Source organism: Micromonospora sp. LOL_013 (assembly GCF_048060315.1).
Taxonomy (GTDB): Bacteria; Actinomycetota; Actinomycetes; order Mycobacteriales; family Micromonosporaceae; genus Micromonospora_E.
The window spans coordinates 1-57671 of the sequence record NZ_JBHMIQ010000041.1; the positions used below are offsets into that span (position 1 = coordinate 1).

The 57671-nt window shown below is 70.0% G+C and carries 46 protein-coding genes and 1 pseudogene (1 of these 47 running past the window's edge); 20 read left to right on the plus strand and 27 right to left on the minus strand.

The annotated features are described in order from the left end of the window. Positions 1–452: 452 nt before the first annotated feature. The 5 genes from fxlM (at position 453) to ACFHWS_RS23370 (ending at position 6609) form a co-directional block, all read left to right on the plus strand. Positions 453–1691 (plus strand): methyltransferase, FxLD system, encoded by a 1239-nt coding sequence (fxlM, locus tag ACFHWS_RS23350; protein WP_416569074.1) that lies wholly within the window; start codon positions 453–455, stop codon positions 1689–1691. A 14-nt stretch (positions 1692–1705) separates the two neighbouring features. Continuing rightward, positions 1706–1852, plus strand: coding sequence for an FxLD family lanthipeptide (locus tag ACFHWS_RS23355; RefSeq protein ID WP_278110917.1), 147 nt, complete (start codon positions 1706–1708; stop codon positions 1850–1852). A gap of 71 nt (positions 1853–1923) precedes the next feature. Then, positions 1924–4680, plus strand: a complete 2757-nt coding sequence (locus ACFHWS_RS23360) for a lantibiotic dehydratase (RefSeq protein ID WP_416569075.1) — start codon at positions 1924–1926, stop codon at positions 4678–4680. Continuing rightward, complete coding sequence (locus ACFHWS_RS23365; protein WP_416569076.1) at positions 4677–5759, plus strand: lanthionine synthetase C family protein; 1083 nt, start codon at positions 4677–4679, stop codon at positions 5757–5759. Before ACFHWS_RS23360 ends, ACFHWS_RS23365 begins: the two co-directional genes overlap by 4 nt. Positions 5760–5772: 13 nt before the next feature. After that, positions 5773–6609, plus strand: coding sequence for a thiopeptide-type bacteriocin biosynthesis protein (locus tag ACFHWS_RS23370; protein ID WP_416569077.1), 837 nt, complete (start codon positions 5773–5775; stop codon positions 6607–6609). A 72-nt stretch (positions 6610–6681) separates the two neighbouring features. Here the strand turns inward: ACFHWS_RS23370 and ACFHWS_RS23375 are convergent, their stop codons facing one another. Continuing rightward, positions 6682–7920: an LOG family protein gene (locus ACFHWS_RS23375; protein WP_416551039.1), complete on the minus strand. Its 1239-nt coding sequence runs from the start codon at positions 7918–7920 to the stop codon at positions 6682–6684. Between the two features lie 246 nt (positions 7921–8166). Between ACFHWS_RS23375 and ACFHWS_RS23380 the strand changes: the two genes are divergently transcribed. Continuing rightward, positions 8167–8595 carry a DUF3151 domain-containing protein gene (locus ACFHWS_RS23380; RefSeq protein WP_416551040.1) on the plus strand — a complete coding sequence of 143 codons (429 nt, stop codon included), beginning with the start codon at positions 8167–8169 and terminating at the stop codon, positions 8593–8595. A gap of 4 nt (positions 8596–8599) precedes the next feature. Here the strand turns inward: ACFHWS_RS23380 and ACFHWS_RS23385 are convergent, their stop codons facing one another. Continuing rightward, positions 8600–10303 (minus strand): MinD/ParA family ATP-binding protein, encoded by a 1704-nt coding sequence (locus ACFHWS_RS23385; RefSeq protein ID WP_416569092.1) that lies wholly within the window; start codon positions 10301–10303, stop codon positions 8600–8602. A 70-nt stretch (positions 10304–10373) separates the two neighbouring features. Between ACFHWS_RS23385 and ACFHWS_RS23390 the strand changes: the two genes are divergently transcribed. Continuing rightward, the gene (locus tag ACFHWS_RS23390) at positions 10374–10562 is read left to right on the plus strand and encodes a hypothetical protein (RefSeq protein ID WP_416551110.1); all 189 of its coding nucleotides are present in this window, start codon (positions 10374–10376) and stop codon (positions 10560–10562) included. Between the two features lie 180 nt (positions 10563–10742). Here the strand turns inward: ACFHWS_RS23390 and ACFHWS_RS23395 are convergent, their stop codons facing one another. Then, positions 10743–11771 (minus strand): hypothetical protein, encoded by a 1029-nt coding sequence (locus tag ACFHWS_RS23395; protein WP_416551041.1) that lies wholly within the window; start codon positions 11769–11771, stop codon positions 10743–10745. A gap of 128 nt (positions 11772–11899) precedes the next feature. On the opposite strand from ACFHWS_RS23395, the gene ACFHWS_RS23400 reads away from it, so the two are divergent. The 3 genes from ACFHWS_RS23400 to ACFHWS_RS23410 all read left to right on the plus strand — a co-directional run bounded on the left by ACFHWS_RS23400 (position 11900) and on the right by ACFHWS_RS23410 (position 16228). Next, a complete protein-coding gene (locus tag ACFHWS_RS23400) occupies positions 11900–13186 on the plus strand; it encodes an adenylosuccinate synthase (protein WP_281552466.1) in 1287 nt (428 codons plus the stop codon). Between the two features lie 232 nt (positions 13187–13418). After that, positions 13419–14771 (plus strand): ferric reductase-like transmembrane domain-containing protein, encoded by a 1353-nt coding sequence (locus ACFHWS_RS23405; RefSeq protein ID WP_416569078.1) that lies wholly within the window; start codon positions 13419–13421, stop codon positions 14769–14771. A 125-nt stretch (positions 14772–14896) separates the two neighbouring features. After that, positions 14897–16228 (plus strand): NAD(P)/FAD-dependent oxidoreductase, encoded by a 1332-nt coding sequence (locus ACFHWS_RS23410; protein WP_416569079.1) that lies wholly within the window; start codon positions 14897–14899, stop codon positions 16226–16228. Here ACFHWS_RS23410 and ACFHWS_RS23415 read toward each other — a convergent pair. Both ACFHWS_RS23415 and ACFHWS_RS23420 read right to left on the minus strand, forming a co-directional pair. Next, positions 16222–17088: a trypsin-like serine protease gene (locus ACFHWS_RS23415; RefSeq protein WP_416551044.1), complete on the minus strand. Its 867-nt coding sequence runs from the start codon at positions 17086–17088 to the stop codon at positions 16222–16224. The genes ACFHWS_RS23410 and ACFHWS_RS23415 overlap by 7 nt on opposite strands. Before the next feature lie 164 nt (positions 17089–17252). After that, on the minus strand, positions 17253–17798 hold the full coding sequence (locus ACFHWS_RS23420) for a DinB family protein (RefSeq protein ID WP_416551045.1): 546 nt from the start codon (positions 17796–17798) through the stop codon (positions 17253–17255). 181 nt (positions 17799–17979) lie between these two features. On the opposite strand from ACFHWS_RS23420, the gene ACFHWS_RS23425 reads away from it, so the two are divergent. Beyond that, a complete protein-coding gene (locus tag ACFHWS_RS23425) occupies positions 17980–19200 on the plus strand; it encodes a hypothetical protein (RefSeq protein ID WP_416569080.1) in 1221 nt (406 codons plus the stop codon). Positions 19201–19290: 90 nt separating this feature from the next. Here ACFHWS_RS23425 and ACFHWS_RS23430 read toward each other — a convergent pair whose 3' ends face one another. Beyond that, entirely contained in the window at positions 19291–20607 is a 1317-nt protein-coding gene (locus ACFHWS_RS23430) for an ABC transporter permease (protein ID WP_416569081.1), read from the minus strand. Continuing rightward, complete coding sequence (locus ACFHWS_RS23435; protein WP_416569082.1) at positions 20604–21302, minus strand: ABC transporter ATP-binding protein; 699 nt, start codon at positions 21300–21302, stop codon at positions 20604–20606. Before ACFHWS_RS23435 ends, ACFHWS_RS23430 begins: the two co-directional genes overlap by 4 nt. 173 nt (positions 21303–21475) lie before the next feature. Here ACFHWS_RS23435 and ACFHWS_RS23440 point away from each other — a divergent pair, with 173 nt between their 5' ends. From ACFHWS_RS23440 to ACFHWS_RS23455, 4 genes are all read left to right on the plus strand, one after another. After that, complete coding sequence (locus tag ACFHWS_RS23440; protein WP_416569083.1) at positions 21476–22675, plus strand: sensor histidine kinase; 1200 nt, start codon at positions 21476–21478, stop codon at positions 22673–22675. Further along, positions 22672–23355 (plus strand): response regulator, encoded by a 684-nt coding sequence (locus ACFHWS_RS23445; RefSeq protein WP_416569084.1) that lies wholly within the window; start codon positions 22672–22674, stop codon positions 23353–23355. Before ACFHWS_RS23440 ends, ACFHWS_RS23445 begins: the two co-directional genes overlap by 4 nt. Before the next feature lie 84 nt (positions 23356–23439). Beyond that, a complete protein-coding gene (locus tag ACFHWS_RS23450; protein WP_416569085.1) occupies positions 23440–24048 on the plus strand; it encodes a hypothetical protein in 609 nt (202 codons plus the stop codon). Positions 24049–24069: 21 nt separating this feature from the next. Next, positions 24070–24669, plus strand: coding sequence for a hypothetical protein (locus ACFHWS_RS23455; protein WP_416551052.1), 600 nt, complete (start codon positions 24070–24072; stop codon positions 24667–24669). Between the two features lie 73 nt (positions 24670–24742). Here ACFHWS_RS23455 and ACFHWS_RS23460 read toward each other — a convergent pair whose 3' ends face one another. Further along, the gene (locus ACFHWS_RS23460) at positions 24743–26863 is read right to left on the minus strand and encodes a UvrD-helicase domain-containing protein (protein WP_416551053.1); all 2121 of its coding nucleotides are present in this window, start codon (positions 26861–26863) and stop codon (positions 24743–24745) included. Positions 26864–26998: 135 nt separating this feature from the next. On the opposite strand from ACFHWS_RS23460, the gene drmD reads away from it, so the two are divergent. Continuing rightward, complete coding sequence (drmD, locus tag ACFHWS_RS23465; RefSeq protein ID WP_416569093.1) at positions 26999–30238, plus strand: DISARM system SNF2-like helicase DrmD; 3240 nt, start codon at positions 26999–27001, stop codon at positions 30236–30238. Further along, entirely contained in the window at positions 30238–34392 is a 4155-nt protein-coding gene (locus tag ACFHWS_RS23470) for an Eco57I restriction-modification methylase domain-containing protein (protein WP_416569086.1), read from the plus strand. Before drmD ends, ACFHWS_RS23470 begins: the two co-directional genes overlap by 1 nt. A gap of 17 nt (positions 34393–34409) precedes the next feature. Here the strand turns inward: ACFHWS_RS23470 and ACFHWS_RS23475 are convergent, their stop codons facing one another. Further along, entirely contained in the window at positions 34410–34838 is a 429-nt protein-coding gene (locus ACFHWS_RS23475) for an Imm1 family immunity protein (RefSeq protein WP_416551055.1), read from the minus strand. Further along, positions 34826–35581, minus strand: coding sequence for a DddA-like double-stranded DNA deaminase toxin (locus ACFHWS_RS23480; RefSeq protein WP_416551056.1), 756 nt, complete (start codon positions 35579–35581; stop codon positions 34826–34828). The genes ACFHWS_RS23475 and ACFHWS_RS23480 overlap by 13 nt, the downstream gene beginning before the upstream one ends. 184 nt (positions 35582–35765) lie before the next feature. On the opposite strand from ACFHWS_RS23480, the gene ACFHWS_RS23485 reads away from it, so the two are divergent. From ACFHWS_RS23485 to ACFHWS_RS23495, 3 genes are all read left to right on the plus strand, one after another. Further along, the gene (locus ACFHWS_RS23485; protein ID WP_416569087.1) at positions 35766–36113 is read left to right on the plus strand and encodes a hypothetical protein; all 348 of its coding nucleotides are present in this window, start codon (positions 35766–35768) and stop codon (positions 36111–36113) included. A gap of 102 nt (positions 36114–36215) precedes the next feature. After that, on the plus strand, positions 36216–36998 hold the full coding sequence (locus ACFHWS_RS23490; protein WP_416569088.1) for a helix-turn-helix domain-containing protein: 783 nt from the start codon (positions 36216–36218) through the stop codon (positions 36996–36998). Then, positions 36947–37471: an integrase core domain-containing protein gene (locus tag ACFHWS_RS23495; RefSeq protein WP_416551108.1), complete on the plus strand. Its 525-nt coding sequence runs from the start codon at positions 36947–36949 to the stop codon at positions 37469–37471. Before ACFHWS_RS23490 ends, ACFHWS_RS23495 begins: the two co-directional genes overlap by 52 nt. Here ACFHWS_RS23495 and ltrA read toward each other — a convergent pair. The 17 genes and pseudogenes from ltrA to ACFHWS_RS23580 form a co-directional block, all read right to left on the minus strand. Further along, positions 37371–38666 (minus strand): annotated as a pseudogene (gene ltrA / locus ACFHWS_RS23500) (group II intron reverse transcriptase/maturase); the annotation flags it as partial. The gene ACFHWS_RS23495 and the pseudogene ltrA overlap by 101 nt on opposite strands. Before the next feature lie 350 nt (positions 38667–39016). Next, positions 39017–39715 (minus strand): IS110 family transposase, encoded by a 699-nt coding sequence (locus tag ACFHWS_RS23505; RefSeq protein ID WP_416551058.1) that lies wholly within the window; start codon positions 39713–39715, stop codon positions 39017–39019. 383 nt (positions 39716–40098) lie between these two features. Further along, the gene (locus ACFHWS_RS23510) at positions 40099–40860 is read right to left on the minus strand and encodes a GntR family transcriptional regulator (RefSeq protein WP_416551059.1); all 762 of its coding nucleotides are present in this window, start codon (positions 40858–40860) and stop codon (positions 40099–40101) included. Positions 40861–40979: 119 nt separating this feature from the next. Then, on the minus strand, positions 40980–41993 hold the full coding sequence (locus ACFHWS_RS23515; RefSeq protein WP_416551060.1) for a hydroxyacid dehydrogenase: 1014 nt from the start codon (positions 41991–41993) through the stop codon (positions 40980–40982). After that, positions 41990–43030 (minus strand): Ldh family oxidoreductase, encoded by a 1041-nt coding sequence (locus tag ACFHWS_RS23520; RefSeq protein ID WP_416551061.1) that lies wholly within the window; start codon positions 43028–43030, stop codon positions 41990–41992. The genes ACFHWS_RS23515 and ACFHWS_RS23520 overlap by 4 nt, the downstream gene beginning before the upstream one ends. A gap of 63 nt (positions 43031–43093) precedes the next feature. After that, on the minus strand, positions 43094–43870 hold the full coding sequence (locus ACFHWS_RS23525; protein ID WP_416569089.1) for a fumarylacetoacetate hydrolase family protein: 777 nt from the start codon (positions 43868–43870) through the stop codon (positions 43094–43096). Further along, entirely contained in the window at positions 43867–45594 is a 1728-nt protein-coding gene (locus tag ACFHWS_RS23530; RefSeq protein ID WP_416569090.1) for a thiamine pyrophosphate-binding protein, read from the minus strand. Before ACFHWS_RS23530 ends, ACFHWS_RS23525 begins: the two co-directional genes overlap by 4 nt. Before the next feature lie 83 nt (positions 45595–45677). Further along, positions 45678–47201, minus strand: coding sequence for a tripartite tricarboxylate transporter permease (locus ACFHWS_RS23535; RefSeq protein WP_416551064.1), 1524 nt, complete (start codon positions 47199–47201; stop codon positions 45678–45680). Positions 47202–47203: 2 nt separating this feature from the next. Next, the gene (locus tag ACFHWS_RS23540) at positions 47204–47926 is read right to left on the minus strand and encodes a tripartite tricarboxylate transporter TctB family protein (protein WP_416551066.1); all 723 of its coding nucleotides are present in this window, start codon (positions 47924–47926) and stop codon (positions 47204–47206) included. Next, the gene (locus tag ACFHWS_RS23545) at positions 47926–49902 is read right to left on the minus strand and encodes an aconitate hydratase (protein WP_416551068.1); all 1977 of its coding nucleotides are present in this window, start codon (positions 49900–49902) and stop codon (positions 47926–47928) included. The genes ACFHWS_RS23540 and ACFHWS_RS23545 overlap by 1 nt, the downstream gene beginning before the upstream one ends. Before the next feature lie 4 nt (positions 49903–49906). Further along, complete coding sequence (gene tcuA, locus ACFHWS_RS23550) at positions 49907–51457, minus strand: FAD-dependent tricarballylate dehydrogenase TcuA (protein ID WP_416551069.1); 1551 nt, start codon at positions 51455–51457, stop codon at positions 49907–49909. Positions 51458–51570: 113 nt separating this feature from the next. Next, the gene (locus ACFHWS_RS23555; protein ID WP_416551071.1) at positions 51571–52569 is read right to left on the minus strand and encodes a Bug family tripartite tricarboxylate transporter substrate binding protein; all 999 of its coding nucleotides are present in this window, start codon (positions 52567–52569) and stop codon (positions 51571–51573) included. A gap of 121 nt (positions 52570–52690) precedes the next feature. After that, positions 52691–54220, minus strand: a complete 1530-nt coding sequence (gene tcuA, locus ACFHWS_RS23560) for an FAD-dependent tricarballylate dehydrogenase TcuA (RefSeq protein WP_416551072.1) — start codon at positions 54218–54220, stop codon at positions 52691–52693. A 37-nt stretch (positions 54221–54257) separates the two neighbouring features. After that, positions 54258–55172, minus strand: coding sequence for a 5-dehydro-4-deoxyglucarate dehydratase (locus ACFHWS_RS23565; RefSeq protein WP_416551109.1), 915 nt, complete (start codon positions 55170–55172; stop codon positions 54258–54260). Positions 55173–55417: 245 nt separating this feature from the next. Then, complete coding sequence (locus ACFHWS_RS23570) at positions 55418–56194, minus strand: IclR family transcriptional regulator (RefSeq protein ID WP_416551073.1); 777 nt, start codon at positions 56192–56194, stop codon at positions 55418–55420. Between the two features lie 72 nt (positions 56195–56266). Continuing rightward, entirely contained in the window at positions 56267–57484 is a 1218-nt protein-coding gene (locus tag ACFHWS_RS23575; RefSeq protein WP_416551074.1) for an MFS transporter, read from the minus strand. Then, positions 57481–57671, minus strand: the final stretch of a protein-coding gene (locus ACFHWS_RS23580) for an FAD-binding and (Fe-S)-binding domain-containing protein (RefSeq protein WP_416551076.1). 2788 nt of this gene lie beyond the right edge of the window; the window shows 191 of its 2979 coding nt (coding positions 2789–2979); the start codon falls outside the window, past its right edge; the stop codon is at positions 57481–57483. The genes ACFHWS_RS23575 and ACFHWS_RS23580 overlap by 4 nt, the downstream gene beginning before the upstream one ends.

Genomic DNA, 57671 nt, shown 5'->3' on the forward strand with positions numbered 1-57671 from the left:
CGGTCACCGCAACCCTGAAAACCAGCTAACCAACTCTCCATCAAACCCGGGGCTTGACACAACGTTGAAAGGGCACGATAACCGTTCAACGCAGAGCGAAGCCACCGTGACCGGCCGGTGAGTAGACGAGTGGATGGGCGCCGGGTAGACCGCACGGACTCGGGACTTGGGGGTATCGCATGCGTGGATTCCGGGAGGCCGCCGGCCGGAGGTTGTCGAGGATTCGTGTCGAGGGTGTTCGACATCGCCGTTCAGGCGTTGAGTGGATGCGACCAACCGTTGATCCAGCGCCTTGTCTGCGTCTGGGGATTGTGGCGCACGATCACCGCGACCTGCTGGGAACGGTGGGGCTTCAGATGGTGGTCGCGAAGATGTGTTCAGGACCGGGCAGCGATCCGACCGAGCGGGTCGTCCGGATGGGCGGCCGTGACAGGTGGGGAGTGGCGTAGCGGATGAGTGTCGACATGGTGACCAGCGATGGTCTGCGGGCGGCGATGGTGGATGGGTTGGTCGCTGATCATGTGGCGAAGGGTCTGACGATGCGGCCGGAGGTGGAGGCGGCGTTGCGGGCGGTGCCGCGTGAGTTGTACACGCCGGGTGTGCCGTTGGAGGAGGCGTATCGGGGTGACAACGCGGTCATCACGAAGCGGCGGGGTGCGGAGACCGTGAGTTCGGTGTCGGCGCCGTGGCTGATCGCGGAGATGCTGGGGCAGGCGGCTGACGCCTTCGACGGCGGCCTGCTCGGTCGGCATGTGTTGGAGGTCGGTTCGGGTGGCTACAACGCGTCGCTGCTGCGGGAGCTGGTGGGTCCGTCGGGTTCGGTGACGACTGTGGACATCGATCCGGATGTGACGGAGCGGGCGGTGGCCTGTTTGGCGGCGGCGGGCTACGGCGATGTGACGGTGGTGTGCGCCGACGCCGAGCAGCTGATTGAGCCGCGTCGCCGGTTCGACCTGATCATCGTGACGGCGGGGGCGTGGGATGTCCCGGAGTCGTGGATCGCGCAGCTCGCCGAGGACGGCGTGTTGGTGGTGCCGCTGCGGACGTTCGGGATGACCCGGTCGTGGGTGTTGCGTCGGGTCGGTGAGCGGCTGGTGAGCCACAGTCAGCGGCTGTGTGGGTTCGTGGCGATGCAGGGTGCCGGGGCGCACGAGATGCGCTACGTCGACATCGCCGACGGGGTACATCTGCGGTTGGATGAGGGCGAGCAGATCACGGTGGAGTCGGTCGCGGGGTTGTTGTCGCAGCCGCATGAGCAGGTGTGGGCCGGGATGAGTCTGCCGCCCCGTACCGTGCTGGCGGATCTGGATCTGTGGCTGGCGGTGCGTCTGTCCGCTGAGGTGGATCAGTTCGTGGTGCTGTCGGCGCAGCAGGAAGCGGTCGACGCGGGCGTGGTGGCGCCCGCGTGGCGGTTCGGCACGCCGGCCGCGCTGCACGAGGGCACCTTCTCCTACCGGTCGGCGCTCGCCTGGACCGGTGACCGGTTCGATGTGGGTGCGTGCGCGCACGGGTCGGACGCCGCCGCGGCGGCGGAGCGGATGGTGGCGCACATGCGCGACTGGGTGGACGGCGGCGAGCCGTCCCCGGCGTTGCAGGTGCTGCCCGCGGCTACTCCCGACGGTGACCTGCCGGCCGGGACGGTGCTGGACAAGCGGCACAGCCGTGTCGTCCTCACCTTCAACCCCGCATGAGAAGGGAAACGCGCATGGAGACCACGGAAATCGAGGAGTTCGACCTGGACATCACCCTGGTCGACGCCGGCCCCGCAGCGGGCGGGTACGCGACCAACACCGACGACAACTGCGGCTCGGGTAACACCGGGTCGAACGCCTGCTCCGGCGGCGGCAAGTAGTTCGGATTCGACGCCGTTCGGGCCCGGCGTCCACGCGGACGCCGGGCCCCCTTCCCTCCCGGTGGTGTGTCATGGTTCCTGCGGCGGGTGCGGCCCTGGTCAGAGCCGCCGCCTACCCGGACGGACTGACAGTGCCGAGCTGGCCCGACCTGACTTCAGAGCAGCCGGAGCTGTGGCAGGGGTGGCTGACGCAGGTGTGGGCGTTGCCGGGGTTCGCGGCGGCGGTCGCCTGCGCCGCGCCGGAGCTCGCCGAACGGGTCGGCCGTGCGGTGGCCGGCGAGCCGATGTCGGATCGCCGGTGGCGTCGCCTGGTCGAGACGGTCGTGCGGTATCTGCTGCGATGGACGACGCGGGCGACGCCGTTCGGTGTCTTCGCCGGGGTGGCGCCGGTCGAGTTCGGCGCCCACGCCGCTGTGCGGTGGGGTGGGGAGCATCGGGTGGTCGTGCGCCCGGACGGGGAGTTCGTCGCTGAGGTCACCGCCCGCGCGGAGCAGGACGTGGCCGTCCTGCGGGGTGTCACGGTGGTGACGAACACGGTGGGGTACCGGCGTGGCGGGGTGTGGGTGGTGCCATGCGCGCACGCCGACGGTGACCGCAGGCGGGACGTCGAGATCGGGTTGACCGGGCCGGTGCGGGCGGCGATCGACGCCGCCGCCCGCCCGATCGCGTTCACGGTGTTGGCGGAGCGGATCGGCGGTCCGTCGCCGGCCGGGGTGGGCGCGGCCGAGCGGATGCTGGCCACACTTGTCCGGTCGGGGGTGCTGCTGTCGGAGCTGCGGCCGGCGATGACGGTCACCGACCCGGTGGCCCACCTGGCCCGCCACGTCGCGGTACCCGACCCCGGCGGACGGGTCTCGGCCGATGTGCGTCTGGACGTGCCGGTGACGCTGCCCGAGGCGGTCCTGCGGGAGGCGGGTGAGGCGGCGGCGACGTTGGCGGCGGTGGCGCCGCCCGCGTCCGGGTGGGTGGAGTACCACGGCGCGTTCATCCAGCGGTGGGGTCCGGGCGCGGCGGTGCCGCTGCGGGACGTGGTGACCGTGCTGGGTTTCCCTGCCGGCTACCGGGGGTCGACCCGCCGGGCGCCGGCGGGGTTCTCGGCCCGTGACCGGCTGCTCGCGCACCTGGCGCAGCAGTCGGCGGTCGGCGGGCGGGCGGAGGTCGTCCTCGACGACGACCTGGTCGGCCGGCTACGGGGAGACGACGACCGGCCGCCGACGCCGCACACGGAGCTGCGGTTCACGCTCGCGGCCGCGACTTTACGGGACCTGGACCAGGGCAGGTTCACGTTGACGGTGGCCAGCGGCGCCCGCCACGCCGGGGTGTCCGCCGGCCGGTTCCTGCACCTGCTCACCCCCGGCGAGCTGGCGTCGTTCCAGCAGGTCTACCGGAGTCTGCCGACCCTGCTGCCCGACGCGGACGCGGTGCAGCTGTCCGGTCCGCCGCTGGACCCGCGTCTGACCCCGCTCGCCCGGACACCGGAGCTGCTGCCCGTCCTGCCCGTCGGGGACTTCCACCCCGACCCGCCGTACACGGTCGCGGATCTCGCCGTTGCCGGCGACGGCCGCCGGCTGTGGCTGGAATCTGCCAGCACCGGCCGGCCGGTCGAGCCGCTGCTGTTCAACAGCGTGCTGCTGCCCGATCTGCAGCAGCCGTTGACGCGGTTCCTGACCGAGATCTCGACGGCGTGGACGGCACCCTGCGGCAGGTTCGACTGGGGACAGTCACACGATCTGCCGTTCCTGCCCCGGATGCGACGCGGCCGCAGTGTGCTGCACCCCGCCCGCTGGATCATCGACCGGCACGCCCTCCCACCCAGTGGATCCTGGCAGGTGTGGCGCGACGCCTGGCAGCGGCACCGCGACCACCACCAGCTCCCGGCCGAGATCCTGCTCGGCTGCGGCGATGACGTGCGGCTGCGCCTGAACCTCGACGACGACACCCACCTCGTCGTGCTGCGCCGCCACCTCGACCGACATCCCCGTACCGTCGTCACCGAAGCGCCCGGCCCGGCCGGCTGGATCGACGACCGGCCCGCCGAAATCCTGCTCACCCTCACCGACACCCCACCAGCCACCCGCCCTACCCGGCGCGCCCGGCAGGTCCGGGCCGTGACCTCCGTGTCGCACCGGCCCGGACCGTCGTCGCCGTGGCTGGAAACCCGGCTGTACGGGCGGCTCGACGACATCCTCACCGACCTCACCCGACAGACCGCACCCGTCCTGCCGGTGGGCTGGTGGTTCCTGCGCTACCCCGACCCCGAACCCCACCTGCGGCTACGCATCCCACTACCCGACTCCGCGAGCTTCGCCGACGTCGCCGGGCGCCTCGCCGAGTGGACACACCGGCTGGAACACGACCGTGTCATGCACGACCACAGCCTGCACACCTACCGGCCCGAGACCCGCCACGGCACCGGACCCACGCTCGCCGCCGCCGAGGCGGTGTTCGCCGCTGACTCCCGCACCGCGCTACGGCAGTTGACTGGCGACCGTCGGGCCGCCACCGCCGCCGGCATGACCGCCATCGCCGACGCGTTCACCGGCGACGGACCACGCTGGCTCACCGACCACGTCCCGCACCGCAGCGGTCCGCGACTCGACCCCACCCAACTCGACCTCGCCCGCACTCCACACCACGACGATGACCGCGCGGCCGCCCTGGTCGCCTACCGGGACCTCGCCCATACCGACGGCCTCGACCTCGACCAGGTACTGGCTGACCTGCTGCACCTGCACCACGCCCGCATGATCGGCGTCGACACCGCCTCCGAACGGCACTGCCTGCGGCTGGCCCGCGCCGTCGCCCGCACCCACCAGGCGACCTCATGAGCGCCGGGCAGTCCCTCGCCGACGGCGCGGCCGGGGCAGCCCTGCTGCACCAGGAAACCGGCGACTGGCCGGCCGCGTACGCCGCCCTACGGGAAGCCACCGCCGACGGCGTCAGCATCGCCGACGGCGCCAGCCTCTTCCACGGCGCACCCGCCCTCGCCTTCGTCCTCGCCACCACCGACCACCCCCGGCTCGCGCGAGCCCGAACCATCGCCGCGACCGGCACCGCCACCGTCACCCGCCGACGCCTCGACACCGCCCACCGCCGCATCGACTCCCGCCGCCGGCCGCATTACGCCGAGTACGACCTCATCCGTGGCCTGACCGGCCTCGGCGTCGCCCTGCGCCGCCTCGGCGACCACGAACGGCTCCGACACGTCCTCGACTACCTGGTCCGCCTCACCGAACCCGTCGACGACCTCCCCGGCTGGTGGTGCCACAACGGACCCGACCGCCACCAGCCGCCACCACCCGGCGGTCACGCGAACCACGGCCTCGCCCACGGCATCACTGGACCCCTCGCCCTACTCGCCCTCACCCACCGCGACGGCATCAGCGTCAACGGACACACCACCGCGATCACCCGAATCTGCCGGTGGCTGGACCGGTGGCAGCAACACACCGACAGCGCCACCTGGTGGCCGCAAACCCTCACCCTCGACGACCTGCACCGAGGCACACCAGCCCAGCGACAACCGTTGCGACCCTCCTGGTGCTACGGCACCCCCGGCATCGCCCGCGCCCAGCAACTCGCCGGCATCGCCCTGCACGACACCACCCGACGGCACCTCGCCGACACCGCCTTCACCACCTGCGTGACCGACCCCGCGCAGACCCGCCGACTCACCGACCGCAGCCTCTGCCACGGCACCGGCGGCCTCCTCGCCACCGGCCGGCGCATCGCCGCCGACGCACTCACCCCGACACCCGTCACGCCGCTGACCCGCCTGCACCAGCACACCACCAGCTCCACCACCGCCGACGAACCCGCCGGACTTCTCGACGGCACCACCGGCACCCAGCTCGCCACCGCAACCACCACCACGACCGGGTGGGACGCCTGCCTCCTCCTGAACTGATGAAAGGCCCGCCATGGACACAGCCTGGAAACAGGTGACCATCGACTACCCCGGCCGCAGCCGCCACGAACGCGAACACAACGCCGTACCCCACCTCCGCAGCGTGCTGCCCGCCGCCGAAACCGCCGGCCTCATCACCGCATGGTGGTTCATCCGCAAAGGACCCTGGCGTATCCGCTACCTGCCCACCACACCCACCGACCACCCCGACCCCCTACACCGTCTCCTCACCCAGAACGTCCCCTGGATCCACGACATCTACGAACCCGAAACCCACACCTTCGGCGGCCCCGCAGCGATGGACACCGCCCACACCCTGTTCCACCACGACAGCCACCACCTCCTCACCTACCTCCACGACCGGCCCACCAACCGACGCGAACACTCACTCATCCTCACCACCGCACTGATGCGCGCCGCCGGACTCGACCTCAACGAACAAGCCGACGTCTGGGCCAGCGCCGCCCAACACCGCCCCGACCACCCCCACCCCGCCACCCGCACCAACCCCGTCACCTGGACGTCGTTCACCGACAAGATCCGCCACCTACTACTCGGCAACCCCCACCACCCGTGCGACTGGCACACCGCCTTCGCAGACGCCGGCACCACCCTCGGCGGCCTACGCGCCACCGGCACACTCACCCGCGGGCTACGCGCGGTCATCACCGAACACGTGATCTTCCACTGGAATCGGATCGGACTACCCGCCACCACCCAGGCCACCCTCGCCCACGCCGCAACCGAAGCAATCCTCGGCAGCACTCTGCCACCACCGACCTACGGGCAGACGGCGAGCCGAACACGGCATTCCGCCCACGGTTGGCCACGGTCAGCTCAGCAGACATGAACCACGGCTGACGGACGTTATGCAATGAATGGGACCGACCGCCGGATAGTCGATCGTCCTGCCGAGCCGAGGTCAGCTCCGTGACTGGGCCGGCACTACCGGCGGCAGCGCGGCGGCGGTGAGCAGCGCGACCGCCTCGTGCACGTCGTCGGTGAGCCGGACCAGCGGGGACAGGTCGCCGGCCGGGGACAGCGCCAGCAGCGGCGCCAGCAGCGCCTCGACCGGCAGGGTCTGGCTCCAGAAGGCGCGGTCCAGGAAGACGTACGGGCCGCTGGCCCCGTCGGTGCCGTAGAACGTCTTCGTGGCCGCCTGGAACACCTCCTGCACGGTGCCGGCCCGGCCCGGCGCGAACACGATGCCGCCCCGGGTCAGCCGCAGGATGGTGTCCTCCCGGACGGCGTTGCAGAAGTACTTGGCGATCCGGCCGGCGAACAGGTTGGCCGGTTCGTGCCCGTACAGCCAGGTGGGGATGGCGAGCCCGCCAACCCGCGCCCAGCCGGAGTCGCTGTCGTTGGACACCGCCGCGTCGACCGGGTACCGGTCGCGGACCGCCAGCGCCGCGGCGGTGTACGGCTGCTGGTCGGCGTAGTCCGGCGCGCCGGCCAGCAGGTCGATGGCGTCGGTCAGCTCCTCGGCGTCGCGGCTGCTCAGGTACGCGCCGAGGTTCGCCGCCTCCATCACGCCCGGCCCGCCGCCGGTGACCACCAGCCGGCCGGCCCGGGCCAGCTCCCAGCCGAGCGTGGCGGCCAGCCGGTACGCGGAGGTGCCACGCGGCACCGCGTGCCCGCCCATCACCCCGATCACCGAGGCCGGCCCGTACCGGTCGATCCAGGTCCGGGTGGCGTCGGCGAGCGCGTTGTCGATGCCGTGGTCGTGCAGCCGCTGGGCCAGCGCCTCGCGGATCTGCGGCTGGGCGCCGCCGTGCCGGCGGAAATGCCGGTAGACCAGGTTGTCGTACATTCCGTCGGCGCCGTGCTCGGCGAACCCGGCGGCCAGGTCGGCCGGGGTGTACAGCCGGGGCGGGTGACTCGGGTACGGTCGCCCGGCGAGCGGCGGGACCACATGTGCGCCCCGGCGCACCAGCTCCGCTTCTGCCGCCGCCGACGGGAACGAACAGCCCAGGAACAACGTGTCGGTGAGGTCGATGTCGGTCAGGTCGGGCACCGGCGGCACGTCGAACTGCAGTCCCTGTACGGTCAGCCCGGCCAGGCTGCCGGCGCGCAGATGATGGTCGAGCTCGGCGCGGGACTCCACCTCGTGCGGGGTGGAGTCGTAGTCGCCGGACAGCGCTGCGGGAGGTGGCGTGGGCATCCGGCCATTTTTCCGTACCGCCGCAACCGGCGTGGCGTGGCGCAGCGAAGCCCGGTCGTACGACGGCTCGGTCGTACAGCGAAGCCCGGTGGCACGAGGCCACCGGGCTTCCCAAACCGGTTCCTGGGGAGGCTCCGGACCTCTATTTCTAGTCGAGTACCGGCATCGGCACACCCGCCGCACGCGTGACGAAGGACTCATCCGTTCAGACACCATGTCGCTGCGAATCCAGGTTGAATGGGCAAAATGCAGAACCTGTTGCCCGAACCGCCGGCCACCACGCTGCCCGGCGACGAGCAGGCCGAGGCGGCACTCGCCGAGGCTGCCCAGGTGGACACCGAGGAGGCGTACGCCGCTGCCGCCGGACGCCACCCCACCTACAGTCGGGCCTGGGCGGTGCTCGCCCAGCGTGCGTTCACCAAGGGGGAGGTCGTCGCCGCGTACGCCTACGCTCGCACCGGCTACCACCGGGGCCTGGACCAGCTGCGCCGCAGCGGCTGGAAGGGGCACGGCCCGGTGCCCTGGTCGCACCGGCCGAACCGGGGTTTCCTGGCCTGCCTGCATCTGCTGTCCCGGGCGGCCGGGGAGATCGGGGAGAGCGACGAGGCCGCCCGGTGCGCGCAGTTCCTGCGGGACTGCGACCCGGCCGCCGGGGACGCTCTCGCCAGCAGTTGACGGCTCAGAGCCCTTCGGCCACCGCCGAGGCGATCTTCAGCCACGCCTGCCGGAACGTCGCGGACAACTGCCCGTACCGGATCGGTTCCCCGCTGTCGATGATCCGCTCGTAAGGTGCCAGCAGCACCGTACGGGTGCGGGCGGCGAAGTGCCGGTGGATCGGTGCCAGGTCGATCTCCCGGCGGGACGGCGGCATGGAGATGACGGTGACCGCTTGGCGGACCAGCCGCTGCCGGCCGGTCTGCTCCAGGTGGTCGAGCATCCGGGCGGCCGGCTCGGCGGAGTCGTTGCGCGCCGACATGGTCACCACGAGCTGGTCGGTGGCGTCGATCGCCGCCTGCCAGTTCTGTGCCCGTACGTTGTTCCCGGTGTCCACAAAGATCAACTTGTAGAACCGGCTGACCACCTCACGGATCTCGGCGAACGCGGCGGCGGTCAGCATCTCGCCGGCGGTGGCCGACTCGTCCGACGCGAGCACGTCGAACATGCCCTCGCCCTGCGCCCGCACGTACTGCGACAGGTCGCCGACCCGGCCGTGTGACCCTTGGAACAGGCGCAGGTCGCGCAGCATGTCCCGGACCGTACGGGAGTGGAAGTCCTGCTGGGCGCGCATGCCGAGGGTGCCCTGGGTCTCGTTGTTGTCCCAGGCCAGCACGTAGCCGCCGCGCTTCTGCCCGAACGTCATGGCCAGCATCAGGATGGCGACGGTCTTGCCGGCACCGCCCTTCGGATTGACCACGGTGACCTGGCGCAGCCCACCGAAGTTGCGGCGCACCATCTCGACGTCCCGCCGGATCTCCTGCTCGTGCTGCCCCGGCGGCAGCTTGACCAGGCCCAGCGTGGTCCGGTTGAGCGCGGCCCGGACCCCCATCGTGGCGACCGGGTCGGCCGGTTTCGCCGCCCGACGCAGGGCGAACTCCTCGGCGGTCGGCACGAACGACTCGGGTGTCCAGCCCGCCGGCAGCTGGCTGCCGCTGGCCGGCATGCTCGCCTGCTGGTGCGCCGGCACGGCCGGCTGCTGCCCGGGATCCTGGTACGCGGGGCCCTGTTGAGTGGGACCCTGCTGCACCGCGCCGAGCACCGCGGGCGGCACCGGGTAGCCCGAGTCGAACATTGCCGACCGTGGCGGCGGCCCCGGAGCGTCCGGCCCCGGCGAGCCCGGCCCCGGCGAGCCCGGCCCCGGCGAGCCCGGCCCGGGAGACGATGGCATCCGGTGCACCCCGGGCGCTTCCTGGTACGGCTGTCGGGGCAGTTCGGTCACGCCCGGACTCACCTGCTGGTACGCCGGTGCCGCCGGCGGTGGCGGTGACCAGGCCCCGCCGTCCGTCGGAGTCCAGTCGTCCCAGCCGGGCGTCTCGTCCCAGCCGGGCGTCGCCGTGGGCGCCGACACAGCAGGCGATGTCGCCATCGGGCCGGCGGCCGGCGGGGCCCACGGGTCGGCGGGCTGGCCCGGCATGGGTTCCGTCGCCTCTTCCTGAGGCTCGCCCGGTCGGCCGGGACCGGTCGGCGGCAGCGGGGGCGGCGTCGGCGTCTGACCGGGTGGTGGGGCGGGCCGGCTGGGACCGGGATGTGGCTGGCGGGGGTGGGTCGGGCCGGGCCGAGGCGGCGTCGGGTGCGGCCGGCCGGCAGCCTCCGACGTGGGCGTGGCCGCGTCCGCCGGCGGTACGGGCTGCTCCGTGAGCGGTAGCGGTACGGGCGCCTCCGCCAGCGGTACGGGCTGCTCCGGTGACCGCCGGGGAGCCGGCGGCACAGCGCCGGGCGGACCAGCATCGCCGCTGGTGCCAGCGGCACCCGTCGAGCGGCTGGTCAATCTGCTGGGGGGCTGCGCCCACGGCGACGCGGGCGAATGCGGCAGTTCCGGATCACGGTCGGCGGGTAACCGACCGTTGCCGGCCGTCCTGCCGTTGCCGGGCCGGACCTCGGCTCCGGACGTCACCGTCGGAATGACCGGTACGGCGATGGTCTGATCGCTGCGGGGAGTTGCCACTACTTCGTCCGGCGGCCAGAACGGCTCCTCCACCTGACCTCCGTCGGTGCCGGTCGACCGCCCCGGATCGGTGTTGTCGTGCACTGCGTACCTCCCCCTCGCCCCCCGTGGACAACCCGAGGATGTGCAGGTCAGTCGCTACTTAGCGTCGCATACCAGGTCAGTATGTGTACACGGCCCAGCCGCCCGGTTCCACCCACCAGGAGCGTTTCCGGGTCAAGCCGCCCACCACGCCGTCGTCCAGAAACGGCAGTTCGCCGTCGCGCGGGGTGACCGCCGTCGCGCGACCACGGGCCCGGCGGATCTCGATGCGTACCCGCTCGCCGCGCCACCACGACCTGGTCTTCACCGGTACCGCCACCGCCACCTCCAGCACCCCGTCCGCCGGGTCCGCCCGGGTCACCAGCTCCACCTCCGCCAGCCGGGCGTACCCGTCGGCGTTCGCCACCACGCAGGCCAACAGCGGGTCGTCGCCCGCGCTCAGCACGGCGTCATCGACCTCGATCCGTCCGCGCCAGGGTAGCGGGTGATCGTGCTCGTCGGCGGCGCCCAGCAGCGCGCCGTCCAGGGTCACCGAACCACTGTCGGTCCGCAGCAGGTCCAGCCGGCGCTGCCGACCGCCGAGGACCGCGGCGGCGACCGCGGCCGGCTCCCGGGGCAGGCCGAGCCGGCCGGCCAGGTCGGCTGGCGGGGCGTCGTCGGCCGGGGTACCGGTTGCCGTCGACCGCCGGGAGTCGGCAGAACCGCCGGGGTCGAGTGGCAGCACCCCGATCGCCGGCAGGTCCGGCAGGGTCCGGGAGTCGGCCAGGTCGGCGGGTCGCCGGCTCGGCGGCGGCGCGTAGCGGCGTACCATCCGGCGCAGCACCGCCCGCAGCTGCCCGTCGGCGGCCGTGGCGACGATCAGCCGGGTCTTGCCGTCGTCGTCGGGCCAGGTCAGACCGTCCGGCCGGGCCGGGCCGTCCAGCCGGGCGAGGACGTCGTCGATCTCCCGGTCCGACCGCGCCGTCACCGTCTCGACCCGGGCGCCGGCGGCGACCAGCGCGTCCCGGCAGGTCAGCACCGGCACCCGGACCGGTTCGGCGCAGTCGGGCTTCGCCCGGGTGAGTGCCGTGCCACAGCTGACACCGCAGCCGCCGTCGCAGCCCGCGTCCGGCTGGCTGCCGAGTGTCAGCAGCACCACGTCGTACACCGTCGCCGCCTTCCGCCGATCTCTGCGGCCACGTCCACCAGGTTCGTGACCCTTGTTAGCCTGACTCCTCGGGCTTGCCACGCGGTCGCCACCTGGCACCCGAGCCCCATGGAGGCGGGTTACACAAGATGCCAGCGATCGTGCTGCTCGGCGCGCAATGGGGTGACGAGGGCAAGGGCAAGGTTACCGACCTGCTTGGCGAGCGGGTCCACTACGTGGTGCGGTTCTCCGGCGGCAACAACGCCGGGCACACCGTGATCACGCCGGACGGGCAGAAGTACGCCCTGCACCTGATGCCGTCCGGTGCGCTCTCCCCGAACGCGATGATCATCATCGGCAACGGGGTGGTGGTCGACCCGAAGGTCCTGCTGACCGAGATCGACGGCCTCGCCGAACGCGGCGTGGACGTCTCCCGGCTGCGGATCTCCGGTGACGCGCACCTGATCATGCCGCACCACCGGGCGCTGGACCGGGTGGTTGAGCGCTACCTCGGATCGTCGCGGATCGGCACCACCGGGCGCGGCATCGGGCCGGCGTACGGCGACAAGGTGGCCCGGATGGGCATCCGGGTGCAGGATCTGCTCGACCCCGGCATCCTGCGCAAGAAGCTGGAGCTGGCGCTGCGGGAGAAGAACCAGATTCTGTTCAAGGTCTACAACCGCAAGGCGCTGGACCTGGACGCGGTGGTCGAGGAGTACCTGGCGTACGCGCAGCGGCTGCGTCCGCACATCGCCGAGACCCGGGCGATCCTCTGGGACGCCCTTGACCGGGGCGACACGGTGCTGCTGGAGGGCGCGCAGGCCACCATGCTCGACATGGACCACGGCACCTACCCGTTCGTGACCTCGTCCAACCCCACGTCGGGCGGGGCCTGTGTGGGCACCGGCATCCCGCCGACCGCGATCACCAAGGTGATCGGGGTGACCAAGGCGTACACCACCCGGGTCGGCTCCGGGCCGTTCCCGACCGAGCTGTTCGACGCCGCCGGTGACCATCTGCGCAAGATCGGAGCCGAGTACGGCACCACCACCGGTCGGGAGCGCCGCTGTGGCTGGTTCGACGCGGTCGTCGGCCGGTACGCCGTACGGCTCAACGGCATCACCGACCTGGTCGTCACCAAGCTCGACGTGCTGACCGGGCTGGCGAAGGTGCCGATCTGCGTCGGCTACGAGATCGACGGCGAGCGGTTCGACGACATGCCGATGACCCAGACCGGCTTCCACCACGCCACGCCGATCTACGAGGAGCACGACGGCTGGTGGGAGGACATCACCGCGGCCCGCACCGAGGCGGAGCTGCCGGTCAACGCCCGGCGCTACATCGCCCGGATCGAGGAGCTGTGCCGGGCCCGGGTCAGTGTGGTCGGCGTCGGTCCCGGCCGGGAGGAGAACGTGGTACGCCACGAGCTGCTCTGAGCCGTACCCGTCGGCTCTGAGTGGTGCCCGTGCCCCCGGCACGCGGATCCTCAGAAAATCCTCAGATCTCCGCCAAGCGTGGCGGGGCATGCCTGCTTCATGATCGAACCGGACCCGAACGTCCGCCGGTTGCCACCAGCGCCGGCGGCGGGGCACCCTTCCCAGAATTCGATCGAAATAACTGATAGCAGGGAGCAAGGCAGTGAGCCGGCTGTACGGCGATCCCAATCGCGTGCGAGACGCGATGGAGGCCACCCCCACCCCGACCCCTCCGAGCGGCATCCCCCCGATGACCCTGGCCCGCTGGACCCTGTGGGGTGTGCTGGCGGCCAACCTGTTGATCCTCGAAGTGGCGTTCTTCGCGTACGGCCAGGGCAAGCACCCGGTGCTGACCGTCGCGAAGTTCTTCGGCCTGCACGCCGCCATGATCATGATGCTGCAGCTGACCCTGGTGGCCCGGATTCCCTGGCTGGACCGGCGGCTCGGGATGGACCGGCTCACCGCCTGGCACCGGTGGATCGGGTTCGGTCTGTTCTGGACCGTGATGCTGCACGCCGTGTTCGTGATCGCCGGCTACGCCACCCTGTACGACATGGGCTTCGGCGAGACGTTCCTGAGTCTGGCCGGGGTGACCGCCTCGCTGCTCGGGATGATCGCCGCCGGCATCATGATCGTCGTGGTCGGGGCCTCCATCCGGTACGCCCGACGCCGCCTGCCGTACGAGGCCTGGCACAGCCTGCACGTGCTGATCTACCTCGCACTGCTGGCCGGCCTGGTGCACCAGTTCATGGAGACGACCACCTTTGACTCGGCCCCGGCCAACATCTACTGGTGGACGCTGTGGGCGCTGGTGATCGGGTCGCTGATCGTCAACCGGGTCGCCGTGCCGCTGTGGCGCAACGCGTACCACCAGTTCCGGGTCGCCGCCGTGGTGCCCGAGGCCGACAATGTGACGTCGGTGTACGTCACCGGCCGCCATCTGGACCGGCTGCCGTCGCGCGCCGGGCAGTTCTGCATCTGGCGGTTCCCCGGTCACAACCGCTGGTGGCAGGCGAACCCGTTCTCGCTGTCGGCGGCACCCGACGGGCGTTCCCTGCGGCTGACCGCGAAGGCCGCCGGCAAGACCAGCGCCGGGCTGCGGCACCTGAAGGTCGGCAACCGGGTCTTCATCGAGGGACCGTACGGCGCGTTCACCAACCTGCACCGCAAACTGGACAAGACCCTGCTGATCGCCGGTGGCGTCGGGGTCACCCCGATCCGGGCGCTGCTGGAGGAGTCGGGCGGTTCGACGGTGGTCCTCTACCGGGCGGCCAGGGAAACCGACGCGGTGCTCCTCGGCGAGCTGCAGGGGCTGGCCGCCGCGCAGGGTGCGCAGCTGCACGTGCTGACCGGGCGCACCGGGTCCGGGTCGCCGCCGAACCGGCCGTTCGACCCGGAGAACCTGCTCGCCCGGGTGCCGGACATCACCGAACGCGAGGTGTTCGTCTGCGGGCCGCCGGCGATGACCACCGCTGTGGTCGACAGCGTCCGGGCCATCGGCGTGCCGAACGCTCAGATCCACGCCGAACGTTTCGGGTTGGGCTGACCCCTGAGGCTCAGTCCTTCCTCAGGGTCCTCAGATCTCCATCACGCGCCGGGTCCGGTCGCGGCCCGATGGTCGTAGGACCCGTCGGCGGGTCGGCGGGTTCGACCCGGAAGGGCGAAACAAGGGTGAGCGACAGCGACGGCACCAGCGCGATCGTGATCGGGGCGGGGATCGCGGGCCTGGTCACCGCCCGGGTGCTGAGCGACCACGTCGATCGGGTGACGGTCCTGGAACGGGACCGGCTGCCCGACGACGCGGTGCCACGCCGGGGCGTCCCGCAGGGCCGCCACTGCCACCTGCTGCTGGCGGCCGGTCGGCGGCTCCTTGACGGCTGGTTCCCCGGGCTGACCGGGGAACTGGTCGCCGCCGGTGCCGTCCCACTGCACGGCGCCGACCTGGTGTGGCATCAGGGCGGCGGCTACCGTGTCCGTCCCGACCTCGGCTTCCTCGCCGTGTCGGCGAGTCGGCCGCTGCTGGAGGATGCGGTCCGTCGGTGCCTGCTGCGGCAGCGGCGCAACGTCACCGTCGTCGACCAGACCGCAGTCGACGGCTTGGTGGGCGCGACCGACCAGATCGTCGGGGTCCGGGTGGACGGCGTCGAGCACCGGGCCAACCTGGTCGCCGCCTGCACCGGGCGCAACACCCACTTCCTGGATCAGTTGGCCGAGCTGGGCTTCCCGGCACCCGAGGTCGCGGCGGTACGGGTCGACGCGGCGTATGCGTCGCAGCTGGTCCGGCGGGGTCCGGACGACCTCGACGGTGCCATCGCGGTGGTGGTCGACGACCGGGCCGGCGGCCACCGGACCGGCACCATGGTGCCGGTGGAAGGCGACCGCTGGCTGATCACCATAGGCTCCCGGCACGGGGAGGTGCCGCCCAGTGACCCGGCCGAGTTTGAGGCCTTCGCCCGGGAGCTCCCGTCGCCCACCATCGCCGATGTGCTGACCAAGGCCGAAGCGCTCAGCCCGGTGCTGACCCACCGGATCGCCACCGATCAACGCCGGCAGGTGGAACGGCTGCGCCGTACCCCGGCCGGATTCCTGGTCCTGGGCGACGCGATCTGCAGCCTCAACCCGATCCACGGGCAAGGCATGACGTCCGCCGCGCTGCAGGCCCGGGCATTGGACCGGGCGCTGCGGCGGTACGGGCCGACCTCGCCACGGCTGGCCGGTGCCTTCTACCGTCGGGCCGGCCGGGCGGTCGACGCACTGTGGCGTACCGCGGTCGGAGCCGACTTCGCCGACCCCCGGACCACCGGCCACCGGCCGGTCGGGACCGGCCTGGTCAACCGGTACCGGAACCTGGTGTCGCGGGCCTGCCACACGTCGCCGGTGGTGGCCCGGCAGGCGCTGCTGGTGCGACATCTGCTGGCCCGGCCGGCGTCGTTGGCGACTCCGGCGATGATGCTGCGGGTGCTGCTGGCCAGCCGACGTCGGCCGGGCCGGGCCGATCAGTAGATCGTCACGTCGTACTCGTTGACCGCCTCACGCACCGGCTGGTAGAAGGTCGTGCCGCCGGTCCGGCAGTTGCCGCTGCCGCCCGAGGTGAGGCCCAGCGCGGTCGACCCGGAGTAGAGCGGGCCGCCGGAGTCGCCCGGCTCGGCGCAGACGTTGGTCCGGATCAGACCCCGGACGACCCCGCTGCCCAGGTAGCGGACTCGGGCGTTGAGCGCGGTGACCGTACCGCTGTGGGTGCCGGTGGTGGAACCGGTGCGGGTCACCGACTGCCCGACGAAGGCGTCGCCGACGCTGAACCCACCCGGGTGGCTCTGCGCCGGGTTGTCGTAGCGGACCAGCGCGTAGTCGTCACCGGGGAAGCTGTAGTCGATGGTCGGGCCGATCAGGTTGGTCTGCGCGGAGTTGCTGTACCAGGTGCTGACCACCTCACCGCAGTGCCCGGCGGTGAGGAAGTAGTAGGTGCTGCCGCGCACGGCGTTGAACCCGAGCGAGCACCGGCCGCCGCTGCCGTAGATCGGGTCGCCGGACGAGACCAGCCGGGTGAAGACACCGGACGTACGCTCCACCCGGATCGCGCCGGCCTTCCCGCGCGCGGTCCGCCGGATCTTGGCGATCTCGGCGCGGGAGACGCTGGTGTCGGCGGTCACCACGACGCGGCCGGAGGCGCTGTCGACGTGCCAGGCGATCCCTTCGACGCCGGAGGCTTCCACCAGGTCGCTGACCTGGGCTAGTTCGCTGGCGGTGTAGACGACCGGGGCGGCTGCACCGGCGGATGGCAGGGCGAGCGCGCCGGCGGTGAGTACGCCGACGGCGACGGCGAGCAGCCGGGTTGCCCGGCTGGTCGTGTGGCTGATCCGCACTGTTCCCTCCTGAATGGGACTGGGGATCTCAGGCTTACTGGATATTGACAGTTTTGTTGTGTGTCGATGTTTATGCAAGTGCTAACATGTCAAAGTTACTTAGACAATAGCCAATATGAAAAACGATTCTGGCAGTTGTCTGACTTGGCGCGGTCCCGCCCCGGTCAGAAGGTGGTCCGGTCGAGGTCGCCATGCGCTGCCCGGAGCATCCGGAGCTGGCCGATTTCCGAAGCGTTCTTCATCAGCTCCGCATTGACCCAGCTGGCCAGGTGGGCGAGGCTGAGCCCGGCTTCGGCGGGCCACGGATAGGCCGTCGGGCGGTCGAGGTCGGCGTCGGCGAGTCGGTCCAGCACCGTGGTCCAGGTGGCACGCAACTCCCGCAGCCAGCCGATGGATGCCGCACCGCTGCCCGGCCAGCGGATATCCGCGCGATCGTGGGGCGTACGACTCTCGACGTGGTCGATGGCGACGGTCCACCACCAGCCGATGTGCCAGGCGAGCCAGGCGATCGTCGGCACCGGAGTCGGATCCGGTTCGCCGTCTGCCCAGTCCGGCACCCAGTCGCCGTCGTCGGACGGCCGCAGTGTCCAGCACACCGGTGCCGGTTCGGCGAGGAAATCGTCGGGCTGTAGTCGCTCCAGGTGGTACTCGAACAGCGACCAGGTCAGATCGAACTGCCACCGCAGCAGCTCGGCACGGGAGGACGACATCGGGTGATCATGTCACCCGCTGGTCTGGTGTCCAATGAATTACTGACACTGACCGTCTCCTGCTTGAACTTGCGACCAGTCCACAACTGTGGATCCTGGTAACGTTTCAAGCAGCACAGATCAATCTACTTCGATCTTTGTGTTCATTGTGTCGATCCAGTTCTCGTTGAGAGGATCACGGATGTCCCGTCCTGCCCGCCTCACCCGGCGCGCCCTCGCCGCAGCGGTCACCGGCGCCCTCGTCGCCACCCTCACGCCCGGCACCCCGGTCTCGGCCGCCGACCGACCCTTCACCTACCAGGTGACCCCCGGCACCGCGCAGTGGCGCGCGTTCAGCAGCCATCAGGAGATGGTCGACGCCGTACAGATGCCGGACAAGACCGCCGCCGCCCTGCGGACCCCGCTGCTCGTCGACGCCGTCCTGGCGTACCCGCTGCTGCCCGACGCCCTGGCCTTCAACAGCGTCCAACAAGGCTTCGAGACCGTCACCGCCCGCTTCACCGGACTGCAGGAACTGCTGCGCCGCCCCGACGCCGGCCAGGAACTGCTCAAGCGCTACCGGACCCTGAACCTTGCGGCCCGCCACGGTGAGACGCTCGATGAGGCAGGCGACCGAGTGATGACCGCGTGGAAACTGGAAACCGTCCTCGCCCAGCCGCAGGTGCTGGCCACCCTGACCCCGGCGCAGTCCGACGAACTGCTGCGGGTCGGCCTCGCCGTGCACCGGGCCAAGCAGGCTGACGCCGCGACGTACGGCCAGGCCAGCCTGGAACCGACAGCGGTGCTGCTGGGTCGCACGCTCGCGATCCGGGAGAACTGGGACTGGACCCGATCGGAGCTGCTGCGCGAAGGCCTGCAACTGCGGCCGGGCGCGGTGGCGACCACCGTCGCGGCGGTACGGGCACACCTGGCCGACCCCAGCGTCGCCCACCCGGTCCGCGACGACGTCGGGACGCTGGACTACTACAGCACCGTCTACACCCCCAACGGCACCCCGGTCTCGGTGATCACCATGACGTCCGAACTGACCAGTGCCGAGATCACCAGAGCCAACAATTTCGTGGCCGACGCCTATCCGTCGGCCACCCGGGAACGCAACGCCTCGCGCAAGTACAACTGCCACTCGTACGCCTGGTACAGCACCTCGAGCGCGAACAACCGGTGGATGAACAGCCCCGGTGACGACCAGTACTGGCTGGACGGCAGCTACACCCGCTGGCACCCGCCGTACATCTGGTTCTCCAACATGAAGCTGTCGTACGCCAGTGACGACCACTCCGGCATCTGGGTCGGCACCGGCAGCTACGTACGGTCCAAGTGGGGCCAGCTTCCCCTGATGTACCACTACTGGAACTACTCGCCGTACGTCAGCACGACCACCAACTCGTACTTCCCGTCCTGATCGATCGTCGGCCTGACCGACTCCATCTGCACGGCGACGTGCCTGGCGGGAACGGATCCCGCCAGGCACGTGGTGCATGCCGGCCGCTGCCTACTCGTAGCGCAGCGACTCGACCGGGTCGGCCCGGGCCGCCCGCGACGCAGGCAGGGTGCCGGCCAGGAACGCGATCGCCATCACCAGCAGAATGATCACCGCGATCGAGACCGGTTCGAAGGCGATCAACGTCAGGCCGGGCAGATCCGACAGGAAGCCGCCAGACAGTGCACTGCTGATCGCCGTACCGGCCGCGATCGCCAGCACCGCACCGATCGCGCTGCCGAGGAAGCCGATGAAGGTGGCTTCCAGACTGAACAGGCCGAACACCTTGCCGGAGCCCATGCCCATCGCCTTCATCAGGCCGATCTCGCGGGTGCGTTCCTGCACCGACATGAACAGGGTGTTGACGATCCCGAAGCTCGCCGCCAGCAGCGCGATGACCGCGAAGGCGTTGAGCACCAGCACGATGCCGTCGATCACGGTCCGGAACGCGCCGAGCTGGTCGGCGACCGTGCTCCCGGCGTAGCCGGCGTCGGCCAGCCGGTCCTTCAGCGCGCTGATCTGCTCGTCGGTCGCGGCCGGGTCGAACCAGATGCTCGCCTGGGCGTACCGCTGCGCCTCGGCGGCGGGCAGGCCGGTGTTCTGCGCGTCGAACAGCGCGTCGGTCAGCGCGTCGTTGGGCACGATGCTGGCCCCGTCCGGGGTCGCCAGGGTCTCCTCGGCCACCCCGACGATCGTCGCCTCGATGACCTGCTCTGTGCGCTCGGCGTCGGTGACCGCGATCGAGACGGTCTGCCCGACCGCCGCCGCGCCGTCGGCGAAGCCGAGCGGTTCGACGTACGACGTCGGGAGCGCGAGCTGCAGCTGCGATGACGAGTTGTCCGGCTCGGCCCCGGCCGCCAGCGGCGTCTGCTGCCCGGCGACCAGCCCACCGACGTTGACGACGTAGCGCGTGCCGTCGCCGACCTGGATGTAGTCGGCGCTGATCGACCTGGTGGCCTGGACGTCGAGCACACCCTCGATGTCGGCCAGCATGTCGATGTCGGCCGGGGTGAGCGCGACGACGGTCTGACCGGGCGGACCGGGCTGCCCGCTCGACACGGCGTCCGGGTCGTACTCGGCAGGTCCGGCGTCGGCGTCACCGAAGCCGTTGTCCGTGTCCGTGTCCGAGGACTTCATGACCGTCATGACGTCGGAGGCGCCGATCGCCGTCACCGTGTCGTCGATGTAGGCGTTGATGCCGGTGCCCAGCCCGCTGGTCAGGGTCAGGGTGAAGGCGCCGATGAAGATCGCCAGGATCGTCAGCAGCGTACGGGTCTTGGACCGGAAGGTGTTCGCGGTGGCCGAACCGATCAGATCGGAGATCTTCATGCCGGCACCGCCAGCGAGTCGCCGACCAGGTGGCCGTCCCGGACGAGGATGCGGCGGTCACAGCGCGACGCGAGCTCCTCGTCGTGGGTGACGACGATGAGGGTGATGCCGTTGTGCCGGTTGAGGTCGAAGAGAATGTCCTCCACCACCGCGCCGGTGGTGGAGTCGAGGTTGCCGGTCGGCTCGTCGGCGAAGATGATGCGCGGGTTGTTCACCAGTGCCCGGGCGATCACGACGCGTTGTTTCTGCCCGCCGGAGAGATTCGCGGCCTTGTTCTTCGCCTTGTCGGCGAGTTCCAGCTGTTCCAGTGCGGCCATGCCGCGCTGTTTGCGCTCGTTGCGACCCACCCCGGCGATCTTCATCGGGAGCATGACGTTGTCGAGCACGGAGATGTTCGGGGTGAGGAAGAACTGCTGGAAGACGAACCCGAACGTCTTGTTCCGGGTCTGGTTGAGGCGGCTGCCCCGCAGCGTACGGGTATCGACCCCGCCCAGCGTGATCGTGCCTGACGTCGGGGCGTCCAGCAGCGCGAGAATATGCATCAGGGTCGACTTGCCCGATCCGCTCTTGCCGAGGATCGCGACGCTCTCTCCGTCATGTATGTCGAAGTTGACTCCCTTCAGCGCGTCGAAGCTGTTCGCGCCGCGACCGTACGTCTTCCGTACGTCGACAGCCGAGATGACAGGGCTTTCCATCGGACTCCTCGTATTCGCCGACCAGGCCGCTTTCCGGCTGGTGTCTCCATCGTCGTCGGCGGCCCGGCCCGCCGCGTCACTCTGCGGCGGGCATCCGCGTACCACGTTCGCGGTAGCGGGGATTACCACGCCAGGTGGACCTGCGTGGTCACGACGGCCGGCAGACTGGGACCATGACGACCACTGCGGCCGGGCCGGCGGACCCGAGGTACCGCCGTCCGCGCGTACCGCCGTGGGTCGGTGACCTCGTCGCAGCGGTGATCATCGTCGCGATGGCGCTCATCCAGTTCAAGATCCCCGAGCACGAGCCGGCCGGGACCGTCGCCGTCGCCCTCGCGGTCGTCCCCGCCGGGCTGTTGCCGCTGCGGCGGCGCTGGCCGCTGCCCGTGCTCGCCGGCTGTATCGCCATATACGGTCTCGTCGCGGCCACCGGGGCGCTGGAGCCGGGCGTGGTGCTCGCCGTGTCGATCGCCATGTTCGGCGCGGCGAACCGCACGGACCGGCGGACCACGCTCACCGCCGCCTGCACCGCCGTCGTCGTGACGGCCCTGCTCAACCTTCTGACGGCGATCGGGAGCGTGTTCGATCCCCGCGCGTTCCAGGTCACCGTCGTGGTCGCCTTCGCCGCCGCCGCCGGCGACGCCACCCGCTCCCGGCGGGAGTATCTGCGCGCCATCATCGAACGCGCAGAACGAGCGGAACAGACCCGCGAATCCGAGGCCCGCCGACGGGTGACCGAGGAGCGGCTGCGGATCGCCCGTGACCTGCACGACGTCGTCGCCCACCAGATCTCGGTGATCAGCCTCAACGCCGGGGTGGCCTCGTCTGCGCTGCAGACCCGTCCCGAGCGGGCACAGCAGGCCCTCGGGGTCATCCGGGGCGCGGCCCGGACCGTGTTGACCGAGATCGGCGACCTGCTGCGGGTGCTGCGTACCGAGGACGACGACGCTGGCGGGGCGGCGGCCCCGCAACCTGGCCTCGACCAGCTCGACCGGCTGGTCAGCGGGTTCGCCGACGCGGGCCTGAGCGTCTCGGTGCGGACCGAAGGGGACCTGGCGGCGGTCAGCGGCGCGGTCGACGTGGTCGCGTACCGGGTCGTCCAGGAAGGTCTCACCAACGCGCACAAACACGGTGCCGAGCACCGCGCCCGCGTCCTGATCGAGGTCGACGCCAATCAAGTTCTGGTGGTGGTCACGAACCCGGTGTCCGGCCGATCGTCCGACGACCGGCCCGAGGTACCCAGTGGCGGACACGGCCTGGTCGGTCTGCGGGAACGGGTCGCCTCGGTCCGTGGCGTCGTCGAAACCGGCCTGTCCCCGGGTGGCTACCGGCTCGCCGCCACCCTGCCACTGCCCAAGGAGGATCCCCGGTGACCAGCGTGCTCGTCGTGGACGACCAGCCACTGATCCGCCAGGCCGTCACGGACATCCTGACCGACGACGGCCGGATCAGCGTCGTCGGCGAAGCCGTCAACGGTACGCAGGCCGTCGCGCTCGCCGCCTCGCTGCGCCCCGACGTCGTACTGATGGACATCCGGATGCCGGAACTGGACGGCATCGGCGCGACGGCGGCGATCTGCGCGGACCCGGCGCTCGCCGAGACCCGGGTGCTGATCCTCACCACGTTCGAGGAGGACGAATACCTGGTGGCGGCGTTGCGGGCCGGCGCGAGCGGGTTCATCGGCAAAGGGGCGGAGCCGGAGGAGATCGTCCGCGCGGTCCGTGCGGTGTACGCCGGTGAGGCGTTGCTGTCGCCGGCCGCGACCCGCAGCCTCATCGAGCGGTACGTGCTACCCAATGCCGCACCGGTCACAGTGAGCCGGCCGAATCCGGCCAGCGAGGCGATCGACCAGTTGACCGACCGGGAACGCGAGGTGCTGCTGCTGGTCGCGCGCGGCCGGTCGAACCAGCAGATCGCCGAGGACCTGGTGATCTCGCCACACACGGCGAAGACCCACGTCAACCGGATCATGACCAAGCTGTACGCGCACGACCGCGCCCAGTTGGTCATCCTCGCGTACGAAAGCGGCCTGCTGACCCCCGGCCTGACCTGAGGTCGAGGTGACTGTCGGAGATCTTGCACCGGGCTGGCCGGGTCTGCCTTGTGATCCATGGACCGACCTGCATACCGTATTGATATGTCCCGATCATTATCGTTGGTGGGGCGGGGGCGCCTGCCGAGCGGGGCGCGGGCCGCCGTGGTCGTGGCGGCCGGCACGGCGCTGTCGTTGCTCGCGGTCGCTCCGGTGCGGGCCGTCGACATGGTCCCCCAGGCCTGTCCGATCGAGGAGACCTACGAGGTCTGGACGCCGCAGAAGGTCTGGATCTCCACCGACACCGCGAGCGACTGGCAGACCGGCCCCGGGTCGATCGACTTCACCGGTAGCGGCACGATCGACATCTCGGTCACCACGTCGGCGAGTTTCTCGGTCTCGGCCGGTGCGCTCGTCGCGTCGGCTGAGACCACCTTCGGCGTCGACCTCACCGTCGGGTCGAGCCACACGACCAGCTGGAGCCATTCGATCCCGCTGTCGTCCGGGGTGACGTCCCGACTGGTACGGACGAAAGAAGGCCGGCTGTTCGGCTTCAGGAAGCACCGGCTCAACACCAACTGCACGGTGACCACGTCGGTTGACGCGGTGGCGTACGCCCCACTCGCGTCACACAGTTCGAACTACTACTGCTGGAAGCGGGACGACTACCCGGCGACGGCCTGGTGGTATCCGAACCCGCAGGGCGGGTGTTAACAAAGGGTGACGTGGGGAGACATGGGGAAGCTGCCTGCCGTCCTGGGCCTCGCCGCGGTCCTGGCGTTCGGCATCGCAGGGTGCACCGACGGCCCGGATGGCGGGGCGCCGACGCAGTCGTCGTCCGCAGGCCTGGCCGACGACGACCATCGGGGTGTCGCCCTAGAGTGGGCCGGGCGCGGCAGCCAGCACAGCTCACAGCTTGAGGTCAGCCAGAGTCGCTACGACGGCCTGGTCGTCTTCCGGAACGTGACAGGCTCTCCGGTCCAGCTGATCTCCGTCGAGATGGCGACGGACGACTCGACCGTCGTCAGCGTGGACCGGGTCGGCCTGGTGGCGCTGGCGCCGGACCAGGCCGACGGCGTCGGCTTCACCGACCGGTTCCCACCCGTGTTCGCACCTGATCTGACCGCCGTCGACCCGGCTTCGGCCGAGCTGCTGCCGAGCGACGCCAGCCGGGAACGCTACTCGGCCGTATTCAAGATCACGGCCGTCCGGCCCGGCCTGTGGGAGGCCCCACCCGTCACGGTGACCTACCGGTCGACCGGGGGCGTTCGCTCGATCGACTTCCCGCACCGGCTCTCCGTCTGCGTCGATCCCGCCTCGACGGCCGAGTGTTGAGGCGGGCCCGACGGGCGGTCCCCGCCGTGAGTCCGTTGAGCAGGGCTGTGTGGCGGAGGGTTCAAGGGGTTGGTCAGTGGGTGGGCCGGGCGTCGAGGAACGGGCTGGGTGCGCCGGCGTAGGAGACATAGAGCGAGTCCCGGGCGCGGGTGCAGGCGACGAAGAGCAGGCAGCGTTCCCGTTGCAGGTCGTGCCGGTGCGCGGCGGGGTCGTCGTCGGCTGCGGTGATCGTCGAGCGGGCCGGCATGGTGTCGGCGTCGACGCCGATCGCCGCGACGCAGCGGAACTCGAGCCCTTTCATCGCGTGCATGGTGCCGACCCGTACCGCGTTGGTCTTGCTGGCAGTGGGGGTGCTGACCGGGATGCCGGCGGTGCCGAGCCGGTCGCGGGCGGCGCGGGCCAGGTGGCCGTTGCGGGCGGCGACGGCGATCGCGTGCGGTTCGACTCCGTCGTCGATCCAGCGGCGTACCTGGTTGACGAGCTGGTCGTGCTCGGCGTCGCGGTCGGGGTGCCCGGCGATCCGGGGCCGCCGGCCGTGCATCGGCGAGCGGTAGCCGGTCAAGTTGTCCGGCTGGTCGTCGAGTCCGGTCGGGTCGACTCCGGTGAGCAGCCGTACCGACCAGGCGAGGATTTCCTGGGTGGTGCGGTAGTTGATGGTCAGTTTCCGGCTGCGCCCCCGGATCCCGACGCCGAGGCTGCCCAGCGACACGTGGTTGTCGTAGATGCGTTGGTGCGGGTCGGCGACGATGAACAGGTCGTCGGGGCCGGCGGCGACGGCGGCCCGCAGCAGCCGCCACTGCGCCGGGTGCAGGTCCTGGCCTTCGTCGACGATGACGTGCCGGTACGGGCGGTCCGGCCGTTCGGCGAGGATCTTCGCCGCCTGGTCGGCCAGCTGCAGGTGGGTGTGCTGGTCCTGTTGCCGCAGCGCGTCGGTGACCTGCCGGATCGCTTCCCAGACGGCGAGCCGCTGGTCGGCGCGCAGCGGTGCGCCGCGGCCGTGCCGGCGGGCGGCGAGGTAGCCGGCCGGCTCGGTGATGCCCTGGGCGAGGATCACCTGCTCCCATTCACGTTGCAGGAAGGCAGCGCTGTGCTGCCCGCCGGTGGCGGCGGCGGCCTGTTCCCACAGCGGTCGGGTGACGGTCCTGGCGTCGGCGATGGCCGGTTGGCGGCCGAGGGTTTCGGCGACGATCCGGTAGGCGAGCCGGTCGACGTTCAGCACGTCGATCCGGTCCCGTACCGACGCATCGTCGGTGAGCAGGCCGAGTTGCCGGTCGAGGGCGTCGGCGAGGTTGCGGGTGAAGGTGGTCAGCAGCAACCGGTCCGGGCCGTCGGTCGTCCGGGCGGCGAGGAACACCGCCCGGTGCAGGGCGGTCACCGTCTTGCCGGTGCCGGCACTGCCGGTGACCAGCGCCGGTCCGGCGTACGACGGCCGGTGGGCGATCTCGCGTTGGGTCGGGTGCAGGAAGACCCGCCAGGCGTCGAACGGGTGGGCGAGGATGCTGGCCAGTTCGGCGGGTCCGGAGACCAGATGGAAGCGGTCCGGGGTGCGGGCGGCGGCGGCGGTCAGGTCGTCCGGGTCGACCGGCTCGGCGGGGGCGCTGGTCGGCAGGTGTGCGCTGACCTCGTCCCAGACCTGTTCCGGGGTGTATCCGGCGGCGAGGCCGGTGAGTGCGTCGTACTGGGCGGTGGGTAGCAGGTTCGCCAGGGCTTCCAGGTGCGCGTCGGTGGTGAGCAGCCGGACCAGGGGGAGGATGTCGGCGTCGACGCCGAGCCGGATCAGGTCGGCGTCGTTGACCCGGCTGAACAGCAGGCTCGGGTTGGCCTTGGCGGCCTGTTGCAGGGCTGGCTCGATGCTGTCGAGGGCCTGTTGGTTGCGGACCTCGAGGACGCCGAGGGCCTGGTTGACGGTGAACCGCCGGCTGCTGGCGTACTCGATGGCGTCGTCGTGGGGCAGGACGGTGAGCAGCAAGAATTCGTCGCCGCTGGTCGGGGCGAGTACGACGCCCCGGTAGAACTGGGTGATCCGGATGGTGCGGATGCGGGAGTCCTTGGCGTTGGCGAGTTTCTCCAGGTGGATGCCGGCGTGGGTGTGTGCCGCGAACTTGTCGATCACGGCGGAAACCGATTTCTGGACGGGTTTCTGCAGCTTGGCATAGTCGGCCAGGAAGTCCTTGGCGATTCCGAGCTTGGCCACTGTCGTAACCCCTGTCGACTGTGTAGACAAATTGCACTAACCTGCACGCCTGCGTTCGCGGAGAGCCCATGTTACGCAGTGGTCCCGGGCTCAGGAAACGACGAAAGGTGCAGAGTGGAGGCACGTACGTATGGAATGGGCCGTTCGGACACTTCGCACCAAACTATCGACGATGCTCAGCGTGCCGGATCGGCTGTCCCAACCCTGACGGAGCAGTCGGCGGCGCCCGCCGAAGGCCAACTGGTAACGGTACGAAACCGCAGGTGGGTGGCGGCGCAGGTGCATCGCGGCGAGGTCGCCAGCGCCGATCCGCACGTGTTCACCGGGCCGGCGCCGCACCTGGTGCAGCTGATCAGCGTCGAGGACGATGCCCGCGACGAGGAGTTGCGGGTGGTCTGGGAGTTGGAGCCCGGTCGGGCGGTGCACGACTCCACCGTCCTGCCCGGTCCGGGTGACGGGTTCGACGACCCGGCCCAACTGGACGCATTCCTCGACGCGGTCCGTTGGGGTGCGATTGCCTCGGCCGACCGTACGGCGTTGCAGGCCCCGTTCCGTTCCGGCGTGGAGATCGAGGATTACCAGCTCGACCCGGTGGTGCGGGCGCTGTCCATGCCGCGGACCAATCTATTGATTGCCGATGATGTCGGACTGGGTAAGACAATTGAATCCGGCCTGGTCATGCAGGAGTTGATGTTGCGGCACCGGGCCCGGACGATGGTGATCGTCTGCCCGGCCGGGCTGACCCGGCAGTGGCGCGACGAAATGCGCGACAAGTTCGGCCTCGAATTCCGCATCGTCGACAGCGCACTGCTGCGTGACCTGCGACGCAGCCGAGGCCTGTACGCGAACCCGTGGACCCACTACCCCCGGTTGATCGTCAGCGTCGACTGGCTCAAACGCGACCGCCCGCTGCGGCTGCTCCGCGAGGTGCTGCCGACCGCCCCCCGCTACCCGCGCGCCATCGACCTGCTCGTGGTCGACGAGATCCACACCTGCGCGCCGGCCGGCCGGGGCCGCTACGCCACCGACTCCCAGCGGACGAAGGCGATCCGGACCCTCGCCCCGCACTGCGAGCACCGGCTGTTCCTGTCGGCGACCCCGCACAACGGCTACCTGGAGTCGTTCACCGCGCTGCTGGAGCTGCTCGACGACCAGCGCTTCGCCCGAGGGGTGAAACCGACCGACGAGCAACTGGCCCGGGTGATGGTCCGCCGGCTCAAAAATGAACTGCCACGGAGGTGGGACGGCACCCCACGGTTCCCGGTGCGCCGCCTCGACTACCTTGAAGTCGACTACCCGGCCGCCGAACGGCACGCCCACGAGCTGCTGTCGCGCTACGCCGCCAGCCGCCGCGACGCCGCCGCCGACCGGGCCGGGCAGCTCGCCGCCGACTTCGTCACCACGCTGCTCAAACGCCGGCTCTTCTCGTCACCGAAGGCGTTCGCCGAAACCGTCGACACCCACCTGGCCACGATGTCCGCCCGCACCGACGGCCACCCCGCCGACACCGCACCGGTACGCGACAAGGCCGACAAGGTGCTGCGGCCGGCGATCGACCGGCTCGACGAGACCGCCGAGGACGACGAGGCGTACGGCGAGGTCGAAACCGACGCCCTGACCGCCGTACGCCGCTGGGCGCCGCCGCTGTCCACCCAGGAAAAGGCGCTGCTCACCGGGCTGCAGACCTGGGCCCGGTCGGCGCAGCACCAGCCGGACGCCAAGTTCACCGCGCTGCGCGCCTGGCTGGACCCGATCGTGCGGCCGGGCGGCGACTGGTCCGGCGAACGGGTCATCATCTTCACCGAGTACCGCGACACCCAGCGCTGGCTGCACGAACGGCTGATCACCGCCGGCTACCCGGCGGAACGGATCGCGTTGCTGTTCGGCGGCCAGGACCCGCAGGACCGCGAACAGGTCAAGAACGTGTTCACCGAGGACCCGGCCCTGGACCCGGTACGGGTGCTGCTGGCCACCGACGCCGCCAGCGAAGGCATCAACCTGCAGCGCCACTGCCACCGGCTGCTGCACTGGGAGATCCCGTGGAACCCCAACCGGCTGGAGCAGCGCAACGGCCGCATCGACCGGCACGGTCAACGGGCCGCCGAGGTGCAGGTGCTGCACTTCGTCCCGGCCGGCTGGCAGCACGCCGACTACACCGACGGGTCCCTTGAGGACGAGCTGGCGTTCCTGCGGCTGGCTGTGGAGAAGGTCGAGGCGATCCGCACCGACCTGGGCAGCGCCGGTGAGGTCATCGCCACCCAGGTCGAGCAGAAGATGACCGGCAAGCGTACGGACTGGCGGGCAACCGACGCCGAGATCGGCCAGCGGGCCAGCCGTGCCCGGCTACGGTACGAGCGGGACCTGGCCCGTGAACTGCAGCGGCTCACCGAGAAGCTGCATGCCAGCCGTACCCAGCTGAACCTGACCCCGGCCACGGTGGAGCGGGTGGTCCGCACGGCGCTGCGGCTGGCGCACCGCCGCGACCTGATCGTGGCCCCGACCCCGGCGGACGCCACCGGCACCTGGTTCCGGCTGCCGGAGCTGCCGGGCGCGTGGGCGACGGCCCGCACCGACGGTCTGCTGCATCCGGTCACCGGCCGGGAAAGGCCGGTCACGTTCGACCCGGACGCCGCGAAGGGCCGTACCGACGTGGTGCTGCTGCACCTCGGGCATCGGCTGGTCGGCATGTGCCTGCGGCTGCTGCGCGCCGAACTGTGGTCGCGGACCGGCGGCAGCACCGGGAAGCGGCTGCACCGGGTCACCGCCCGGATCGTCCCCGGTGACCTGCTGCGCAGCCCGGCGCTGATCGCCCACGGCCGGGTGGTGATCACCGGCACGGAAGGCACCCGACTGCACGAGGAGATCATCACCGCGGGCGGGCCGATCGTCGCCGGCAAACTGACCCGCGCCCGCCAGCAGGAGCTGGACGCGCTACTCGCCGCCGCCACCGACGAGACACCGGCGGAGCCGATGCTGGGCCAGCTCGTCGAGCTGTGGCCGACGCTGTCCGAGCCGCTCAGCCGGGCCCTCGCCGTCCGCGCCGACCAGCGCAAACGCAGCCTGTACAGCCTGCTGGAGCAGCGCTGCGCCGAGGAGGTCACCGCGATCGAGGCGGTGCTCGACGAGCTGGCGGCCAACATCCGGGCCCGCCTCGACGACACGCCGTCCTGGGAACAGCCGTCGCTGTTCGAGCTGGAACGCGAACAACTGCACGCCGACCGGGACGCCCTGCGGGCCCGGCTACGCGACATCCCGGCGCAGCGGCAGCGGGAAACCGACGCGCTGCGCCGCCGCTACGCCGACCCGACCGCCCGCTGGTTCCCCGCCGCCGTCACCTGCCTGGTGCCCGCCTGGATCGCCCGAGGTGCCCGCTGATGCCGTCCACCCGAAGCACCGCCACCGCAGTCAGTGCCGGCCGTCGCCCGTACCGGCCGGCTCCGCAACGTGCCGACGAGCAGCACGCCGAATGGCTCGGCCTGCTCGGCCCGGACGGGCCGTTCCTGACCGTGCCGGTGCTGACCGTCGCCCTGCCCGACGGCCTGGACACCGTGCCCGACGAGGTCCGCCAGCGGATCCGCCAAGGCTGGGGTGAGATCCTCGACGCCCCGCCGGACCTGCTCGCCCCGGCCTGGGTGGAGCTGATCCTGACCGAGCTGCTGCGCTACCCGGCCAGCGCCCGTGGCGACGGCACCGCGCTGCCGTCGGAGATCCTCGCCGGCGCCGACCGGCGTCGCCGTCGACCCGACTGGATCATGTACGGGCCGGAGCCCGGCGGCGGCCGGGCCGCCCGGCTGCACGTCTACCACCTGCCGGCTGACACCCCGCTGACCAGGCCGGACGGCGACCGGCCGGCACCCACCGAGCAGGCCGCACAGCTGTGCCGCGACACCCGCACCCCGGTGGCGCTGCTCACCAACGGCCAGCACTGGGCGCTGGTGCACGCCCGCCCCGGCACCGCCACCGGAGTCGCCGTCTTCGACGCCGACCTGTGGTTGGAGGAGCCGCTGCTGCTGCGGGCGTTCGCCACCCTGCTGGCGGCGACCCGGGTGCTGCCGCCGGCCGCCAACCCGGACGGCACCGCGTCGACCAGCCTCGCCGGGTTGTTCGTCCGCAGCGCCGACGCCCTCACCCAGGTCACCACCACCCTCGGTGACCAGGTCCGCCGGGCGGTGGAGCTGTTCGTCGGCGAACTGGCCCGGCTGGACCGCGAATCCGGCGGGGAGCTGCTGCGCGACGTCGCCGACCGGGAGATCTACCGGGGCGCGTTGACGGTGCTGATGCGGCTGGTCTTCCTGCTGTACGCCGAGGAGCAGCGGCTGCTGCCGCTCGGTGACCCGCTCTACCAGGAGGCGTACGCGGCGACCACGCTGCACGCCCAGCTGAGCCTGGCGCGGGACCTGTACAGCGAGGAGGTGACCGACCGGCGGGCGGCGGCCTGGCCCCGGCTACTGGCCCTGTTCGCGGCGGTGCACGGCGGCTGCACCCACCCGGACCTGATGATCCCGGCGCACGGCGGGTCGCTGTTCGACCCGGCCCGGTTCGGCTGGCTGCACCGGGCGGCGGTCACCGACCGGGTGATCCTGGAGATCCTGGACGCGCTGCTGGTGCTGCGCCACCGGGGCAAGGCCGCCGAGCAGCTCAGCTACTCCAGCCTCGGGGTGGAGCAGATCGGCCACGTCTACGAAGGACTGCTCGACTTCTCCTGCCTGCGGGTGGATCAGCCGCACGTCGGGTTGATCGGCAAACTGGAGCCGGAGCTGCCGCTGACCGAGCTGGTCGAGCAGGCCGCGCTCGGTGAGCCGGAGTTCCGCGACTGGCTGGTCAAACGCTGTGGGCTGACCGCCGGCCAGGTGACGAAGGCGTTGGCCCGCACACCCCGGCCGGACGAGGTGGCGGCGCTGCACGCCGCCTGCGACAACAACGCCGACCTGGCCGAGCGGGCCCGCCCGTACTGGGGGCTGCTCCGCACCGACCTGCGCGGCCTGCCGACGATCTTCCCGGCCGGGTCGGTGCTGTTCACCCAGGTCGGCGACCGACGGGCCACCGGCACCCACTACACGCCGAAGGAGCTGGCCGAGGAGGTCGTCCGGCACACCCTGGCGCCGTTGTGTTTCGCGCCCGGCCCGGCGCAGGGCGTCGCCGAGGAAGGCGTGTGGCGGGCGAAGAGCGCGGATGAGCTGCTGCGCCTGAAGGTGCTGGACCCGGCGATGGGTTCCGGCGCGTTCCTGGTGGCTGCCTGCCGCTACCTGGCCGAGGTGGTGGTGCGAGCCTGGCAGCGCGACAAGCTGCCGGCCGAGCTGGCCGACCTGCCCGCCGACGGCCGCACCGAGGAGGATCTGCGGCTGGCGGCCCGTCGGATGGTCGCCGCCCGCTGCCTGTACGGGGTGGACCGCGACGACATGGCCGTCGAGTTGGCGAAGCTGTCGCTGTGGCTGGTCACCCTGGCCAAGGGGCGACCGTTCGGCTTCCTCGACCACGCGCTGCGCTGCGGTGACTCGCTGGTCGGCATCACCTCGCTGGACCAGCTGACCGCCTTCCACCTGGACCCGGAGCAGGGCCGTTCGTTGCACGCCCGGCTCTACGGCTCGGTCACCGACCGGCTGCACGAGCTGGTCGCCGAGATGACCGAGCTGCGGGAGCAGATCGAGGCGAGCGTGGTGCAGGACACCCGCGACGCCGCCGACAAGGCGGCGAAGCTGGGCCTGATCGAGCAGATGGGGGACGGGCTGCGGCTGGCCGCCGACGCCGTCGTGGGCGCGGCGCTGTCCACCGCCGTACGGGCACAGCGCCGCCCGTGGGATCCGGCCGACGACCCCGACGACGACCCGGAGTACAAGTACGACGACCGGCTGTCGGCGATCAGCGACCAGGTGTACGCGGTGCTGCACGACCAGGCGTCGGCGGAGCAGACCCGGCAGTTGACCGACACGATCAGCGGCTGGCTGCGCGGCAGCCGCCCCGCCCCGATCCGCCCACTGCACTGGCCGCTGGAGTTCCCGGAGGTCATCAACCGCGCCGGCTTCGACGCCGTCATCGCCAACCCACCGTTCATCGGCGGGAAGAAGGTCTCCGGGGCGATCGGCGTCGACCTGCGCGAGTATCTGAAGCAGCGGATCGCCCGCGACAAGCCCGGCAACGCCGACCTGTGCTCGTACTTCCTGCTGCGCAAACTGGCCGTGACCAGGCAGGGCCGGGTCGGCATCATCGCCACGAACACGATCGCCCAGGGTGATACTCGCGAGGTCGGCCTGGACCAGGCGATCGACATGGGCTGGACGATCTACCGGGCGAACAAGTCGCAGCCGTGGCCGGGCACCGCCTCGTTGGAGGTGTCACTGCTCTGGGTGGGGCACGCCGGCAGCGGCGAGGAGCGCATCCTCGACGGCCGCAAGGTGCGGGGCATCACTCCGTCGCTCGACGCCGAGTCCCGAGTGACCGGCAACCCATACCGCCTCACCGCCAACGCCGGCCAGTCGTTTCAGGGGGCGATCGTTCTTGGTATGGGCTTCATCCTTGAGCCGGAGCAGGCGCAGGCGCTGATCACCAAGGACCCGCGCAACAAGGACGTCCTCTTCCCCTACCTCAATGGTGAAGACCTGAACACCAGTCCGGACTGCTCAGCCACCCGCTGGGTCATCGACTTCTTTGATCGATCCGAAGATGAGGCCCGCGCCTACCCAGATGTCTACGCGATCATTGAGGATCGAGTCAAACCGGAACGACAGCGCACGAAACCAGACGGCACCTATGTGCTGCGCAAGCCTCTGCCGCAGCGCTGGTGGCAATACGCCGACAAGCGACCCGCGATGCGGAAGGCCATCGAAGGACTCGACCGCGTCCTCGCCATCGCCCTCGTTAGCAGACTCGTCATGCCAACCTTTGTTGCCGCGCGCCAAGTGCTGTCGCACAAGCTTGGCGTATTCGCGACAGATCAAGCTGGGCGCCTAACGCTGCTGAGTAGTTCCTTTCACACTGCATGGTCTTGGCGAACCTCATCGACAATGAAAGCGGATCTTAACTACTCGCCTTCTGACGTGTACGAGACGTTCCCGCAGCCGGAGTTGACGGGCCGGATGGATTGGGTTGGCGAGGAGTTGGACTCGTACCGGCAGTCGGTGATGTTGGGGCGGGGGTTGGGGCTGACGAAGCTCTACAACCTGGTCCACGACGAAGGGGTGACCAGTGCGGACATCCGGCGGTTGCGGGAGATCCACGTCGAGATCGACAAGGCGGTTGCCGAGGCGTACGGCTGGTCGGACCTGCAGCTCAATCACGGGTTCCACGAGACCCGGCAGGGCACCCGCTACACGATCGACCCGGCGGTGCAGGTCGAGATCCTTGATCGCCTGCTGGAGCTGAACCACAAGCGCTACGACGAAGAGAACCGCGAGGGCCTGCACTCCGGAGCACGCCGCACACCACGCAAGTCGACCAAGTCGGTCCCGCGACCCCGAAAACCTCAGGAACCGGAGGCGCTGCTCCCTGCCTTCGACGACGCCCTGTTTCCCCGCCCCGACGCCCTCTTCTAGAGGATCCTGAGCCGCCGCTAGCCGACCTCGGGAGCCAGCGGGACGGCGGCGGATGGTCCGCCGGTGGCAATGAACTCGGCCAGCCACTGGCGGACCTCGCTCAGCGGAATCTCAGCGCTGGCGGGGACGACGTGTTCGTTTCCCATGTAGTCGTAGACGGCATCGCCGCTGCGGCTAGGGTCCCCGATCGAATAGAAGCCACCGTTGTGGTCAGTGTATGAGATGAATCCTCGGCCGCGACCGATCCCTGCTTCGATTATGGGGAGACCATCTGCGCCTAGCAGGTTTGCCTGAACGACTGAGGGGATCTGGCGATCCGTCGTGGCGGTCAGGATGTGCTCGATCAAATTGTCGAGGCCGGTCAGGTCGTCGACGATGATTGCCGGGTCGCCGGTGCCGAAGTCGTTCTCGGGGACCTGGTCGAACCAGACTTCTAGCGCCACCACGGGCGGGCACCCCCTGTGTAGGTCTTGCGGAAGTTTGGACCGTGCACGGTGATGGAGCTGCCTTCCGGGAGTAGGATCGGAAGCATTCCATCGCAGCCGAGCCGGCCTCTGCAAGGCACGTTGTTGAGGACGATATCGAGGTGGCGGATGCCGCGATCTCGCATCTGCATGGCAACCTTCATCTCGATGTCTCCGGTGCGCTGCGGAAGTCTGGGGATGCCCTCGTCGCGTAGGTGCCTGTCCACCCGATCCTGGTCGTCATCCTTGCCGCTGATGGCGTGCCGGACAACCCCTGTGTCCGGGTCGATCCATCGCCCATGTGTCTTTTGCCCGGTCCCTGGTTCGACCGCACCCGGGAGGTCGCTCCTTAACCGCTCGACTTGATCGGGAAGCAGACGTCCGCCGGCTGCTATGGACGAGGTGGCGTCGTAGGGGCCAGACCTGTCCGAAGGGGCTGCTGTCGGCTCGCCGATGATTCTACGGGTGTAGTCGAGCAGGTCTCGACCTGCGGCTGAGGTGAGTTCGGCAGCCTCTTGCAGGCGTTGGACAGCCGCTGCGGCGGCAGCGACGGCCTGGCTGGCGGCTGGATGGCTCGCCCCGCGGGTCAGTTCGCTGAGTTGCCCTTGCTGCTGGTGGATGGCTGTTCCGGCAGCTGCGAGAGCCTTGACGATGCGGGCAAGCCCTGACCGGGTTGCGTCTAGCGATCGAGCGATATCTCCTGCCGACGTGATGCCAACCTCCATTCGGAGCGGTCGAAGCTCCAGTAAACATGAAACCGGAACACATTTGGGGCGCTGCCTGATATCGTTCGATCCGGATACCTCGATGGTACGGTATCGTGTGCTTGTTTTGAGGCATAGAGGGACCCTGATGGCTTATTCGGCCGTGTACCCGTCTCCTTTGGCGGGTCAGTAGGGTCGTTTGGTCATGTCGATGCAACCGAGGCCGTGGCCAGACGTTCCGGAGCAGACCGCGCGGATGGCGCGGGCGGCGTTCCGGAAAGGGAACCTGGCGACGCGGATCCGTGACGAACTCGGCCAGGTGTACGAGGACGCCCGGTTCTCGGCGGCGTTCGGGGTCCGGGGACGGCCGGGGATCTCCCCGGCACAGTTGATGACCGCCAGTGCGTTGCAGTTCTCGGAGAACCTGACCGACTGTCAGGCCGCCGACGCGGTCCGGGACCGGGTCATGGCCTGGCATGTTGAAGATCGGCGCGGATCACGGAGAAGGCCGGACCGCACATGCAGTGAGACATCTCCGCCAGCGTTGCGATGATCATCGTTGTAAGGCGGTGCGGCTGCTGTATCTGTTCATGATCCGGGTGTTCGGTGGGCTGGGACTACTGGCCCGCACGGCGACACCGCATTGCTGGCCGAGGTGCTCGCACTGCGGCACGAGGTCGCCATCCTGCGCCGGCAGATTCGGGGCCGCCCGTGTCTGTCGTGGCCGGACCGGGCGATCCTGGCCGGACTGGCACAACTCCTACCCCGGCCGATTCGCCTCCATCGGTTGGTGACTCCGGCGACGCTGCTGGACTGGCACCGCCGGCTCGTTCGCCGGCGCTGGACACAGCCTCGCAGGAAGGGCCGGCCACCGGTCGGCGACGAGTTCCGCGAACTGGTGATGGAGATGGCACGCGACAATCCGCGTTGGGGCTTCCGGCGGATCCAGGGCGAACTCGCACGGCTGGGTCACCAGATCGCGTTCGCCACCGTCCGGCGGATCCTGCCCCGCCACCGGGTCGACCCTGCGCCACGAGCCAGCGACACCAGTTGGCGAGCCTTCCTCCGCAACCAGGCCAAGAGCCTGCTGGCCATCGGCTTCTTCCACGTCGACACGATCGGGCTGCGACGCCTGTACCTCCTGGTGATCATGGAGGTCGCCACCCGCCGGGCCCACCTACTCGGCGTCACCGCCCACCCCACCCAGCAGTGGACCGCCCCGGCCGCCCGCAACGTCGTCGCTCACCTCCGCGAACGGACCGACCGGTTCCGGTTCCTGATCCGTGACCGCGACTCCAAGTACACGGCCGCGTTCGACGAGGTCTTCACCAGCGAAGGCATCCGGGTGATCAAGACGCGCCGCGGACGCCCCGCGCGAACTGTTTCATCGAGCGCTTCGGCCGCAGCCTCCGACAGGAGTGCCTCGACCACGTTCTGATCTACAACGAACGCCACGCGGGAGCCGTGGTCGGCGAGTACCTCGAACACTTCAATGATCACAGACCGCATCAGGGCCGCCAGCAGCTGCCGCCCAACGGACTTCTGCTGACATCCGTTAGTCGCGGTAGGGACCGCCCTCACGGACGGCCCCCCGCACAGATCCCCGCATGCGGAACTACCGCACGGGGCTCCTGCCTCAGGTCCTGGCAGCGAAGCGCACTGCCGGGAACGGATGCATCACGCGGACCTTCGGTATCCATCGAGTCGCGATACGGCCCATCCGCACCCAGGTCAGCCGCGTGCGCTGGCTACGCCGCCGCAACGCCGCATACCACTGCCGGGTCACCTGGTACCGGAAGGTCGATACCGCATCGATGTTGCCGGGCACGGCGTAGTAGGCCGCGTGGCCTCGCACCACACTGGCCACCCACCGCCCCTGCTCCGGGATGGACTGATGCCGGCGGCGCTTGATCTGGTCGTTGACCTCTCGAAGCTTCGCCCGCGCCCGTTTCGAGACCGTGATACGACGCAGCCAGAACCGCCCTGACCTGGACTTCGCACAAATGTGCGTGAAGCCCAGGAAGTCGAACGTCTCCGGCTTACCCAGCCCCCGCTTGCGTCGACGCTCGGCGGCGTGCCGCCCGAACTCGACCAGCCGGGTCTTGTCCGGATGCAGTTCCAGCCCGAACCGCGCGAACCGCTCGCGCAGCTCGTCCCGGAACCGCCGCGCATCCCGCTCGTGCTCGAACCCGACGATGAAGTCGTCCGCCCACCGCACAATGATCACATCACCCTGCGCGTGGCGGCGTCTCCACCAGTCGGCCCACACGTCGAGGACGTGATGCAGGTACACGTTGGCGAGCAGTGGCGAAGCCGATGCCCCCTGCGGCGATCCCTGCTCCGTCGCCGACCATTCCCCGTCCTCGACAACCCCTGCAGCCAGCCACTTGTCAACCAGCCGCAGGACCCGCCTATCCGCGATCCGGTGCTCCAGGAACCCCCGCAGCCAGGACCGATCAAGCTGGCCGAAGAAGTCGCGGATATCCGCATCGAGCACCCAGTTCACCCGCTTCCGTTCGATCCCCACCGCGAGCGCGTCCAACGCATCACGCGGACCACGTCCCGGCCGGAACCCATACGAGAAGCCCCGGAAGTCCACCTCGTAGACAGCGTTCAGCACCTCGACGACGGCCCGCTGGACAATCTTGTCCTCCAGCGAGGCAATCCCAAGCGGCCGAAGCCGCCCGTCCGCCTTCGGAATGTAGACCCGCCTACTCGGCTTGGCCCGGTAATGCCCCGACTGCACCCGCCCATGCAGGTCCAGGAGGTTGGCCTCCAGATCCTGCCCATAGTCGGCCCACGTCACCCCGTCCACCCCCGGCGCGGCCCCCGGACGGATCGCCCAGTAGGCCCTCCGGAGTCGACCGAGGCTGACGTGGTGCAGCAGCGCGGTGAACCGCGCATCCTTATCCCGCCGTGCTACCTCACGCACACGACCCAGCGCACTGGACGCATCGGTTCCGGCACTGAGTCCGGGACGCGTTTTGCCGGCCGTGTTCCCCTTGGCTCGTCCCCTTTCCTCCCCCACCTCCGCAGCCACCTCCGTGGCCTTGTTCGGCAGGATCGCAGGTACTACGGGACGATCCGACTGCCCATGCCCGTTCATCTCAGGCGTACCGCCTCAGCGTTCCCTGAACGGCCCGTCCAGTGATCAACTGGATGGGCGGACACGGGCCCTCCCGGTTCTCGCACATGGAGGTTCCATACATGCCCTGGTTCTCTGACCCCGCGGGGCCCACCGAGGGCTCGCGAAAACGCCCCCAGCAGTGTTGCCTTCCACCTCTGTGACAGCGTCGGCACCCCGATCCCGAAATTTCGAGGCTCAATAGCCTGGCCTGCACGTACCCCTGTCAACGCTTCACCAACGCCCTCACAGACGTCAGCGCATGACTCGGGGCCGCCGTGGGTCGCTACCCCTTCGGCGTAGAGCTCTTCCATCTCCTCCTCCATGCCGGTTTATCCCGGCGCACCACAGAAATCCGGACAGGCTCCCTCCACCAGAGCGTCGTGTCTGCGACGTAGCCGCCCGTGTGCCAGCGAGGCGAGGACCTGAGGGTCACGTTCACCGGCGATCAACGCCTCGACCATGTCCCGCGTCGAGAGCGTCTTCAACGTCGACGCCACCGACGACACCTTGATCAGGGCGTCCTCGAGGAGTTTCTCCAGCCTCGACCAGTAGCGGGTCCGGTCCCGGACCAGGTCCACCCGCATCCGGGTGTAGTCCCGCAACGCCCGGATCGCCGCCGGCGGCACGAACGACGGCCGCAACAGGCCCTTCTCCGTCAGCTTGGCCAGCCACACCGCGTCGAGTTTGTCGGTCTTCGGCCGTCCGGGCACGTTACGGACGTCCCGGGCGTTGACCAGCTGCACGTCCAGACCCGCCGCCTCGAACAGGTAGAACCAGATCCGCCAGTAGTCCGACGTGCTCTCCACGGTGACCTTCTCCACCCCCGCCGCGACCAGTTCGGCGGCGAGGTCACCCACCGCGTTCGTGGTCGCCGCGACCTTCCACACCCGGCTCACCCGCCGCCCGCTCCCGGACGGCAGCCGGGTACACACCATCCCGGACTCCTTCGCCACATCGACGGCACACACCCGCCGCCAGACCTGTTCACTGTCGGCGTCCGGGATCTCCTCGACCGGCCTGCCACCCATCCCCTTGTTCCCTTTCGTGCAACCATGATCGACCAGTGGGTAGGCCGCCCGGGGGCCTCGGTCGGGAACCGAAAATCTGACCGGCGTGCTCGAAGCGACAATGCGTGACCCGTGAGGTCCGTGGCCCCGGCGCCAGACTTGCACACAGCCTCATGAGACCAAGATCGTTCGGCGTCGGCGGGCGACCTACCCACCATTTTCACGCCTGCGCGGCGTCCTCCCCAAGGGGACCGGGTGAGTTGCACGTCCCCGTGCCACCGATCTGGTCGCACAACACGGCGATCACGCGACCACTGTCGGCCATACCCATGACGATAAGCAGCAGGTCCCCGATCATCCGCTCGTGACGCAGACCCGACGGGGCATACAACGCCTCGGTCGCCTCACACGACGGTGGTTGCCTCGCTAGCCTGGGCAAGCACCCCGGCCGGCTCGACAACGTCGATCCCCAGGTGGACGAGGAGCGGGTCTGCCCAGGTCGTCGGCACCTGCTCGCCGCTGACCTCGGCCACCTGCCGCATCAGCAGGGTTCCGGTGCGGACGATGTGTCCACCCATCCGAGCGGCCGCCGCTGCCGGGTCCCCGGCGGCAAGCGCGTCGAGGATCGGCGCGTGCTCGCGTTCGATCTCCGCCAGGTCCCGGGAGCGGTGCACGGTTGACGCGCCCCGCGCCTGAGTGGCGTCCCGCAGTGCGGCGACGCCGGCCGAGAGCCGCCGGTTGCCCAGCACTGAACTGATCGCGTCGTGCAGCGCCCGGTCATGCTTCATGAACCGGGCTTCGTCGTTGCCCCGCGCCGCCTCGTGCATCGCCGCGAGCTGCTCCCGGAGGGCTGCCTGGAGTTCCTCGCCGCCGTACACCGCCGCGTACGACGCCGCCGGAACCTCCATGATCAGACGGAGTTCGAAGACCTCCCGGATGTCGTCGACCGTGACGCCACGGATCCGGATGCCCCGGTTGCGCTCGACCCGGACCATGCCCGTGTCGGCCAGCCGCAGGACCGCTTCGCGGACCGGGGTACGGGAGACTCCGTAGGCGTCGGCGAGCTTGTAGACGGAGTGCAGCGATCCCGCCTTCAGTTCACCAGAGATGATCGACTCCCGCAGCATCGCGTGTACGCGATCCGTGGTGTTGACCCGATCAGCCATCACGTTCCCCCCCGGGATGAGGAGATCCCAGCGTCATCGTCTCTCCACTCGGCGTACCATCCTGGTGGGAGAATCCCCACGAGAAAGATACCGACCCGGCCTCCGCGGCATTGCATCGGCTAAGCCCCGCCCGGGCCGATTTCGGCCTCGTTGACCGCGCCCGCCGCGCCCGCACCCCCCAGAACGTCGACGATTCGGCGGACCGCCAGGTCTCCCTGTCGTCGGGTGGCGTCCCGGGTCCGCCCGGCCCGGTGTGGCGACAGGACCACGTTCGGCAACGCGAAGAGAGGATCGTCATCCGGCGGCGGTTCCGCGGCAAAGACGTCGATACCGGCGCCGGCCAGACGCCCCGACGCGAGTGCCTCGTGGAGCGCCACCTCGTCAACCACACCACCGCGCGAGACGTCGACCAGCACCGATCCCTCCCGCATGACGGCGAACTGCGCCGGGCCGAGCAGGTTGCGGGTGCCCGCCGACCGCGGCACGTGCAGGGAGACCACGTCACTGCGGCTCAGCAGGTCGGGCAGGCCGAGGGCCGCCTCGGCGCCCCGCTCGGTGATCCAGCTCGCCGGCCGGGTCGGGTGGTAGGCGAGCACCTCCATACCGAAACCGTGCCGGGCCGTACGGGCGACCTCGACTCCGATGTGGCCCAGGCCGACGATCCCCCACCGCTTCCCAGAGAGTTCGCCACCGGGATCCTGTTCCCGGTCGGCGAACCGTCCCTCGCGTACGGCCCGGTCCCACCGCGGGATCTGCCGTAGCACCGCCAGCGCCAGGGCGAAGGTCAGCTCGGTCACTGATCGGGCGTTGGATCCGGCGGTGTTGAAGACCGGCACCCGAGCGGCACTGGCCGCCGCAACGTCCACATTATCCAATCCTACGCCGACCCGGCAGATAACCCGGAGCCGTCGGGCCCGGCGCAGCAGCGCCGCGTCCAGCTTCTCGGTCCGGATGAGCAACCCATCCACGCCCTCGATCACGTCGGCGAGCCGCTCGGCCGCCGATCCGAAGCCGAACCGGAGATCGGCCCGGCCGGCTAGCCAGGTCAGGGCCGTCTCGTCGATCGGCTGGGTGACGAAGACGGCTGGCCGGCCGGCGGGCGAAGGCGGCCGCGGAGTCGGCTGCTGCGTCATCGGGACAGACCGAGGTCGTCGAGCAGGCCGAATAGGCCCTGCCAGGTGGCGTCGTCGATCTCGATGCCCGACTCGCGGCGCCGCGCAGCGGTCCGGAGCTCCAACTCGCCCGGGTAGAGCACCTCGTCGAATCCCTCGGCGACCGGCGTCTGCTTGAGGTAGTCGATGAAGTCGGCGACGGAGCGCTGGAAGTCCGCCAGGTCCCGCAGGCGGGCGACGTCGAAGACGGCGATGAAGATCCCGTCGTTGTGCCGGCCCTTCGGGTCGATGCCGAACCCGAGTCCGGTCAGCAGACCGCAGAACATCTCCACTACGAAGGAGAGGCCGTAGCCCTTGTGCGCCTGGTCTCCGCCGAGCGGAAGCACGGTGCCGCCGTCGTAGTAGTCGTTCGGATCGGTGGTCGGCTTGCCGTCCTTGTCGAGGATCCAGCCGGTCGGGATCTGGTCACCCCGGCTGCGGGCCACGTGCAACTTGCCGATCGCGACCGCCGACGTCGCCATGTCCAGCAGAACCGGACCGTCGCCATCGCTGTTAGGCGCGGCGAAGCAGATCGGGTTGGTACCGAGCCGAGAGGTCCGTCCGCCAAAGGGCGCCACCGACTTCGGCCCGAGACCGGAGTCGGCCATCATCATGGCGATCATGCCCTCCTCGGCCGCCATCGTGGCGTAGCCGCCGAGCCGGCCGACGTGGCTCTGATGGTGAACGGTCGCCATCGCGACGCCGCTCTCGCGGGCCTTGCCGATCGTCTCCCGCATCGCCCGCTCGGTGACCACGAACCCGAAACCCCAGTTGCCGTTGATCACGGCCGACGTCGGGATCTCCCGCTCGATCTCGTACCTCGCGCCAGGAACGATGTGTCCCTTGTCGATCGCCGCCGCGTACGCCATGGTCCGGATGACCCCGTGCGAGTCGTGGCCGACCAGGTTCGCCTCCACCTGGTGCCGGGCGACCGTCGCCGCCTCCTGCGGCGTTGCCCCCTTGGCCTGGTAGATCTTCTCAAGGACGTCGCGTAGTTCCTGCTCGCTAAAGGTTGGCATTGTCGTCTCCTTCTCGGACTGGCTGCGCAATCGGGCGGTCCGGGTGGCCACCCCGGGCGGCGGTCACGGCCGAGGGGAGGCGACGACGTGGTGGCGCAGCACGCCGACCCCACCGACCTCGATCTCTACCTCATCGCCGGGCACCAGCGCACCGGTGCCACCAGGCGAACCGGTCAGCAGGACGTCCCCGGGCAAAAGGGTCGTGAACTGCGAGATGTAGCTGACCAAGAACCGGACGCCGAACGTCATCTGGGTCGTCGACCCCTCCTGACGCAGGTCCCCGTTGACCCGGCACCGCACGTCGACACCGGTGTCGATGTCAATGTCGGTCCCGATCCAGGGGCCGATCGGGCAGAACGTGTCGAAACCCTTACCCCGGGTCGGGTGCGGGTCGGCGCGCTGCAGGTCCCGGGCGCTTACGTCGTTGGCGCAGGTATAGCCGAGGACATGATCAAGGGCGTCGGCCTCCGACACGAAACGGGCGGCCCGGCCGATCACGACGGCCAACTCCGCCTCGTGCTCGACGTGGGTGCTCATCGTCCGGGGCGGCAGTACCACCGCGTCGCCGGGACCGACCAGGGTGGTCGGCGGCTTCATGAAGATCGACGGCACACCTTCATTGGTGAACCCCATCTCGGCCCGGTGCGCCTCGTAGTTCTTGCCGAGGCAGAGCAGCTTTGACGGGGTGACCGGGGCGAGCAGTTGCGCCGCCGCGACCGCGACGACCTCACCGGTTTCCCGGTACTCCCGGTACGGGTCGGTGTCGATGTAGTGCAGGTTGTCGTCGCGGACGATGCCCCAGGCCGGACCGTCGGCACCACGTACGCAGGCGAATCTCATGCCTCTTCCTCTCGTGTCGCCGTCGCCGCCGCTCGTACGGCGCCGAGCCGGGTGTCCGGGGTCGACTGGTCGGCATCGGTGACCAACTCGATCAGAGCTGCCCGCCCGGCCTCGCGCGCCCTGCGCAGCGCGGCGGGGAAGTCCTCGGTCCGCCGCACCTGCTCGGCGTGCGCGCCGAACGACTCGGCGAAGGCCACGAAGTCCGGGTTTCGGAGTTCGGTGCCGATCACCCGGCCGGGGTAACGCTTCTCCTGATGCAACCTGATCGTGCCGAACTGGTTGTTGTTGGCAACTATGACGATGACCCGCAGGTCGTACTGCATGGCCGTGGCCAGCTCCTGGCCGGTCATCATCAGGCAGCCGTCACCGGCGAAGGCGACCACGGTCCGGTCCGGAAAGACGATCTTCGCGGCGAGGGCGGCGGGCAGGCCGTACCCCATGGCACCGCTGGTCGGACCGAGCTGGGTCGGATGCTCGGTGAACTCGTAGAAACGGTGACACCAGGCTGTGTAGTTGCCGGCGCCGTTGGTGATGACGGTGTCCCCCGGCACAGTCCGGCTCAGGTGCGCGACCACCTGCGCCAGATCGACGGCGAGCGCCGACGGGCCGGGGGTCGAGCGCTCCAGGTGGGCGGCGCGGGCCTCCTCGCGCCAGGCCGCCCACGGTGGCGACCATGTCGTACGCGGTGGTCGCAGCGCGGCGAGCCGCGCGCTGAACTCACGCGGACCGGAGTTGATCGCCAGGTCCGGCTGGTAGACCCGCCCCAGCTCCTCCGGGCTGGCGTGCACGTGGATCAGCCGCTGCCGCGACCGTGGCGCCTCGACCAGCGAGTAACCCGCTGTCGTCATGTCGCCGAGCCGCGCGCCGACCACGACCAACAGGTCCGCCTCACTGATCCGGCGGCCGAGTTCCTGGCCGGCACCGGGGCCGAGGCTGCCGACGTAGCACTCCGAGCGGTGGTCGACGAGATCCTGTCGGCGAAACGAGGTCGCCGCCGGAATGTCCCACTCCCGCGCGAACCGGGTCACCTGGCCGGCCGCCGCCTCGTTCCAGCCGCCGCCGCCGACCACCAGCAGCGGGCGGCGCGCCGCGACGAGGGCATCGGTCAGGCTGGCCAGGTCCGAGCTGGCCGGGTTCGCCTGGACCCGCTGGTAGCGGCGCGCGTCCGGCACCCGGACCAGCGCCGAGAGGACGTTCTCCGGCAGCGCCACGACGACCGGGCCGGGCCGGCCCGAGGTCGCAGTCACGAAGGCCCGGTGCACGATCTCGGGCAGCCGACCGGGATCGTCGACCTGGGTGGCCCACTTCGCCAGGCCGGAGAAGACCTGCCGGTAGTCAAGCTCCTGGAACGCCTCCCGACCGATGTGCCCCAAGCTGACCTGGCCGACGAAGAGGATCATCGGTGTGGAGTCCTGCTGCGCGGTGTGCACCGCGATGCTGGCGTTGGTGGCTCCCGGCCCCCGGGTCACGAAGCAGATGCCCGGCTCGCCGGTGAGCTTGCCGTACGCCTCCGCCATTGTCGCCGCACCACCCTCGTGGCGGCCGACGTAGAGCGAGATGGCGTCACCGGCGTCGTAGATCGCGTTGGTGGCGGCGAGGTAGCTCTCGCCGGGTACGCAGAAGACGGTGTCGACACCGTGGAGCAGCAACTGATCGACGAGCACCTGCCCACCGGTCCGCTCCCCTGAGGCGACGGCCCCGGAGTTCTCCTCGGCGATGTTCATGTGCGTTCGTTCCTTCCCGTTGAGCGGTCCGGTCACGAGTCCGTCGAGCGATCCGGTCACGGCCCCGTGCGGGTGTGATCCGGTCACGCCTCGACCCTGCTGTGCTGGCGAGCCCGGACGGTACGTACGGCCCGCTGGGTGAGCGGCAGCGTGGCGACGGCGAGGGCGAGCAGCATGATGACCCGGGAGGTCGGGGACCCGACGAAGATCGTCCAGTCACCCCGGGATGCGGTGAGTCCTCTGCCCCACTGCTCCTCCATCAACGGACCGAGCACCAATCCCAGGACGGCCGGTGCCAGCGGGAAGTCGCAGATCCGCAATACCAGCCCGACCATGGCGAATATGATCATCAATTTGAGATCGGTGGCGTTGCGGGCGAGGCTGAAGACGCCGACGGTGGAGACGACCAGGATCATCGGGTAGAGCAGTGCGGTCGGCACGCTCAGCAGCCGGACCCAGAGTCCGATCAGTGGGATGTTGAGGACGATCAGCATCAGGTTGCCGACGAGCATGCTGGCGATGACGGCCCAGACGAAGTCGGGGTTGTCGCGCAGCAGCAGCGGTCCGGTCTTGACCCCGAAGCCCTGCAACGCGCCGAGCATCACCGCCGTCGCCGCTGACCCCGGGATACCGAGCGCGAGCAACGGAACCAGGGAGCCGCCGGCCGCCGCGTTGTTCGCCGCCTCCGGACCGGCGAGCCCCTCGATCATTCCCTTGCCCCGGCCGAACATCTCCGGGGTCTTGCTGATGTTGCGCTCCACGCCGTACGACAGGTAAGAGGCGACCGTGGCGCCAGCACCGGGAAGCGAACCGACGGCGAAGCCGAGCGTGGCTCCCCGCAGCCACGGTCCGACGCAGCGGCGCCACTCCTGCGCCGTCATCAACAACTTGCCGACAAGCGCCCGGCCCCGGGATTTACCGGAGCGGCGGACCGCGCCGAGGACGAAGAGCACCTCGACGACGGCGAAGATCCCGATCGTGACGAGTTCGAAGTCGATGCCGTTGTAGATGGCGAGGACCCCATACGTGAACCGGTTGGTCCCGCTGACCGCGTGGATGCCGATCGTGCCGATCGCCAGGCCGAGCAGCGCGGAGAAGGCGGCCTTGAGCGGCCGGCCACCGAGCATGCTCGTCGTGGCCAGGGCGAGTACGGCAAACGCGAAGTACTCCGCTGGCCCGAAGGTGAGCGCCACCCGGGCCAGCGGTTCGGCAACCAGCGCCAAACCGAAGGTGGCGAGGATGCCGGCGACGAACGACCCCATGGCGGCGGCGAGCAACGCCGCCCCGGCCCGACCAGAGAGCGTCATCCGATAGCCGTCGAGGACCGTGACCACGGAGGAGGACTCCCCCGGGGTACTGAGCAGGATCGAAGTCGTCGCGCCGCCGTACATGGCGCCGTAGAAGATTCCGGCGAACATGATGATTGCACCGGTTGGATCGCCGAGGGCGAAGACGACGGGCAGCAGCAGGGCCATCGTGACCGACGGGCCGAGGCCCGGCAGCACGCCGACAGCCATCCCGATGGCGGCGCCGATCAGCGCGTAGAGCAGGTACTCCGGCTGCAGGACCGTGCCGAAGGCGGCGAAGAGGTTCCCGAAGGCGTCCATGATCAGATCAATCCGGTGAGGATGCCGGCGGGCAGCTGGACCCCGAGCAGCTCGGTGAAGATCAGGTGCACCGCGCCAGCGAAGAACACCGCGACGATGACGTTACGCGGCCACTTCTTCGGGGTCAGGTAGGTGGAAAGGCCGGCGAGGAAGAGCGCCGTCGAGACGAGGAAACCGAGCGTCGAGAAGAGCATGATGTAGGCGACCAGGGCTGCGACGGTGGCCCAGGCGTCCCGCCAGGAGGTGATCCGGTCCGTTTCGTCGTCCACGTCGTCGGCCACCTCCGTTCCGGCGGCGCGGGCCCGGCGGTCTCGATGAATCTTCAGGAGTTCGGTTCCTGCGATGGCCACCGTCACGATCACCATCAGTACGCCGAGCAGCGTTGGAAATCCCCGTGGCGAGACGATCAGGGTCCGGGCCGGCAGGGTGATCGTCATCGCCTGCCAGAGGTAGATCACCGAGAACGCAGGCAGGACACCAATCAGGCAGGCCCGCCGGATGATCGCCGCCACCGGCCCCAACGGCGGCAGCTTCTCGCCCGACGAGGTGTCCTTCAGCTGGTCGGCCGGGGCCGGGTCAGCCGGGGCCGGGTCAGCCGGGGCCGGGTCAGCCGGGGCCGGGTCAGCCGACGGACCGGTCACCGGCGCCAGATTCCGCCCCGGCACCGAGACCTGCGTCGGCGTCGTTCCGCCATCAGCGGCCTTGGGTTCGGGTTCTCCCCGCATCAGCTTTCCTCTGAGGTCTGTGGCTGGCTGGCCGTACGCACCACGTCGAGCAGACTGCCCGCGAGAACCATGGCGACCTGCTCGCCGTCGAGTCGATGCGTGGTCAGGAACGTGGTGGCGCGGGTGAGATTCTGGACCGTGATCGGTCCGCCCTCGGCGAGTGCCCGCCGGGGTTGGTCGAGGGCGAGCAGGTCACCCTCGGTGATGCCGTCGTGGTCACCGGCATCAACGAACTCGAGGGCGAGCACCCCGAAGTTCGCCAGGTTCCGCCAGTAGATCCGCGAGTAGCTCTTGGCGATCGTGACTCGTAGGCCGAGGTAGCGTGGCGCGAGGACGGCGTGCTCCCGCGAGGAGCCCTGCCCGAAGTTCTCCCCGGCGACGACGAGGTGCCCGCCGGCGGCGGCCCTGGCCCGGCCGACGTAACCGGGGTCGATCCGCTGGTAGGTGAATTCGGCGGTGGCCGGGATGTCGGAACGCAGCGGCAGCACCCGCTGACCGCCGGGGAGGATCTCGTCGGTGGAGACATCGTCGCCGAGTTTGAGCAGTACCAGCCCTTCAAAGGACTCCGGCAGGCCGGTGAAGACGGGCAGGGACTTGATGTTCGGCCCCTTCGTCAGCGATTCCCGTACCCCGCCGGGCGGCGGCGGCCGCAGGAGAACCTGGTCGTTGACGACGTAGCGCCCGGCGGGTGGTTCGACGTACCGGGGACAGTCGATACCGAGCAGATCGGGCAGTTCCCTCGGGTCGGTGATCCGCCCGATCAACGCCGAGGCGGTCGCCGTCTCCGGTGAAACCAGGTGGACCAGGTCGTCGCGGGTGCCGGAACGTCCCGCGAAGTTGCGGGGGGTGGTCCGCAGCGAGGGCAACCCGGAGGCCGGCGCCTGACCCATCCCGACGCAACCGTTGCAGCCGGCCTGGTGCAGCCGGGCGCCAGCCTGCAACAGCGGCGCCAGCAGACCCTCGCCGACGAGGGTCTGCAACGTCTGCCGGCTGGCCGGGTTGATGTCGAAGCTCACCCCGGCGGCGACCTGCCGGTCGCGGACCAGCAGCGCCGGCACGGCCAGGTCACGCAGCCCGGGATTCGCCGACGAGCCGAGGTACGCCTGCCCGATCGGCGCCCCGGCGACCTGGGCCACCGCGACCACGTTGCCGGGACTGGGCGGGAGGGCGATCAGCGGTTCGAGCTGGTCGAGCGCGATCCGCTCGTACGCGTCGTAGCCGGCGTCCGGATCGGCGCGCAGTTCGGTGTGGTCGGCCCCGCGTCCCTCCTGCTCCAGGAACCGGCGGACCTCCTCATCGGCGGGGAACACGCTGGTGACCGCGCCGAGCTCGGTGCCCATGTTCGCGATGACGTGCCGGTCCATGGCGGTGAGGGCGGTCAGGCCGGGGCCGTGATATTCGATCACCCGGCCTGCTGCGCCTGCCACACCGTGCCGGCGCAGCAGCTCCAGGATCACGTCCTTGGCGGAGACCCATTCCGGCAGCGCTCCGGTCAGCTCGACGCCCCAGACCTCGGGCATCCGCAGCGGCAAGGGTCGACCGGCGATCGCCAGCGCGACCTCGAGGCCGCCGACCCCGATCGCGAGCATGCCGAGGCTTCCCGCGGCGGGCGTGTGTGAGTCGGCGCCGACCAGGGTCCGGCCGGGTACGCCGAAGCGCTGCATGTGGACGGCGTGGCTGATCCCGTTCCCGGCCGGGGAGTACCAGAGACCGAAGTGCCGACAGGCGGACCGGAGAAACCGGTGGTCGTCGGCGCTGCGCTCGTCAATCTGCAGCAGATTGTGGTCGACGTAGACGGCTGAGAGCTCGGTTCGCGGGGCGACCAGCCCCATCGCCTCCAGCTCCAACATGACGGTGACCCCGGTCGTGTCGGGGCAGAGGGTCTGGTCGATCCGGAGCGTGATCAGGCTGCCCGGAATGGGCTCACCCGTCACGAGGTGGCCGGCGATCAGCTTCTGGGTCAGGTTCAGGCCCACTGGATCACACCGCCGCCGACTCCCGGGCCTCCGCAGTGCCCTCCGCCGAGGCACTCTCCACGGCAGTGCTCTCGACAGCAGCGGAGGTGCCGGCCCGGCGCCCGAAAACGGACCCTGCGGTGAGGCCGGTGCCGGCCGGGTAGTTGTGGTAGAAAAGCCCGCCCACCAGTTCGCCCGCGGCGAAGAGGCCGGGGATCGGCCGGGAACGCCGGTCCAGAACCCGCCCGCCATCGTCAATACGGAGCCCGCCGTAGGTGAAGGTGATCCCGCAGGTGACCTTGTAGCCGTAGAAGGGAGCGGTGTCCAGCGGCAGCGCCCAGTTCGACTTCGGCGGTTCCAACCCGACGGTGCCGAGACCGTCCTTGACTGCCGGGTCGAACGAGCCCTCGCGGGTGGCGGCGTTGTACTCCTCGACGGTCGCCTCCAGCGCGGCCGGATCGAGCCCGAGTTCTCCGGCCAGTTCGGCGATGGTCCGCGCCTCGAAGCCGGAGACCGAGGCGCCCTCGTACTGGTCGGCACGGAGTAACGGCCGGGTCTTGGCGTCGAAGAGCTGGAAGGCGAGCGCGCCTGGCTGGCGCAGGATCGCGCCGCCGTACTCGGCGTAGGTCAGACCGCGGAAGTCCGCGCCCTCGTCCAGGAAACGCCGGCCCCGGGTGTTCACCACGATGCCCAGCGGATACATGTGCTTGGTCAGCGAGTACGCGAGTTCCCGGTCGCCGCCGTCGGCCGGCGCGGCGGCGTCCCAGGCGACGGCGTGCGCGCCGCTCCAGTGGCCGTACGGCGCGGCGCCGAGGTCGAGCGCCATCCGCAGCCCGTCACCGGTGTTGAACGGCGTACCCCGGACCTTCGCCAGGTCCCATCCGGGGCCGAGGTACTCGGCTCGCATCCTCGGGTCGGCCTCGAAGCCGCCCGATGCCAGCACCACGGTGTTGCCGTCGATCTCGAACCGGCCGTCGGTTCCGGCACACCGGACCCCGGTGACGCGTCCGGTCCCGTCGGTGCACAGTGCCTCGGCCTGGGTGTCGTAGCGGATCTCGATCCCGGCGGCCTCGGCCGCGGCGAGGTGCTGCCGGACCAGGCCCTTGCCACCGTCGACGGTGCCGAGGTAGAGGCCGCCCCAGAACTTGGCCCGACCGTCCTTCTGGAACGACTGGCCCTGGTACATCAGCGTCCAGCGGATTCCCTTGCCGTGCAGCCACCGGATGGTCTCGGCGGACTCCTCGACGAGGATCCGGGTGAGGGCCGGGTCGCAGCGCCCCTTGGTTTGGGTGTACATGTCCTTGAGGAACATCTCGGCGCTGTACGGCGGCAGGTCGGTGGCATTCGCGCGGTCGTCGTCGACCCCGTCCAGGATGGGCCGCAGCGACTCCAGACTCTCCACCACCGCCCGGAAACCGCCGACGGTGAAGTAGCTGTTGCCACCGGCCCACTCCGCTGGCGCCTTCTCAAGGACGACGACGCTGGCACCACGGTCGCGGGCGCCGTGCGCCGCTGAGAAGGCGGCGTTGCCGGCTCCGATGACGATGACGTCGTACTTCTCGCTCGTGCTCTTCACTGCGCACCTCTCCCCGGCGTCAGGACGTCCACTGCGGCTTCTGCTTCTCGGGTGCGGAGTTGGCCGCGGGAGCTGACGCCGTTGTCAACTCCCGCGCCCGGCGGTGGCGGCTCCTAGGTGACGAGGCCGAGGTCGGTGAGGATTCGGCGCAGGTTCTCCTCCTCCTCGCTGAGGAAGGTGGAGAACTCCTCGCGGTTCAGGCCCGTGGTGTCCCAGACGTTCTGGTCGGCGATCGCCTGCCACTGCGGCGTCTCGACCATCTCCATGAGCTTGGTGCTCCAGTACTCCACGGCGTAGTCGGGCATGTTGGGCGGGCCGAACACGCCGCGCCAGTTGGCCTGGGTGACGTCGTAGCCGGACTCGATGATCGTCGGGATGCTCGCCACCCGCTCGACGGTGAGCCGCTCGGGTGCGCTCACCGCAAGCACCCGGGCGTCGCCGCTCTCCACCAGGTTCAGCAGGTCCGGTCCGCCGAAGGAGACGTCGATCTGGCCGCCGAGCAGGTTACTGGCGTTCTCGTCGCCGGGCAGCGGGATGTAGGCAAGGTCCTCGAACTTGACGCCCACGCCGCGGGCGAGTTCGGCGACGACGATGTTGTCCGCACTGCCGAGTGACGCTCCGCCGATAATGACACCACCAGCGTCGGCCTCAATTTCGGACACGATTTCGCCGAGCGACTGGAAGGGCGAGTCATTGCGAACGTATACATAGGTGTATTCGGCGTAGAGACCGGCCAGCGGTACCATTTCCGACAGCCCGACGTTCTGCGACTCCTGCACTGTTGCCGACAGGTTGCTGACGCTCGTCAACAGCAACGTGTCGTCAGCGCCGTCGTGGTTCGAGGCGAGCGTCGCGGTCGCCACCATGCCGGACCCGCCGGGCAGGTTGCTCAACCGCATCTGGGCGTCGACCAGGTCAGCCTCTTGCAGAGCCTGCATCACGCTGTTGATGGCGAGGTCGATGCCGCCGCCCGGCGGGAACGGGGAGTAGATCGTCATCTGGGATTCGGGGTAGGCCGAGCCGGCCTCCTCACCCTTCTCGGATCCGCCAGAGTTGCACGCTGAAAGAGCGAGCACGCACGCCCCAATTCCAGCTATCACTGCCTTGCGCATGTAGAAGCTCCTCGCCATACGTCGATGTTTGTGAGTAGCCAATAAGTATGTCGGACATGGCTGGCGAAATGAGTAGCACGCTACCGGGTGAGTAGCACGCTACCGCTGAACCCAAGCCTCGTCAACGGCCCGAGACGATTGTGTTACCCAGGCGTTTCCCGGCTTGGGGAACGCCCCGTGGCACCGCCGCCGCCGCTCCAGCGGTACGGCCCAGCACCGCACCGCTGGTGAGACCCGAGCCGCCGGGGTAGTTGTGGTAGAACAGCCCACCGACCAGCTCCCCCGCCGCGTAGAGCCCGTCGATCGGCCGATGCCCGGTGTCCAGGACCCGCCCATCGCCGTCGGTACGCAGCCCGCCGAAGGTGAAAGTCACCCCGCAGGTGACCGCGTACGCCTCGTAGGGCGGGCTGTCCAACGGGTTCGCCCAGTTGGACCGGGGTACCGGGAGTCCTGGTGCCCCCCGCCCGTCCCGGATATGCGGCAGGAAGGGCACCTCGGTCTGGACGGCGGCGTTGTACCGCTCGACCGTGCGCAGCAGCCCCGCCGGGTCGACCCCGACCATCCGGGCGGCGAGATCGTCAAGGTCCGCGGCCCGCACCCGGGTGACCTGGCGGATCCGGTACTCGTCGCGCAGCAGCGGGGCGGTGCGCTGGTCGAAGATCTGCCACGCCACCAGGCCGGGCTGGGCCAGGATCGCCCGGCCGTACGCGGCATAGGTGTAGTCGCGGTAGTCGGCGCCCTCGTCGACGAAGCGCTCACCCCGGGCGTTGACCATGATCCCGTACGGGTAGCTGCACTTTTTGAACTGGTCGCCGACGGCGAGCTCGCCGAACTCTGGCGCGTTCGCCTCCCAGGGCACCGCGTGGCAACCGGACCACTGGCCCCGAGGGCTGGCACCGATGGCGAGCGCCATCCGGATGCCGTCGCCGTTGTTGAATCGGGTGCCCCGCACCCGGGCCACGTCCCACCCCGCACCCAGATACCGGGTACGCCACTCCGCGTTGGACTCGAATCCACCCGAAGCCAGGATCACCGAATCCGCCGGTAGGACCAAATCACCGTCCGGCCCGAGCGCACGTACGCCGGTGACCCGGCCCCCCTGCCGGAGCAGCGCCTCGACCCGGGTCTCGTAGCTGATCCTGACGCCGGCCCGCTCGCAGGCGAGGACCAGGGCGTCAACAAGTCCGGGTCCACCGCCGGAGACCGCCACCAGGGGCGCGTTCACCGCCCCCTGCCCGGCACCGCCTGCCGAGGACGGCGGTGTCAGGACCGGGACGAACCTGACGCCAGCCGCCCGCATCCACCGGGCCGTGTCGAAGCTGCGCGACACGACCTGGTCGGTCAGGTCCGGGTCGCACTGGTAGTTGCTCATCCGGGCCAGGTCGTCGTAGAACTCCTCCGCTGGGTACGGCCGATTGTCGATCTGCTCGGCCTGCTCCGGCGGAAGGTCATCGACCAGGGTGCCGAGTTCGGCGCCTCCGGTGATCTCCACCCGCATCGTGCCTGCGGCGAAGGCGGTGTTGCCACCCCGGTCAGCTCGGGGCGCGCACTCCATGACGGTGACGTCGGCGCCGTGTTCCCGGGCCGAGAGCGCCGCGCAGAGTGCCGCGTTGCCGGCGCCGACAACGATCACCCGGATCGGGCCGCTCATCGGGACACCGCAGGGTGGCGTGGGCCGACAGTTTCGGTCATCGGGGGGCGCCGACGAGGTCGAGGCCGTGCGAGATCAGCTCCGCCAGCCGTTGCGTGTGCCCGGCGGAGGGGTCGGTCAGCGGCGGTCGGACCGAGCCGACCTGGCGGCCCCGGATCCGCAACCCGGCCTTGATCAGGGAGACCGCGTAGCCGCTGCCCTGGTCCCGCAGATCGGCGAAGGGCAGGTAGAACTCCCGCAACAGCAGGTCCCGCCGCTCCCGATCGTTGGCTTGGACGCTGCGGTGGAAGGCGACCGCGACCTCGGGAAGGAAGGCGAAGACCGCCGAGGAGTAGCTGGAGACCCCGAGCCCGGCGAAGGCCGCCTGGGAGAGTTCGGCGGTGGGCATGCCGTTGAAGTAGGCCCACCGGTCGCCGCCGGAGAGCCTGATCCGCTGGATCCGTTCCAGATTGCCCCGGCCGTCCTTAAGCCCCACGATGGTGTCGAGTTTGAGCAGCTCGGCGACGGTCTCGGTGGCTAGCTCCACCTGATCGCGGTGGTAGATGATCAACGGCAGTGGGCTGCTAACGGCCACCTGCGAGTAGTGGGCGAGCAGGCCGACCTGGCCGCCGACCACGCCCGGCGGCGGGAACAGCAGCGCCGCGTCAGCACCGGCCCGCTGTGCCCGGGCCAGGAACTCGGCGGCGAGCGCCGCGCCGTAGCCGAGTCCGGAGACCACCGGCACGGCACCTCCGACCACCTCGGTAGCCGTGGCGACCAGGCGTTCGTACTCGTCCAGCCCGAGGGCGAAGAACTCTCCGGTGCCGCAGCCGACGAAGACACCGCCTGGCGAGTGGGCAAGGCCGGCGGCCAGGTGTGCCCGGAAGGCCGGCAGGTCGAGCGCGCCGTGCTCGTCGAACGGGGTGACAGGAAAGAAGAGCAGAGCGTTCTCGCCGATCTCGGCGACAGACATCGACACAATGAATCCTCTCAGTGAGTTCATATATATGAACTAGTTTTCATATCTAGACGACAACGTAAGTGCAGCTCAGAGCCCCGTCAAGAAATGATCACATCGAAGAATGTCCACTTACCATAGATTCGGCCCGACAGCTCACCGAGCGTCGGCGCATGGTCAGATGGGAGAGTGGAGCCGCGGCCGGCGCAGGGAAGACCGGTGCGGTGCGGGATCCGCAGCGGCGCGGCGCGGGACCGGGGTCAGACCAGCGGTCGGAGCCGGGCCAGCAGCGCCTGACGCGCCCCGAGCAGCGACCTAGTCGTGGCCCGCACCTTCGCCTCGTCCAGTCGGGCCACCGGCACCGAACAACTGATCGCCACCAGCGGGAGGTCGTCGTGGCACAGCGCCACCGCGAAGCAGCGCAGCCCGACCGTGCCCTCCTCGCCGTCGATCGCGAAGCCCCGTTCCCGGGTCTGCGCGAGATCCGCCAGAAGGCGGTCGGCTGAGGTCAGGGTCTGCGGGGTCAGGGCGATGTACTCCGCCGGCAGGGACGCCTCAAGCTCCGGCACGGGCAGGGTCGCCAGCATCGCCTTACCCAGCGCCGTGACATGGGCCGGCATCCGTCGGCCGGGGCGGAAGTGCACCCCCAACGCGTGCCGGGAATACTTGGAAAGCAGGTATCGGACGTTCCCCTCCTCCAGCCGCGCCAGGTGGATAGTCTCGTTCAGGCTGTCCCGCAGGCCCTCCATGACATCCTCGGTCAGGCCGATTACGTCCGACTCGTCCAGTCCGGAGAGCCCCATTGCCCGGGCCCGATAGCCGAGGACGAAACCGCCCCGACGGTCGGTGGCCACCCAGCCCTGCCCACCCAGCGCCGCCAACATGGCGTGCAGACTGCTCTTGGGCATCCCGAGAGCTCGATGCAGCTCCATGAAGGACTGCGGTTCCCGGCCGGTGAGCAACTCCAGCAGGCGCAGGGCGCGCTCGGCCGACTTGACCGACGGTGCCGCCCACGCGACCCTCTCCTCGCCGCCCACGTATCACCTCAGTCGCTCTCGTCGAGCCGTGCCGCCCGGTCACCCGGCGTCGACCGATTGTCGATCGCGAGGCTACCGCCTCGGCGAGCCGGGTGGCTCCGGCTCCGCTGGGGGCGACCTCGGAACGCCCACCGCCGAGGCCACCAGGAGCAGACCGAGGAACGGGAAAGCCCAGGACGCGCCGGCGGCACCAGTCGCCACCCCGATCCCGGCCGGCACCAGGACCTGCCCGATCTTGTTGCCCATGATCCGGATCGACAGAGCCGCCCCCCGGGTTCGCGCCGGCACCGCCTGCACCACCAGTGCCATCGTCAGCGGCTGACCGATCCCGAGAAAGAAGCCTGCAGCGACGAGCACCAGCCCGAGCAGCCAGATCCGATTGGTAAGGGGCAACAACGCCATCAGCACCCCCGAGCCGAGAGTGCTCATCAGCAACAGGCGGACCCGGCCCCACCGGGCCAGCATCGGTGGAATGAGCACCCGGGAGGCGACCGAGGCCGCAGCCCGCAGACTCAGCAGCGCCCCGATCGTCGCCGCACCGATGCCGCGTCGCTCACCGAGCAGCGGCAGGTACGCCACCAGCACATCCACCGCCGTCAGTAGCGCAAGACTCGCGAACATTCCGCCGAAGACGCCCGGCAATCGGAGAATCCGGATCGGTCCGGGCGCCACCTCGTCGCCAGGCGGTCCCGGCCGGGACCGCCGGTCCGAGTCTGCGAAGCCCCAACAGAAGATCAGCGCCGCCGCGCTCAGCAGGGCCCCGATGACGAACGCCCGGGTCGTGGTCACCTCGCGGGCCGCCCCGCCACTCAACACCGCACCACCCAGGGCAGGCCCGATCATCTGCCCGACCGAGGCGGCGGCACTGATCAGACCGAAGTCCCGGTCCAGGCTGTGCTCGTCGGAGAGCGCTGCCACCAGGGTCTGCGCGCCGATCATGATCGCCATCGCGCCGAGGCCGAGAATGATCGTCGCGGCCACCAGGACGACCAGGTCGCTGGCGACGACCAGACCCGCGCAGCCCGCCACCAGCAGCAGAATCCCGCCAAGCAGCACCGGGGTGGAGCGCCGCCGGTCCGAGTAGCGCCCGATCGGGATGGCGACCAGCGCGGGCAGCAACGCGTACGCGGCCACCAACAGACCAACCTCCAGCTCGCCGCCGCCGAGGTCGATGACCCGGTAGGTGAGCACCGGTCGAACGACGAAGACCGCGACCTGGGTGATCAGCATGCAGAGCAGCAGCCGCCACAGCCAGCCGGGCAGCCCGGACCGGAGCCGGTCACGGATCATGACCAGGGGCGGGTAGACGGATCGGCGGCTCGGGGATCCGGCGGCGCCGACTCCGCCCCGACCGACCCTGTACCGCCCAGCGCCGACCGGATCACCTCGGCCAGGTGCAGCGCCTGCCGGTCGGTCGCCCCGGCGATCTGGGTCCGGCAGCTGAACCCGTCCGCGACGATCAGGGTCTCCTCGGTGG

Excerpts from the sequence above, each read along its gene's own strand:
- fxlM (WP_416569074.1), top strand. The coding sequence starts at position 453 with ATGAGTGTCGACATGGTGACCAGCGATGGTCTGCGGGCGGCGATGGTG.
- ACFHWS_RS23355 (WP_278110917.1), top strand. The coding sequence starts at position 1,706 with ATGGAGACCACGGAAATCGAGGAGTTCGACCTGGACATCACCCTGGTC.
- ACFHWS_RS23360 (WP_416569075.1), top strand. The coding sequence starts at position 1,924 with ATGGTTCCTGCGGCGGGTGCGGCCCTGGTCAGAGCCGCCGCCTACCCG.
- ACFHWS_RS23365 (WP_416569076.1), top strand. The coding sequence starts at position 4,677 with ATGAGCGCCGGGCAGTCCCTCGCCGACGGCGCGGCCGGGGCAGCCCTG.
- ACFHWS_RS23370 (WP_416569077.1), top strand. The coding sequence starts at position 5,773 with ATGGACACAGCCTGGAAACAGGTGACCATCGACTACCCCGGCCGCAGC.
- ACFHWS_RS23375 (WP_416551039.1), bottom strand. The coding sequence starts at position 7,920 with ATGCCCACGCCACCTCCCGCAGCGCTGTCCGGCGACTACGACTCCACC.
- ACFHWS_RS23380 (WP_416551040.1), top strand. The coding sequence starts at position 8,167 with ATGCAGAACCTGTTGCCCGAACCGCCGGCCACCACGCTGCCCGGCGAC.
- ACFHWS_RS23400 (WP_281552466.1), top strand. The coding sequence starts at position 11,900 with ATGCCAGCGATCGTGCTGCTCGGCGCGCAATGGGGTGACGAGGGCAAG.
- ACFHWS_RS23420 (WP_416551045.1), bottom strand. The coding sequence starts at position 17,798 with ATGTCGTCCTCCCGTGCCGAGCTGCTGCGGTGGCAGTTCGATCTGACC.
- ACFHWS_RS23425 (WP_416569080.1), top strand. The coding sequence starts at position 17,980 with ATGTCCCGTCCTGCCCGCCTCACCCGGCGCGCCCTCGCCGCAGCGGTC.
- ACFHWS_RS23430 (WP_416569081.1), bottom strand. The coding sequence starts at position 20,607 with ATGAAGATCTCCGATCTGATCGGTTCGGCCACCGCGAACACCTTCCGG.
- ACFHWS_RS23435 (WP_416569082.1), bottom strand. The coding sequence starts at position 21,302 with ATGGAAAGCCCTGTCATCTCGGCTGTCGACGTACGGAAGACGTACGGT.
- ACFHWS_RS23440 (WP_416569083.1), top strand. The coding sequence starts at position 21,476 with ATGACGACCACTGCGGCCGGGCCGGCGGACCCGAGGTACCGCCGTCCG.
- ACFHWS_RS23450 (WP_416569085.1), top strand. The coding sequence starts at position 23,440 with ATGTCCCGATCATTATCGTTGGTGGGGCGGGGGCGCCTGCCGAGCGGG.
- ACFHWS_RS23455 (WP_416551052.1), top strand. The coding sequence starts at position 24,070 with ATGGGGAAGCTGCCTGCCGTCCTGGGCCTCGCCGCGGTCCTGGCGTTC.
- drmD (WP_416569093.1), top strand. The coding sequence starts at position 26,999 with ATGGGCCGTTCGGACACTTCGCACCAAACTATCGACGATGCTCAGCGT.
- ACFHWS_RS23470 (WP_416569086.1), top strand. The coding sequence starts at position 30,238 with ATGCCGTCCACCCGAAGCACCGCCACCGCAGTCAGTGCCGGCCGTCGC.
- ACFHWS_RS23480 (WP_416551056.1), bottom strand. The coding sequence starts at position 35,581 with ATGGAGGTTGGCATCACGTCGGCAGGAGATATCGCTCGATCGCTAGAC.
- ACFHWS_RS23485 (WP_416569087.1), top strand. The coding sequence starts at position 35,766 with ATGTCGATGCAACCGAGGCCGTGGCCAGACGTTCCGGAGCAGACCGCG.
- ACFHWS_RS23505 (WP_416551058.1), bottom strand. The coding sequence starts at position 39,715 with ATGGGTGGCAGGCCGGTCGAGGAGATCCCGGACGCCGACAGTGAACAG.
- ACFHWS_RS23510 (WP_416551059.1), bottom strand. The coding sequence starts at position 40,860 with ATGGCTGATCGGGTCAACACCACGGATCGCGTACACGCGATGCTGCGG.
- ACFHWS_RS23515 (WP_416551060.1), bottom strand. The coding sequence starts at position 41,993 with ATGACGCAGCAGCCGACTCCGCGGCCGCCTTCGCCCGCCGGCCGGCCA.
- ACFHWS_RS23520 (WP_416551061.1), bottom strand. The coding sequence starts at position 43,030 with ATGCCAACCTTTAGCGAGCAGGAACTACGCGACGTCCTTGAGAAGATC.
- ACFHWS_RS23525 (WP_416569089.1), bottom strand. The coding sequence starts at position 43,870 with ATGAGATTCGCCTGCGTACGTGGTGCCGACGGTCCGGCCTGGGGCATC.
- ACFHWS_RS23530 (WP_416569090.1), bottom strand. The coding sequence starts at position 45,594 with ATGAACATCGCCGAGGAGAACTCCGGGGCCGTCGCCTCAGGGGAGCGG.
- ACFHWS_RS23535 (WP_416551064.1), bottom strand. The coding sequence starts at position 47,201 with ATGGACGCCTTCGGGAACCTCTTCGCCGCCTTCGGCACGGTCCTGCAG.
- ACFHWS_RS23540 (WP_416551066.1), bottom strand. The coding sequence starts at position 47,926 with ATGCGGGGAGAACCCGAACCCAAGGCCGCTGATGGCGGAACGACGCCG.
- ACFHWS_RS23555 (WP_416551071.1), bottom strand. The coding sequence starts at position 52,569 with ATGCGCAAGGCAGTGATAGCTGGAATTGGGGCGTGCGTGCTCGCTCTT.
- tcuA (WP_416551072.1), bottom strand. The coding sequence starts at position 54,220 with ATGAGCGGCCCGATCCGGGTGATCGTTGTCGGCGCCGGCAACGCGGCA.
- ACFHWS_RS23565 (WP_416551109.1), bottom strand. The coding sequence starts at position 55,172 with ATGTCTGTCGCCGAGATCGGCGAGAACGCTCTGCTCTTCTTTCCTGTC.
- ACFHWS_RS23575 (WP_416551074.1), bottom strand. The coding sequence starts at position 57,484 with ATGATCCGTGACCGGCTCCGGTCCGGGCTGCCCGGCTGGCTGTGGCGG.